Here is a 56,716-nt window from a genome sequence, read left to right on the forward strand (position 1 = left end):
CACCCGGAGTTTCTCGGGCAGCAAACAGAAGGTAGCGTCACATGAACCCGTCCCCACAACATCGAATCCTGCTGGTAGACGACCATCCCATGATGCGTCGCGGCATCCGCCAGATGCTCGAGCTCGAAGATGACTTCCTGATCGTCGGCGAAGCCAACCATGGCGAAGAAGCGCTCAGTCTCATCGAGCCGCTGCAACCGGACCTGGTGTTGCTCGACAACAACATGCCGCAGATGAATGGCATTGAAACCCTGCGCCGATTACGGGCGATGCACTACACCGGCAAAGTGCTGCTGTTTACCGTGTCGGACGCCGAAGACGATATTCGCGACGCACTGCGCCTGGATGCCGACGGCTATCTGCTCAAGGACATGGAACCGGAATTGTTGATCCAGTACATCCGCGATGCCTTGAACGGCGCATTGGTCATCAGCCCCGGCCTGACTCAAGTCATGGCCCAGGCGCTGCGCTCGCCGCCGCGCCAGGCCGTGGTGGAACTGACCGAGCGCGAACGCCAGGTGTTGAAAACCATCGCCAGCGGCTTCAGCAACAAGGTCATCGGGCACAAGCTGGGCATCACCGAAGGGACGGTCAAGGTTCACGTCAAGAACCTGCTGCACAAACTCGGGTTGCGCTCGCGGGTCGAGGCGGCCGTGTGGGCCATGGAGCATCTGCGCAGTGCGGGCTGACGCGCATGCCTCCTTGGAGGTAGGCCTGCAGAGGCATAGGTCATCCGGCCCGCGCTCTCTACTATGACCGTCAGCGGAGGTACGCCATGCTGACCCACCCTTCCATCGTTTTAACGTTGCGCCGTCATCATCTGTTCAGCCAACTGCCGGAGAAAGTCTTCGAGGAAGTCTGCGCCCTGGCCATGCTCAAGCGTCTGCCGTGTCACAGCACGCTCATGCATCAGGGCGATCCGGCCAAGCGCTTTTTTCTGCTGGTCAGCGGTCAGATCAAGTTGTACCGGCTCACCGGCGAAGGCCAGGAAAACCTGGTGGAGATCATTCAACCCGGACAGACCTTTGCCGAAGCCCTGCTGTTCAGCCAGGCCCGGCTCTATCCGGTGAGCGCCACCGCCCTGAAGGACAGCGTGCTGGTCAGCATCGAGGGCAACCATTACCGCAACGCCCTGGAAGACCAGCCGAAAGTCTGCCTGGCCATCCTGGCGAGCATGAGCGTTCACCTGCACCTGCGACTGCGGGACATCGATACCTTGACCATGGCGAGCGCGAGCCGTCGGGTGATCAATTTCCTGTTCCAGGAACGCAACCCCGTCACCGGCCAGATTGTCTTGCAGATGTCCAAGCGCCTGGTGGCGTCGAAACTGGGGATTCAGCCGGAAACCTTTTCGCGGATTCTGCATCGCCTGGTGGAAGGTGGCCTGATCGCCATGGAGCGACGCAACATCAGCATCCTCGCGGAAGAGGATCTGGCGACGTTCCAATAGCCGGAATTGACCGCAGTCAATGCGCAATGCCACCGGCCTTGCACACTGAAGGCGTCCACCCATGGAGAATGCAAATGCCCCGTTCAACCCTGCCGTTGGTTTACTCCTGCTCAGGCTGCTCCAACGTGGCCCAACTGGCCAACACCCTGGCCGTGCGCCTGGATCGCAGCGGCCTGGCTGAGATGTCCTGCATCGTCGGTGTCGGCGGGCATGTGGCAGCGCTGGTCAACAAGGCGCGCTCGGGGCGGCGGATCTTCGCGCTGGACGGTTGCCCGTTGCAATGCGTCGAAAACTGCCTGAAACAGCATGGATTGCATGCGGATGTGCACTTAATTCTCAGCCATTACGGGTTGCGCAAACGCTATGGTGAGGACTGCACGGAGGCGCAGAGTGATGAGTTGTTTGAAGGGATCAGACAGTTGATTGCCAGTGATGCCCGCCAGCATGAAAACCGCCAGGAAACGATGGCCTAAGGGACAACAAAAAACCAACTGCGGGAGCGAGCCTGCTCACGATAGCGGACTGACATTCAACATTGATGTCGACTGTTCTACCGCTATCGCGAGCAGGCTCGCTCCCACAGGTGTTCTGTGTTGGTCATCCTGCCGCCAGGCCCTTCCCCGCCCGCTCAAGATTGCGCCACAACCAGACCGGCAACACGTCAGGGTCGAGGCTGTCGATCAGGTTCTTCAGCGCCAGCCCCAGTTCGGTATCGCCCTCGATCACCAGCCGCCGGCGAAAGAACAGCGTGTCCGGATCTTCCTGACGGCTGGCCAGCAGTAGAAACTCGCGCCAGTTACCGCTGATGGTCACGTCCGCCGTGGCGCGTTCGGCAATCCGCAAGCCCTGACGACTGAGCGTCAAGTACCAGGACAAACCCAGGTCCGGGATCCGCAGGCACAACCAACGCCCGCGCAACACTTCAAACTCACCATCGCGCAACGGCTCGGCGAGACAGCGGTTCAGCGCCTGCTGCAACGCCAGGCGCTGCACGGCAAACGGCACCCGGCGCACCAGCGGCAGTAGTCGGTCGGCCCCTTTCAACAGCCACTTTTTCCGGTTCAACACAGGCCCACCTCCTCGACGCGCAACATGCCGGCCTGGCCATGCCAGTAGCCATTGCAGCCGTCGACAAACAGCGGCGGGGTCTCGCCCAGACGCACCCGTTGATAGCTCGCGATCACCTCGGCCATGCCCTGGGCACGCGGGCTCAGGCGCAGCAGATCGGCACCGCAGGCCACCAGTCCGGAATAATCGGCCAATAGATTGGTCACCTCGGCGGACATCGTTTGAATACCGTTGAGGGTGAACAGCGGCTGCCCTTCCTGGCTGGTCAGCGCCATGCCGTCGGGGTAGTTGATGCAGCAAAACTGGCAGTCGTCCTTGGGCCGGTTTTCCGCCCGGGCGGTAAAGCAGCGCGCGGAATAGGCCAGGGGCAAATGCCCGTAGGCAAAGATTTCAACTTCCGGTACCGCAAGGCCCAGCTCGCGCACCTGCCCGATCACGTCGCTGATCAGCGCCGCCGAACATTCCACGGGCGGCACCCAGCGGGTCATTCCGCTATCGAGCAATTGCGCCAACGAGTGGCCGTTGTACAGGTTGAGGGCCGGGCCGCCCACGAACGGCAACTTGCGCTCGGCGAGAAACTGCGCCGCGCCCATGTCGTTGGCCTCTACCAGCAATTGGCCGTTGTCGCACAGCCGGCGCAGGCTGGAAAGCTCCGACGCCGCTTCGATCAGCGTCAGGCTGGAGATCACCAACTGCGCCTGACTGCATTCCTGCAATTCGCGCCCCAACCCCAGCCACTGATCCAGTGAAAAGGCCCGGCGTTTCGAGCACACGGTTTCCCCCAGGTAAATCACGTCCAGGGGCAAGGCCGACATCTCGGCGTAAAAGTGACTGAGTTGTTCCTTGTCCCAATAAAACAGGACCGGTCCCAGGCTGAGCTTCATGTCGCGTCCCTCATTGCCATGATCGATGATAAGCACCCAGGGTGGTCTGGCTGCCCTCGGACAAACCGGCCAGCACCTGACGCCATTCCTCCTTGACCCGAAAACTGCCCGGCGCACCACGATGGGCGTCCAGTGCTGCGCGCCAGACCCGGGTGACTTGTTCAACATAGGCCGGGCTGCGTTGGCGGCCCTCGATTTTTACCGCTTCGACGCCGATGGCGGTCAATTCCGGCAGCAAGTCCAGGGTGTCGAGGCTGGTGGGTTCTTCCAGTGCGTGAAAGCGTTTGCCATCGACGAGGAAACGGCCTTTGCACAAGGTCGGGTAGCCGGCCGGTTCGTCAGGGGTGTAGCGGTCGATCAGCACTTCACTGAGCCGCGCGCTCAAACCGTCGGCGTCCTCGCTCCAGCGCACGGCCTTGGCCGGCGAACAGACACCGCACAGGTTCGGCGACTCGCCGGTGATGTAGGAAGACAGGTGGCAGCGCCCTTCGGCCATGATGCACAGACTGCCGAAACCAAACACTTCGATGGGCACCGGGCTGCTGGCGGCGACCTGGCGCACCTGCGCCAACGACAACACCCGTGGCAGCACCGCACGACGAATACCGTAGCGCTGCGCATAAAACTCCAGCGCCGCGGCGTGGGTCGCCGAGCCCTGCACCGACAGATGCAACGCCAGTTGCGGATGCCGCTGGCTGGCGTAGTTGAGCACCCCGGGGTCGGCGGCGATCAGCGCGTCCACGCCAAAATCGGCGGCACGATCCACCGCCCGTTGCCAGCGTTTCCAGCCCTTGGGTTGCGGGTACGTGTTGACCGCGACGTAGAGTTTGCGCTGATGCAGGCGGATGTGAGCGACGGCGGCGTCGAACTGTTTGTCGTCCATGTTCAGCCCCGCGAAATGCCGGGCGTTGGTGTCATCGCGAAAGCCGACATAAACGGCATCAGCGCCTTGGCGAACCGCCGCCTTAAGCGCAGGCAGGTTCCCTGCCGGGCAGACCAGTTGCATGGGTAATCCTCATGAAAAAACGCGTCTGGACCGTCGTCTGATGCCCATGACGCGAGGGTCCGGAGCCATCGAAAAAGGCGCTGCCAGTCTAGCGAGACCGGCAGGCACTGCCTTGACGGCAATCAATTGCCCTCACTGCATCAGGTCGGCGAAGGACAGGAACATCACGTTGTCGTGCTTGAGCACTTGCTGCTCGCACTCGATCACTGCGAGGCCATCGGCCCAGCAGGCAGCGGTCAGCATCGCCGAGCTCTGTTGAGGATGCAGTTCCACACTCAACTGCCCGTCAGCGCCGGGCGTCAGTTTCGCGCGCAAGTACTGTCGACGCTTGTTGCGTTGCAACCAGTCGAACCCGGCGGGTACCGCCAACGGCACCGGCAGCACGTCAGTCACGCCCTGGGCTCTGAGCAGGAACGGACGCACCACCACCAACGCGGTAATCAGCGCTGCCGAAGGATTACCCGGCATGCCGATCCAGGGTTTGCCGGCCACCTCGCCAAAGGCCAGCGGCTTGCCGGGCTGAATGGCCAGGCGCCAGAAATCCAGGCTGCCCAGTTCCTCGATCGCCTGTTTGAGGTGATCTTCCTCACCGACCGAGACGCCGCCGGAACTCAACAGCAGGTCGCATTCCGAAGAAGCCAGGCTCAAGGCATGCCGGCTGGCCGCCAACTCATCGGCCATGACGCCATAGTCATGCACCTCGACGCCCCAGCCGCTCAACAACGCAGCGAGGCAATAACGATTGCTGTTGTAAATCTGCCCGGGCGCCAACGGATCGCCCGGGTCACGCAGTTCATTGCCGCTGCTGAGCAAGCACACCTGCAACGGTCGATAGACCTCGACCCGCGCGATGCCCGCGCCCGCCAGCAATCCCACTTCTTGTGCGCGCAGGCGCTTGCCGGCCTTGAGCAACAACTGGCCCCGGCGAATCTCCTCGCCCTCCTTGCGCACGTGGTCACCCTCATTCACGAGCGGTAACCAGACACGCTCACCGTCGATGCGACAGCGCTCTTGTGGCACCACCGTATCGGCGCCCGGCGGCAATGGCGCGCCAGTAAAAATCTGCACCGCCTGCTGCGCGAGCAAGGGTGAGGACGCCTGATCCCCTGCCGCGATTCGCCCGCCAATCGCCAGCCAGCCACCTTCCGCTGGCAGGTCAGCGGCCCTGAAGGCATAACCGTCCATGGCACTGTTGTCCCAGGCCGGCAGGTTCACCGGGGATTGAATGTCCACCGCCAAAACCCGCCCCAAGGCTTGATCCAGGCCGATCTTTTGCACCAGGGGCGGCGGCGGTGCCTGATCCAGCAGGCGACTGATGGCATCGTCCACGGGCATCAGGTGACCGAGGTCGCATACCCGGCCGGTCATGAGCGCGTCTCGCAGGCGTCAATGACCCGCTGCGCTTGCGGTTTCAGGTGCGGGGCGAAATTGCACGGGCCGGTGCGACTGTCCAGTTGTTCGATCAGGATTTTGTTCCAGGCAGTCCGACAGGCACCCGGTGAACCGGGTACGCAGCACACCAGCACGCCGTTGCTCATGCCGGCCAATGCCCGGGACTGCAGGCTGGACATGCCGATGTCCTCCAGAGACACCTGGCGGAACAATTCGCCAAAGCCTTCCACGTGTTTGTCCAGCAATGGCAGGACGGCCTGCGGCGTGTTGTCGCGAGCGGTGAAACCGGTGCCGCCGGTCATCAAGACGACTTGCACCTTGGGATCGGCGATCCACCGGGAGACGGTGGCGCGGACCTGATAAATGTCGTCCTTCACCAGATCACGATCGATCAATACATGCCCGGCGGTTTGCAGCAAATCCGTCAGGGTCTGTCCCGAGGTGTCGGTGTCAAAGGTGCGCGTATCGCTGATGGTCAGCACGGCGATGTTCAGGGGTTCAAACGTGCGTTGCGCCAGATGGGCCATATCCCAGCCTCCTGTAGATGAGGGTATGGGCCAAAGCCTGAACCGGAATGGCGAGCGAGCCTATTCCTCCAAGGAGGTACCTCGTCGGGGCATACTGTCGGGCACAAAACCTGTGGGAGCGAGCCTACTCGCGAAGGCGGTGTGTCAGGCCCATTAGTTGCGACTGACACACCACCTTCGCGAGCAGGCACGCTCCCACACTGTTCTTCATCGCTCAAGGTGCCAGGCGGCTGCGTTTCCACAGACCATCGTGCAAGCGGTAATCGAGGCGGTCATGCAAGCGGTCGGCGCGGCCCTGCCAGAACTCCAGACGCTCGGGGTGCAGGCAGTAGCCGCCCCAGTGTTCGGGTCGCGATACGGTCTGGCCGACGAAGCGCTTGGTGGTTTCAGCCAGCAGCGATTCAAGCGCTGCCCGACTGGCCAACGAACGGCTTTGCGGTGAGGCCCAGGCCCCCAGCCGACTGGCCAGGGAGCGGGAATCGAAGTACGCATCCGACAACGCCGGATCGAGCCGGGACACCCGCCCTTCAATACGCACCTGACGCTCCAGCCCCGGCCAGAAAAAGGTCATGGCGGCAAAGGGATTGGCGGCCAGCTGCTGACCCTTGTCGCTCTGGTAATTGCCGAAAAAAGTAAACCCGTCATCGCTCAACCCCTTGAGCAGCAGCACCCGGCAGTGCGGCCGCCCTTCGCTGTCGACAGTGGCCAACACCATGCTATTGGCCTCGACAGGCGCGCACTCGGTGTCGCGGGCCTGCTGCATCCATTGCCGGAACATCGCCAGCGGATCGTCCAGCGCAGCCTCATCTTGCAGGCCGTTGAGGGTGTAGTTGCGGCGCATCTGGGCCAGGGACAGGGGCATGACGGTGATCTCCGGAGGGTTTCACGCAGTGTGCGAGGCACTGCGTAACGCCACCTTGATCACCATCAACACTGTCGCCTACTTGAGGCGCAGACGCCGCGCCAGTTTGTGCAGGTTGCTGGGGTCGACTTCGAGAATCCGCGCGGCGCTCGCCCAGTTTTCCCCGGACAGGCTCAGGGCCTGGAGGATTTTTTTGCGCTGGTAATCGTCGACGGCCTCGCCCAGGGGCTGGAACGGCAGATCCGACGTCACATCCTCGGACGGCTCGACGGCGGTCTCCGGTGTTCCCGTCGCACTGTCGAGATCGAGAATTTCCGGCTCCAGCGTCATGATCAACGTGCGACTGGTGCCGCGGCTGAGCTGCTTCAACGCGGCTCGACTGATCACGTGCTCCAGCTCACGCACGTTGCCCGGCCAGGTATACGTCAGCAGCGCGCGTTCGGCCGCCGGCGACAGGCGTAAACCGCGCAGGCCGAGCCGCGCCCGATTGAGTTCAAGGAAATGCCCGGCCAGCATCAACACATCGTTACCGCGTTCGCGCAGGGCCGGAATCGGCACCGGGTACACCGAGAGCCGGTGATACAGATCGGCCCGAAACAAGCCATCGCGGATGCTGTCCGGCAGGTGCCGGTTGGTCGCGGCAATGATGCGCACATCGACGTGCAACGGCTTGTCGGCGCCGAGGCGCTGGATCTCGCCGTTCTGCAGGGTACGCAACAGTTTCGCCTGCACGCTCAATGGCAACTCGCCGACTTCATCGAGAAACAGCGTGCCACCGTTGGCGGCATCGAACCGCCCGGCACGATCACTGGTGGCGCCGGAAAAGGCGCCTTTGACATGGCCGAACAATTCACTTTCTGCCAGCGACTCAGGCAAGGCCGCGCAGTTGACCTGGATCAGCGGTTTGTGACTACGCCGTGAAAGACGATGCAAGCGCCGGGCGAACAGCTCTTTGCCGACGCCGGTCTCACCCAGCAGCAACACCGGCAGATCAGAGTCGGCCAGGACGTCCAGCTCATTGAGCAACTGGTGCAACACCTCGCTCTGCCCGAGGATCTCGCCCTCCTCGACCGGCATTCGCAAATCCTGCGGATCGCTGCGGGACAACCGCAAACTGCGGTTTTCCTGTTCCAGGCGAGTGACCCGCACCGCGGCTTCGATCTGCAAGGTACAGCGCTTGAGTTCCTCTCGCGCACGGCTGTCGAAGGTCCCGGCGTGCAACGCATCGAGGGTGATCGCGCCCCAGATCCGGCCCTCGACATACAGGCTCACGCCCATGCAGTCATGCACCGGCAGCGGTTCGCCGACGTGGTTGTCGAGCAGGCCATCGTAAGGGTCCGGCAGGCGACTGTCGGGCTCGAACCAGACCGGTTCGCGCGACGCCATGATCGCCGCCAGCCGCGGATGCTGGGCGATGACGAACCGGCGCCCCAACGCTTCATGCACCAGCCCCACCGTCGCCACCGGCCTCAGGCTGTCGTCATCCAGACGCAGTAAGCCTACCGCGCCACTGTTGAAGTATTCGCGCAGGGTCTGGACCAATCGTTGAAACCGCACGGCATTGGGCAACTCGACAATCAGGTCGGCCGCCAGGCTTTCACGCAGCATGGTAGTAATTACCCTCTATGGTTGGATTCACCCTAAAGCGTCAGGGTGCCTATCACCACAAATAAAAATTAATCTATATTTATCAATCAGTTAAATATGGCATGCCGGATGCAATGAGCCTGGGGAACCGTTGAAACCCAAACAAGGAACCCTGATGAGCCAGACCCTACTGGAACAAAGCCTCGGCCAACTGGCCTGCGACATTCCCGGTGCCACCCGGATCTTTCACACCTTCAAACTGGACTTCTGTTGCGGCGGGCATAAAAGCCTGCGTGAAGCGGCCCTTGGCAAGGACCTCGATCCACTGCTGATTGCCGATGCCCTGCACACGCTGCAAGACGCCGGTGAAAACCAGCACGACTGGCGCAACGAACCTTCCGAGGCGTTGATTGCCCACCTCCTGGCGCGCTACCACGCCCGCCACCGCGAGCAACTGCCGGAACTGATCCGTCTGGCCCGCCGCGTCGAGCAGGTGCACGGTGCGCGCAGCAGCTGCCCCAACGGCCTGGCCGACCTGCTGACCGACATGCAGCAGGAACTCGAAGGCCACATGCTCAAGGAAGAACAAGTACTCTTCCCGATGCTGCAACAGGGCATCGGCCCCCAGGCCGCTCCGCCGATTCAGGTGCTGCGATTCGAACATGATCAACATGGCGAAGCGCTGGAAAAGATGCTCGCCCTGACCAACCACATCATCCCGCCGGCCGATGCCTGTAACACCTGGCGCGCGCTCTATCGCGGGTTGCTGGAATTCAAGGACGACCTGATGCAACACATCCATCTGGAAAACAACGTGTTGTTCATCAACGCCCTGAACCCTCGCCACTGATCAATTGCCAGCGACACACGCTTTCGCGAGCAGGCTCGCTCCCACAGGGCACGGAATTCCAATGTGGGAGCCTGCTCGCGAATGGCGCCATCACGGATTTACGGGTTTTCCAGCGTGATCAACCGTGCCAATAGAACATGGCCTTGGCCAGGATCACGATCAACACCATGTGCCCGAGGATGCTGCGACGAATCCACGCGGCGCGGGTCGTGGTCAGCCGCGCGCTTTTCAGCCAATACGCCAGCAGCAAGTAATGACCGATGATGCTCAGGGCCAGGATGATCTTCAGGCTCAGCAACGTGCCAAAGCTGCTGGCCAGCGGCTGGCTCAATACGCCCCGGTGTTGCCACGCCAACGCCATACCGGCGCCGTACAGCAGCAACACCACGCCGTGCAACACCTTGCGCGATCGCACCGCAATCGCCTGATCCGCCGTCCCTTGCGCGGTATCCGCCAACTGCTGGCGTGCGCGATACCAAATCACCACCTCGAAAAACAGCGTGCCGATGAAGGCGATTGCCGCCAGCAAATGCGTAACCAGTAGAAAGGGATACATCAGCGGCCACCTCCATCGATTCGCCTGTTCATCCCGGATGACCGTCCACCCGGGCCCGCAGCAGCATCGGCCCATAGCGCCAGGCGTACAGCGCGAACGCCAACGCCCAGCACACACCGGCCAGCCACAACGCGGGCAACGGGAAGAACAGGACCAACACGACCCGGCTCAGGCACGCCAGGTTGAGCAAAATGAACGCCAGGGTCATGCCCGACGGCGGCTCCAGCGCACGGCCGGTATGCCCGAGGCTGACCCGGGCAATCATCGCCAGCACCAGGCCGCCCATGGCACCGATCGTCAGGCAATGCACCGCCAGGCTCGGATTGATCGGCACACCGAAATGCCACAGCGCCATCCCCAGGCAAGCCACCGCCAGCCAGCCATAAGCCAGGTGCAACGACCACAACAACGGCACACGCCAGAGCGCACGGTCATGCCAGCGCACCAGCCTAATCAGATGCCCGGCGCCCAGCACCGCGAACAATAAGCCTACCCAGACATTGGCGTTGAGCGCGGGACCGGCGGCATATAACAGCGCCACCAGGGGCGAGCCGATCAGCAGCAGCCAATCCAACCACGGCCACGCGGCAACGCCGTCAACCCGACCGAGGCCGCGCTGAGTGAAAAACGGAATGACGCGCCCGCCGATCAGCCCCATCATCGCCGCCACCAGCCAGATACCGGTCAGCACACCCTGGCGCTGCCAGCCTTCATGACCTTCGACCAGGCCGTACAGGGACAACCCGTCGGCCGCGGCCAACAGCAGCAGGACCACCGCAATCGGGTAGTTACGTTTCTGCCGCACCTTCCACAGCGTGAAGCCCATGAGCGCCGCCACCGCCAGCGGGAACGCCAATTCCAGTACCGCGAGCACCGGCCACGGTGCATTGACCAGCCAGGCCACCCGGGCCAACAACCACAGCAGCGCCAGGGCAGCCAACGGTTTACCGCTGAGGCCGGGGCGACCGGTCCAGGTCTGCACGGCTGTCAGCAGGAAGCCCGCGATAATCGCCAGTCCAAACCCGAACAACAGTTCATGGCGATGCCAACCCAGCCAACCGCCGGCCGGCTGCCAGTCGGCTATCGAGCCGCTGAAAGCCGCCAGCCACAACGGAATGGCCAATACGGCCAGGAGGCAGCCAGCGAGGAAAAACGGCCGAAAGGCCAGACGTAACAACGGTGGGATCGCCATCGCTTTACGGTGGTCAAGCACTTGCATAAAGCCACTCCTTTACCTTGTTGCTGACCTGGCGCCAACCTGCGCGCGCCCAGGTAAATCCGAGGTCAATCATCGGGCATTGCCGATCAATTGCCTTTGTCGCAGATCAAGTGTGCAAGGGCCGTGCCCCCGCTACCCGATGGCCCCCTGTGGCGAGGGGCTTGTCGGACCGCCGCACCGCCCCGTTCGGCTGCGAAGCAGTCGTAAAACCGGCTAATGCGTTCTATCTGACACACCGCGGATACCGGTTTCGGGAGTGCTTCGCCCTCCAGCGGGGGCAAGCCCCCTCGCCACAAGGTGATCGGCTCAGGGTAGAAATGACCATTTTAGGGTTGTTTATACCCTGTTCATGCGGGTCTTTTTTACCCTGCCGCCTGAAAGACCCAATAAACAAAGGCCTCCAGGCATGGCCCGTGTCTTGCTCATGCCTCTGAAAATCGTAAAAACCTCGATCCCGGGAGTCCTCATGAAAAAAGTCATCCAGCCACTGGCCTGGTTTGTGGTGTTGACCTCCGTCCTGGCATTGGCCAGCGGCGTTTCCCTGGGCCTCGTCTGACTTGATCGCCAGCCCTCCTCAACCTTCAGGATGAATTCCCATGGTGCTTCATCGCGTCCATCACCAGATTCTGCGCAGTCATCATTTGTTCGAGCCGTTGAACGAAGAACAGCTGGATGAATTGATGAGTACCAGCCACTTGCTGAGCATCGACAAAGGCGAGCCATTGTTCCGTCAAGGCGAGCCGGCCGATTCGTTCTATTTCGTGATTGCCGGCGCGGTGAAGATCTACCGCCTGACACCCGATGGGCAGGAGAAAGTGTTCGAGGTCATCAGCGACCGGCAAACCTTCGCCGAAGCGATGATGCTGATGGACACTCCGAACTATGTCGCGTCGGCCGAAGCGATCTGCCCCACCCAGCTCTACCGGCTCTCCAACAGCACCTACATGCGCCTGCTGCAAAGCAACAGCCGGCTGACGTTTGCGCTGCTGGGCAAGCTCTGCGTGCGCTTGCATCAACGGGTCAACGAAATCGAAACCCTGTCACTGAAAAACGCCACCCACCGGGTCGTGCGTTATCTGCTGACGCAACTGGTGCGCCAGCAAACCACTGACAGCCAATTCGAGCTGCCGATGGCCAAGCAACTGATTGCCGGGCATCTGTCGATCCAGCCGGAAACCTTTTCGCGGATTATCCGCCGCTTGATCGATGAAAAAATCATCACCCAGGACGGCCGTCTGATCGCCATTCTGGATCGTCTGCGCCTGGAACAGTTTGAGTGAACAGCATGCCCGTCTGCCTGTATTGCCAACACGCCAACCCATCACCAGAGACCGAGTGCCGCCAATGCGGCATGCCCCTGCCGGCACTGGCCGAACGCGCCGGGGAACGTCGGCAGCGTCGATTCATGTGGTTCTGCATCGGCCTGACGATCTTTTGCGTGACGATGTTTTTCTGGCTGCCGCGCAGCATTTCCTGAATCCCGCACACACCCCTGTAGCCGCTGCCGAGCCTGCGAGGCTGCGTTCGGCTGCGAAGCAGTCGTAAACCCTGTGCCCACGGTATTCCTGAAACACCGCGGTGAATGGTTTTACGACTGCTGCGCAGCCGAACGCAGCCTCGCAGGCTCGGCAGCTGCTACAAGGGACGGTCAAGGAGATCAAGGCTGGGTCAACTGGCGATACAACTGCGGTAACCGCAGGGGTAGTTGTTCGGGCTGGCGGATCAAGGTGTAGCCATTGGCACCGAACATGTACGGCAGGTAATCCCCGGCCTCGCGGTCAATCGTGATACAGAACGGCGTCAACCCTTGGCGCCGCGCCTCCAGCACCGCCTCGCGGGTGTCTTCCACACCGTAGCGGCCCTCATACAGATCCAGATCATTCGGTTTGCCATCCGTCAGCAGCAGCAACAACTTGCTACGCCGCTTGCTGCCACCCAGCAGTTTGGTGGCCTGGCGGATGGCGGCGCCCATGCGCGTGTAATAACCCGGTTTGAGCCCCTGGATGCGGCCTCGGGTGGTGTCGTCATAACGCTGCTTGAAGGACTTGAGTTCCTGCATGCGCACCTGCTGGCGGCGCAGCGAGGAAAATCCGTACAAGGCGAAATCATCGCCGAGCACCGACAGGGTTTCGCCGAACAGCAGCAGGCTGTCGCGGATGACGTCTATGACCCGATGCTCATCGTTCAGGTGGGCGTCGGTGGACATCGACACATCGGCCAGCAACAGGCACGCCAGGTCTCGACGGGTCTGCCGTTGTTCCATGAACAAACCCCGCTCAGCACACTGGCCATGCTCGCGCTCTACGTGAAAATCCAGCCAGGCCTGCATGTCCAGCTCTGAACCCTGGGGTTGCTGGCGTAGCCACTGACGGTCATTGCGCAGGTGCTCGAACTGGCGCCGCAAGCGATGCGCCGAAGCCTTCAGCCGTGACGGCAGCGGTTGAGCCTCGCAGTCCCGGGGCACCATCATTTGCAGATTGACGAAGCGGTCCTGCATCTGTTGTTTGCGGTAGTCCCACTCCGGCAACTTGATGCCCTCGCCGAGGGGAATATCGTCGACATCGGCCGGTGGCAAATCCAGGTGCAACTTGAGGCCACCGCCCTTGCGCAGACGGGTGCGCGACAGGGTCAGTTCGTCCAGGTCATCGGCGACCCTGGCAGCATCCGGATCCTCGCTATCGTCCGACCAGCGATCCAGGTCCACGTGTTCGGTCCAGCTGAACAGGTTCTCCAGGCGTACCACCAACAGCCCGCCATCACGGCTGTTTTCATCGATCCGTGTGGCGCGTTTGCGCCCGCCTTTCTGTTCGCCGGGTGGCGTGGTCAGCGACTCTTCGGATTCGTCGCCCAGATCGGCAACCTGCGGGCTGGCGAGGTTTTGCGGCGGGTACAACCACAGCGGTAGCGGCCACGCGGCCCGTTCGCTACGGGGAAAATGTTCGACACTGCCCGGCTCGCGCAACGCCTGGCATAACGCCCGCTCCAGTGCGGCTTCGCTGCTGTTCAACGAGGCTGGATCGGGGCGCAATTGCAGATGGGCATCGACCAGGCGTTTATACCGGGCGCGCAACGCGGGGTAGCGCCGCAACAGCTGTTGCGTCCAGCGCTGGTTGTCCCGACCCCAGTGACGCATCTGCCCGGACTGTGCCGCCAGCAACGCGAGCCAACGATAGAGTTCCTCGTTCAGAGCGACTTCAGGAAACACTGCGAGGCTCGACGGCAAACGAAGGTTAGCCTCGTCGCACCACGCCAACGGCACTTGTTTGCAGGTGCCGGCGATCTGCTGCAACACGTTGCGTCGCAACAGCAGATCGCGATCGCTGGCGGCTTCCACGCCGATGCCATTGGCGCCGCCCATGGCGCGAAACAACAGCGCCAACGGACGTTGCTGGCTGGCCAGCTCGACACGCGCCTCGGGGAAATCCGGGCTGGCGCGCCGGGTGATGAAGCGGTGCCAGACACTGCCTACCCATTCTTCCAGTTCGACGGTAAAGGCCATGGTATTTGCCCTTTTTGTAAACCAAAAAAACGGCCCGCTGTCTCAGCCGGGCCGACCTTTTCTAGCCGTTACGCAGGCTCATGAAGGGACAACGGCAGCCGGGGCGCGCGACGCTGCGCGGCCACGTTGCTTGAAGCTGAGCAGGTAACAGAGCAGCCCGGCGAAGAACCCGAGGCCGGCACCCAGACGGGCCCAGAACAGCACCTGCAGATGTTCGACCGTGGCCATGAACGGCAACGCGATCCCGTCCGCCTGCCAGCGTTGTAGGTAGACCTGCACGACACCGGCCGCAGTGAGGAACAGCGTGATCATCACCATCGACAGGGTCATCAACCAGAAGCCCCAGATTTCGAAGGTCTGCGAACGCTCGTCAGCGGCTTCACCCAGCCCGCGCAAACGCGGCATGGCGTAGCTGATCAAGGTCATCACGATCATTGCGTAAGCACCGTAGAAGGCCAGGTGACCGTGAGCGGCCGTCAGTTGCGAACCGTGGGTGTAGAAGTTGACCGGTGCCAGGGTGTGCAGGAAACCCCAGACGCCCGCACCGAAGAACGCTGTGACCGTGGTGCCCTTGGCCCACAGCGTGGCGGCGCGGTTCGGGTGTTGCCGGCGACGGTTCTTCACCATGCTGAAAGCGAAGATCACCATGGCCAGGAACGGCAGCGGTTCGAGCGCGGAGAAGATCGAGCCGACCCACAACCAGACCTCGGGGGCACCGATCCAGAAGAAGTGGTGACCAGTACCGATGATCCCGGTAATCAGCGCCATGGCGATGATCACGTAGAGCCATTTTTCCACGACCTCGCGGTCGACCCCGGTGATCTTGATCAGCACGAAGGCCAGCATCGACCCCATGATCAGTTCCCACACGCCTTCGACCCAAAGATGCACCACCCACCACCAGTAGAACTTGTCGCGGGCCAGGTTGCCGGGGTTGTAGAAGGAGAACAGGAAGAACACCGCAAGCCCGATCAACCCGGTCATCATCACCATGCTGACGGTGGTCTTGCGACCTTTGAGCAGGGTCATGCCGATGTTGTAGAGGAAGCCCAGGCACACCACCACAATGCCCATCTTGGTGATGGTCGGCTGCTCCAGGAACTCCCGACCCATCGTCGGCAGCAGCTCGTTGTGGGTCAGCTTGGCCAGGCCGGCATAAGGCACCAGCAGGTAACCGAGGATCGTCAGCACACCCGCAGCGGCGAACACCCAGAACAGGATGATCGCCAGTTTAGGGCTGTGCAGTTCGCGGTCGGCCTCTTCCGGAATCAAGTAGTAGGCGGCGCCCATGAAGCCGAACAGCAGCCAGACGATCAGCAGGTTGGTGTGCACCATCCGCGCCACGTTGAAGGGAATGATCGGGAACAGAAAGTCTCCGATCACGTATTGCAGGCCCATGATCAAACCGAACAGCACCTGACCGAGAAACAGGATCAGGGCAAACACGAAGTACGGTTTGGCCACGGCTTGCGAGGCGAATTTCAGATGCGGATTAGCAATGCTCATCGCTTAGCCCTCCTTGTTTGGCGGCCAGCCATTGGTGTTGATTTTCGAGCTCCACTTGAGGAACTCGGCGATGTCATCCACCTCCTGGTCACTCAACTTGAACTGGGGCATCGCGCGCCGGCCCGGTACGCCCAGCGGCTGCATTTTCATCCAGGCATGCAGGAAAGGTTTGAAGCCCTCCTCCCCGCCGCGCCGCTGGAACACGTTGCCCAGTTCAGGCGCGAAGTAGGCGCCCTCACCCAGTAGCGTGTGGCAGCCGATGCAGTTGTTTTGCTCCCAGACCGTCTTGCCGCGAATCACTGATTCGGTTAACTGCGCTTCATTGCTGCGCACGGGAAAGGTCTGTTCCGTGTGATAGGTCAAGGCCAGGAATATCAGGAAGAAGAAGATGCTTCCCCCGAAGTAGATATTCCTGGCCATGCCTTTGGTGAAGGTCTCTGACATGGTCGCTTCCTCTTTGCTTGGCCCGTCCATGATAGGAAGCGAAGGGTTGAAACCTGCTTGATGGCGATCAAGAAACTCCGATGGTTTTGCTCAGGTATAGATCGTATGGCTGACGAAGATCGAATGTGGGAGCGAGCCTGCTCGCGATAGCGGTCTGACAGTCAATGAAGATGTTGAATGTTATGGCCCCTTCGCGAGCAGGCTCGCTCCCACATTAGGGTTGCGCTGTTTTACAGACTGCAATCCTTCAGCGGAACGACATCAGTGTCATCCCGACCACTGCCGCCAACACCAGCGCCCAGCTCACCATCAACCGGCGCCACAGTCGCGGCGCATGGCGCAGCTCCATGAAGCCATCGGTGATCAGCCAGGCCTTGCCGACCGCCACCAGCAAAATGGCCACGGACAGCAGCCATGTCGCGCCGGACTGCGCCAGCGCTACCGTGCACACGCTTAACTCGGCCAGCGCGGCCCAGCACACGAGCAGAAGCCTGGAAGCGGACATCGGAACCCCCGTCAATTCAGAACGTAGACCAGCGGAAACAGCACGACCCAGATCAGATCGACCATGTGCCAATACAACACGCCGGATTCAAATCCGCTGCGGTTGCCGGCGTCGTACAGGCCACGACGGCAACGCTCGGCCAGCCATCCAAGAATGACCATGCCGAGCAATACGTGAAGAAAATGGAAACCGGTGAGGATCCAGTACAGCGTGAAAAATGTGTTGTGTTCCATGCCCAGCCCCGAGGCCAGCAAGTGTCGGTACTCAGTGAGCTTCAACACCACGTAGACACTGGCGGCGAGCAACGCGGCCAGCAGGTAGACCGCACCGTAGCGAGGCCGCGAGCGCCTGACTTGTTCTTGCGCCAGGGCAGCGAACAGCCCGGCGGTGAGCAGGCTCAGGGTCATCGCCAGGCCAGTGGACGTATTGAGTAACAGACGGCTTTCGACGAACAGCTGCGGTTTGATCGCCTGGGTCACGGCGAACGCCAGAATCAGGATGGCGAACACCGACAGCTCGGCCAGGATGAAAAACCACATCGCCAGATCGCCCGGCAAGTGGCCCGGCGCAACGCGTCTGGACTCAGCCGAAGTGGACATCAACCACGTCCATCAGCGCGGCGACGGTCAGCGGATCATCGCTCAGCGGCTCGGCCAGGCAAGCCATGCACGCCTCACGCGGGCTCATGCCGGAGCGGATCATGCGCGCGGTGAAAATCAGCAGACGTGTGGAGGCGACTTCTTCCAGGTCATGTTGATCGAGCCGACGCAGGGCCTGCCCCAGCCTGACCACTTGCGCCGCCAGCGCGCTGTCCACCTGAGCCTCGCGGGCGACAATGCGCTCTTCATCCGCCACCGGCGGATAACCGAAGCGCATCGCCACGAAGCGTTGCCGGGTGCTGGGTTTCATGCCTTTGAGCAGGTTCTGGTAACCGGGGTTGTATGACACCACCAACATGAATGACGGCGGTGCCTGCAGCACTTCGCCGGTGCGCTCAAGGAACAGCTCACGACGATCATCGGCCAGTGGATGCAGGACCACCACGGTGTCCTGGCGCGCCTCGACCACTTCGTCGAGGTAACAGATGCCGCCTTCGCGCACCGCGCGGGTCAGCGGTCCGTCCTGCCACCAGGTGCCCTGGGCACCGATCAGATGACGGCCGATCAGGTCAGCCGCGCTCAGGTCGTCGTGGCACGCCACGGTGTACAGCGGCAGTTTCAACCGATGGGCCATGTGCTGGACGAAACGGGTCTTGCCACATCCCGTCGGCCCTTTGATCAGCACCGGCATGCCGTGTCGCCAGGCTTGCTCGAACAGCGCCTCCTCATTATTGAGCGGTTGGTAGAAGGGTTCGGCGTTGTGTTCGCGAGACTGGCTACGGTCCATGGGGCACCTGATTCAACAGCGGGGTTGAGGAACACGCTACGGGCCCCTGCGACAACCTGGCAAGTGACATGGCCGGCAAACTTGATCGCCGTCAAGCGAGCATTGGCCTGCTCGGGCATAGCCTTGCAGCGCACTAAGAACCTGCGTTCTGCGCTGCCCTTTCAGCACATCGCAAAGGTCTTGCCTGAGGAGAAATGGAATGCTGATCAGCAATAGAAAAACGTTTGCTCTGACTGTCGCCACCCTGTGTTCGACGCTGGCCCTTGCGGTGACTCATGCGGCCAGCGCCGACGAGCCCACCGCTGCCGCGGCCAACCCGCCCATGGTCAAAACCGCCGGTGCTCCGGACATGAGCCAGGCCGAGTTCGACTCATCCAAGGAAATCTACTTCCAGCGCTGCGCCGGCTGCCACGGCGTTCTGCGCAAAGGGGCGACGGGCAAACCACTGACGCCAGACATCACCCAGTCCCGCGGGCAACCGTTCCTGGAGGCGCTGATTACCTACGGTTCACCGGCAGGCATGCCGAACTGGGGAACGTCCAATGCGCTGACCAAGGATCAGATCACGGTCATGGCCAAGTTCATTCAGCACACGCCGCCGACACCACCGGAATGGGGCATGGCCGAGACGCTGAAAACCTGGAAAGTGCTGGTCAAGCCCGAGGATCGTCCGAAGAAGCAACTGAGCAAACTCAACCTGCCCAACCTGTTTTCGGTGACGTTGCGCGATGACGGCAAGATTGCCCTGATCGACGGTGACAGCAAGAAAATCGTCAAGCTGATCGAAACAGGTTACGCGGTGCACATTTCGCGTATTTCCGCCTCGGGCCGCTACCTGCTGGTGATTGGCCGGGACGCGCGGATCGACATGATCGACCTGTGGCCAGTGGAGCCGACCAAGGTTGCCGAAGTCAAAGTGGGCATCGAAGCACGCTCGGTGGAGACCTCCAAGTTCAAGGGCTACGAAGACAAGTACACCATCGCCGGTTCCTATTGGCCGCCGCAGTTCACCATCATGGATGGCGAAACCCTGGAGCCGAAGCAGATCGTCTCGACCCGCGGCATGACCGTCGACAAGCAGGAATATCACCCTGAGCCCCGGGTCGCGGCGATCATCGCTTCCCACGAATGGCCGGAGTTCATCGTCAACGTCAAGGAAACCGGCAAGGTCATGCTGGTCAATTACCAGGACATCAAGAACCTCACCGTCACCTACATCGATGCCGCGCCGTTCCTGCATGACGGCGGTTGGGACAGTACCCACCGCTACTTCATGACCGCCGCCAACAACTCCAACAAGGTCGCCGTGATCGACTCCAAGGAGCGCAAGTTGACCGCGCTGGTGGACGTCGGCAAAACCCCGCACCCGGGGCGCGGCGCCAACTTCAACCACCCGACCTACGGGCCGGTCTGGGCCACCAGCCACCTGGGTGATGACGGCATCTCGCTGATCGGCACCGACCCGGTCAAACACCCGCAATACGCCTGGAAACAGGTCACCTCGATCAAGGGCCAGGGCGGCGGATCGCTGTTCATCAAGACCCACCCCAACTCCCGTCACCTGTATGTCGACACCACCCTCAACCCCGACGCAAAACTCAGTCAGTCGGTGGCGGTGTTCAACATCGACAAGCTCGACGCCGGCTACACCGTGCTGCCCATTGCCGAGTACGCAGGCATCAAGCAAGGGGCCATGCGCGTGGTGCAACCGGAATACAACAAGGCTGGCGATGAAGTCTGGTTCTCCGTGTGGAGCGGCCAGGCCGACGAATCGGCGCTGGTGGTGATCGACGACAAAACACTGAAGCTCAAGTCAGTCATCAAGGACAAACGACTGATCACACCCACCGGGAAATTCAACGTCTACAACACCCAACACGACATCTATTGAGCTCCATCAATGCAAGGAAACACCATGAAAAATACTCTGTTTTCACTGTTCGCCCTGACCGCTGCGCTGAGTGTGCAGCCGGCCATGGCCCAAGACGCGCTGGAGCTGTTCAAGAGCAAACCCTGCGCGGCCTGCCACTCCATCGACACCAAGCTGGTCGGCCCGGCGCTCAAGGATGTAGCGGCCAAGAATGCAGGCGTGGCCGGGGCCGTGGACACCCTGGCAGGCCACATCAAGAACGGCACGCAAGGCAACTGGGGGCCGATGCCGATGCCGGCAAACCCGGTGACTGACGAAGAAGCAAAAATCCTCGCGACCTGGGTCCTCACACTCAAGTAACCACCTGGAGGGCGTCATGATGGTGTATCGACACGCTGTGATTGTGGCGGCCCTCCTCCTCATTTGCGCAACCTCGGTTGCCGCGCCGGACGCCCAGCGTCAGGCACAACTCGAACACCTGCTGGCCCAGGACTGCGGCGCCTGCCATGGGCTGCACATGACCGGCGGACTGGGTCCCGAGCTGACTCGCACGGCGCTGGCCGGCAAGTCCAGGGACAGCCTGATTGCCACCGTCACCCAGGGCCGGCCCGGCACCGCGATGCCCGGTTGGGCCCCGCTACTGAGCACCGGCGACATCCGCTGGCTGGTCGACCTTCTTCTCCAGGGATACCCCGCACCATGATCCGTTCAATCCTGCTGTCAGCGGCGACCGGGCTGTTGTTGTCTGCGTGCGCCCAGCCGCCGTTGCGTGGCACCGGCGATCTCGGCGTGGTGGTGGAGCGCGCCACTGGCAGCCTGCAAATCATCGAAAGCGACACCCGTACCGCGCTGGCCCGACTCGAAGGTTTGGGCGACTTGTCCCATGCCTCGGTGGTGTTCTCCCGTGACCAGCGTTACGCCTATGTGTTCGGCCGCGACGGCGGGCTGAGCAAGATCGACCTGCTGACCCAACGCATCGACCATCGGGTGATCCAGGGCGGCAACAGCATCGGCGGCGCCATCAGTCAGGACGGCAAGCTGATTGCGGTTTCGAACTACGTGCCGGGTGGGGTCAAGGTCTTCGATGCGCAAACCCTGCAACTGGTGGCCGACATTCCCGCCACCCCCCTGACCGATGGCACCAAGCGCTCCCGGGTGGTCGGCCTGGTCGACGCGCCCGGGCAACGTTTTGTGTTCAGCCTGTTCGATACCGACGAGATCTGGACTGCCGATTTCAGCCAGGGCACCGCCCCGCAGATCAGCCGTTTCACAAACATCGGCCAGCAACCCTACGACGCGCTGATTACCCCGGATGGCCGCTACTACATGGCCGGGCTGTTCGGCGAAGACGGCATGGCGCAACTTGACCTCTGGCATCCGGAGCGCGGGGTGCAACGAGTGCTCGGCGATTACGGACGCGGCCAGGCCAAACTGCCCGTGTACAAGATGCCGCATCTTGAGGGCTGGGCTGTCGCCGACAATCAGGCCTTCGTTCCCGCTGTCGGTCGCCATCAAGTACTGGTGATGGATTCGCGTACGTGGAAGCAGACCGCTGCGATCCCGGTGGCCGGCCAACCGGTGTTTGTCACGTCGCGGCCGGACGGTCGGCAACTGTGGGTCAACTTCGCCTACCCGGACAACGACCGGGTTCAGGTGATCGACACCGAAACCCACGCCGTGGTCGCCGATCTGCGACCGGGCCCGGCCGTTCTGCACATGGAATTCACCGCGCGCGGTGACCAGTTGTGGCTGTCGTTACGCGATGGCGATCAGGTTCAGGTCTGGGACCCGTACCGCTTGAAACAGCTGAGCACCCTGCCCGCCACCGCGCCGAGCGGCATCTTCTTCAGCAGCCGCGCGCAAAAAGTGGGGTATTGAAATGAACCTCGACCTGCTCAGCCGCCAACTGATCGACCGCTTCCAGCATGGCATGCCGCTATGCCCGGAACCGTACAAGGAGATGGCGCGGATTCTCGGTTGCCGCGAGTCGCAATTGATGGCTTGCCTGCAAGAAATGGATCAGGCCGGCACCCTCTCACGGATCGGCCCGGTGTTCGAACACAGTCGCGCCGGGACCAGCACCCTCGCCGCCCTCGCCGTGCCCGCCGAACGCCTGCAACAGGTCGCCGAGCGCGTGAGCCAATACCCCGAGGTCAATCACAACTATGCGCGGGAGCACTTCTACAACCTGTGGTTTGTGCTGACCGGCCCTGATCGCCCCCACATCGAACGGGTTCTCAAGGAGCTTGAGGACGACACCGGCCTCATGCCGCTGGACCTGCCGATGTTGAGCGCTTACCGCATCGACCTCGGCTTTGCCCTGGGAGAAAGCCCATGACCCCGTCATTGAGCGCCAAACAGGCGCTGGCCCTGCGTCGGCACCTGGAAGGCGGATTGCCGCGGGTAGCGCGCCCCTATCAGGCCCTCGCCGAACGGATCTACGCCAACGAAAACCAGGTGCTGGCGCAAATGCACCAGTGGCACGCGCAAGGGCTGTTCCGTCGGGTCGGCCTGGTGCTCAACCACCGAGCGTTGGGTTTTACCGCCAACGCCATGCTGGTGCTGGATATTCCGGACGCGCTGATCGACGAAGTCGGCCAGCGCCTCGGACGGGCGCCCGGCATCAACCTCTGCTATCAACGGCCGCGACGTTTGCCGCAGTGGCGCTACAACCTGTTCTGCATGGTTCACGGGCGTCAACGTGATCAGGTCGAGGCGCAGATTCAGGCGCTGCTGGAAGAACACCTGCTGAGCGACCTGCCCCATCAACTGCTGTTCAGCACCCACGCCTTCAAACAGTGCGGCGGGCGCTTTGCCCCCCCACCATCAGGAGCACCCTCCCATGGATGACCTCGACCGTCGGCTGATCAACCGCTTGCAGCTGGGCCTGCCGCTGGTGCGCCATCCCTGGAAGGTGCTGGCCGCCGAACTGGAAAGCAGCAGCAGCGAACTGCTCGATCGCCTCCACGCACTGCTGGAAGACGGCGTGCTCACGCGCTTCGGGCCGATGTTCGACATCGAGCGGCTGGGCGGCGCCTTCACCCTCGCGGCGCTGGCCGTGCCGGAAGAACGCTTTGAAGACGTCGCCGGGCAACTGCATGCCCTGCCTGAAGTAGCGCACAACTATCGACGCGAACACGACTGGAACATGTGGTTCGTGCTCGGCTGTGCCACTGAACAAGCCCTGAGCGACGCCTTGCAGCGCATCGAAACCCTGACCGGCCTGCCGCTGCTCAACCTGCCCAAAGAGGAGACCTACCATGTCGGTCTGTATTTCCCGGTCTGAAGACACCCTGGCCCACCGTCTGATCGAGCTGACCCAGGCCGGTCTGCCGTTGCTGGACGACCCTTGGGCCTGGCTCGCCGAACAGCTGGAGCTGAGTGTCGAATCCACCCTGGATCTATTGAAACGATTGCAGGCCGAGGGCGCGATCCGGCGCATCGCCGCCGTCCCCAACCACTATCGCCTGGGCTATCGCTACAACGGCATGACGGTCTGGGATGTGCGCGACACGGACATGCAGCGCCTCGGCGCGCTGATCGGCGCGCAGCCCTTCGTCAGCCATTGCTATCGACGCCCGCGCCGAGCGGACTGGCGCTACAACCTGTTTGCCATGGTCCATGGTCGCAGCAGCGAGGAAATCGACAGCTACCGCGAGCACCTGCGCTATTTGCTGGGCGATGCCTGTGTCGCCGACGAGATGTTGGTGAGCAGCCGCATCCTGAAAAAAACCGGTTTGCGCCTGCCCCACGCCTCGCACTGAACACGCGCCAACTCAAGGAGAGTTGCATGTTGAGGATCAGCCAATACCTGCGCGCACTGGCCGGCCAGGCCCCTGCCCCCAGAACCAGTCCACCGGGCAGCAACCGGCCGCCGGTGGTGATCTGGAACTTGCTTCGGCGCTGCAACCTGACTTGCAAACACTGCTACGCCACGTCAGCCGACAGCGTCTTTCGCGATGAACTGGATACGCCCGCCGCACTCACCGTGATCGATGACCTGCACGATGCAGGGGTGAAGGTGCTGATTCTTTCCGGCGGTGAACCCTTGTTGCGCGACGATCTGTTCGTGCTCAGTGCCTATGCCCGAACCAAGGGTTTCTTTGTCGCCTTGTCCACCAACGGCACGCTGATCGACGAGCAGAACATCACGCAGATCCGCGCGGCGAATTTCGACTATGTCGGCATCAGCATCGATGGCATGGAAGCCACCCATGACGCCTTCCGCCAACTGAAGGGCAGTTTTGCCAGCTCGATGCGGGCGATCCGGCTCTGTCGCGAACAGGGGATTCGCGTCGGCCTGCGCACCACCCTGACCCAGGAGAACCATCAACAGTTACCCCAATTACTGGCGCTGATGCGCGAATACGACGTGCAAAAGTTTTACCTGTCGCACCTCAACTACAGCGGTCGCGGCAAACGCAGCCGCAAGCTCGATGCCCGGCAACAGATGAGCCGCGAGGCGATGACGCTGATTTTCGAACAGGCCTGGGAAGACATCCAACGCGGCCGCGACAGCGATTTCGTCAGCGGCAACAACGATGCCGACGCGGTTCTCCTGCTGCAATGGGTGGGCCTGCATCTCCCCGAACATTACCCGCGCCTGGAACACATGCTTCGCGCCTGGGGTGGCAACGCTTCGGGCAGCGGCATCGCCAATATCGACAACACCGGTGAAGTGCACCCGGACACCTATTGGTGGCAGCACTCGGTGGGCAACGTGCGGCACACGCCGTTTCGCACGCTGTGGCTGGACCGGCCGGACGCCTTATTGCAGCAGCTGCGTGCGCATCCACGCGCCGTCGGTGGCCGCTGCGGCCAATGCCGCTGGTTGAACATCTGCAACGGCAATACCCGAACCCGCGCCTGGGCCGAAGGCGATCTGTGGGGACAGGACCCCGGTTGCCACCTCAGCGATGAAGAAATCGGCGTGCCGCCGATAACGACCATTCCTTGCATCACACACTGAATTGCCCGTCCGGCCAACCACCTGACAAAGGCTGGGGCCGGTCAACCTGATGAAGCACCAAGGACGTCCCATGCCTCCATCGATTGCTATACCGGCAACACTTGAGTCCCCGTTCAGACCGGGCGAAGTCGCCCTGGTCGGCGCCGGCCCCGGCGATCCCCGCCTGCTGACCCTGCGCGCCTGGAGCCTGTTGATGCAGGCCGACGCCGTGGTCTACGACCGCCTGATCAGCCCGGAGCTGCTGACGCTGATCCCGCTCACCTGCGCCCGGCATTACGTCGGCAAGGCCAGCGGCTGCCACAGTCTGCCCCAGGAACAGATCAACGAATTGCTCGCCGACCTCGCCGATCAAGGACAGCGCGTGGTCCGGCTCAAGGGTGGCGACCCGTTCATTTTTGGTCGCGGTGCCGAGGAACTGCAGTACCTGCTGCAACGCAATATCGACTGCCAAGTGGTCCCCGGCATTACTGCCGCGTCCGGGTGCAGCGCTTACGCCGGCATCCCGCTGACTCACCGGGATCTGGTCAACTCCTGTCGATTCATCACCGGCCACCTGCAACACGATGGCGAGTTGAAACTGCCCTGGAGCGATCTGGCCGACAGTAGCCAGACACTGGTGTTTTATATGGGCTTATCGAATCTGGGGATCATCGCCCAGCGCCTGATCGAAGCCGGGATGGCCGCCGACACACCGGCGGCGCTGATCAGCAACGGCACGCGGCCCGACCAGCACGTTGCCCGTGGCCTGCTGCACCAGCTACCGACCCTGGCGCTGGATTGCCCGCCAGGCATTCCGACGTTGACGGTGATCGGCAAGGTGGTCGATCTGTTCGCTGCGCAACAAATGGAATACCCGGCGCGCTTTTACCCCGTTCAGGCGCTGCAACGCCACGGCAAGGTGGCGCTATGAAGCGCGGGCTGCTTGTCCCGTTGTTATGGGTCGGTGCGGTGCATGCTGGCGCTGCGGTTCCAGCACTTGAACACGCCGCCAATAACTACCAACAGCATTGCCAAAGCTGCCATGGCGCCAACCGTTTTGGCGGTACTGGCCCCGCGCTGCTGCCTGAGAGTCTGAGCCGGATCAAACCCGACGAAATCCGCAGCGTGATCCAGAACGGTCGTCCCGCGAGCCAGATGGCCGGGTTTGCCAACGTACTTAACCCGGTGCAGATCGACGCGCTGGTGAGCTACCTGCAGCAACCGCCCGCCACCCCGCCGACCTGGAACAACGACGACATTCGTGGCAGTCACTCGATACTCGCGGACGTCAGCAAGCTGCCAGCCACGCCCCAGCATGGCGCTGATCCGCTGAACCTGTTCGTGGTGGTGGAAGCCGGCGATCACCACATCAACATCCTCGACGGCGATCGTTTCGAGGTGCTGGCACGGTTCACCTCGCACTTTGCGGTGCATGGCGGGCCGAAGTTTTCGCCGGACGGGCGCTTCGTCTATGTCGCCTCGCGCGATGGCTGGGTCAGCCTGTACGACCTGCACAACCTGAAGCTGATCGCCGAGGTCCGCGCCGGGCTCAATACCCGCAACCTGGCGGTGAGCAAAGATGGGCGATGGGTGCTGGTGGGCAACTACCTGCCGGGCAACCTGGTGGTGCTCGATGCCCGCAATCTGTCTCTGGTCAAGAGCATCCCCACGATCGGCCAGAACGGCACCGCGTCACGGGTCAGCGCGGTGTACACCGCCCCGCCACGGGACAGTTTCATCGTGGCGCTCAAGGACGTGAAGGAAGTCTGGGAGCTGTCGAGTGCCCGCACGCCGGATTTCGAACCGCGACGGATCCATGCCGAGGATGTGCTGGACGACTTTTCCTTTTCACCGGACTACAAGCAACTGTTGGCCACGTCGCGCAAGGCCAAGGGTGGGCAGGTGATCGACCTCGACAGTGGCAAGGTGGTCACCGACATACCGCTGCCGGGCATGCCGCACCTGGGGTCCGGGACCTATTGGAAGCGCAACGGTCAGTGGGTGTTCGCCACGCCGAACATCAGCAAGGGGCTGATCTCGGTCATCGACTTCAAGACCTGGAAGTTGATCAAGGAAATTCCGACCCTGGGGCCGGGTTTTTTCATGCGCAGTCACGTTAACTCGCGGTATGCGTGGACTGACGTGTTCTTCGGGCCGGACAACGATGCGATCCACCTGATCGACAAACAGACCCTGGAAATCGCCCACACTTTGCGCCCGATGCCCGGCAAGACGGCCGCCCATGTTGAGTTCACTCGTGATGGCCGTTACCTGCTGCTGAGTATTTGGGCCAGCGATGGCGCGCTGATTGTTTATGACAGTAATACGCTTGAGGAGGTTAAGCGCATTCCGATGAACAAGCCGTCGGGCAAGTACAACGTTGGGAACAAGATTGAGTTTGCTGAAGGGACTTCGCACTAGGTCTTGTGTGTATATCCGGTTCTTCGGTAACGGCCGCTGGCGGTTTCGCTCTTACAGCGAGTCACTTGGAAAAGCCCCAAGTAACCAAGGGCTCTTGCCCCTGACGTCCGGTGCCTCGCCCAGGCTCGCCATGCCCTCGCTCCGGCCTCTCGAGGGGGCGTGCACCTCAAAAGCTCCGCGAGGCGGCCTATCGACCGGCCTGTCACTTCAAGCGTACGTGTTCCCCCTGTGGGAGCGAGCCTGCTCGCGATGGGCGTCAACGATAACGCGTGCGGTCTGAATGAACGCGGTGTCTGGACGTTTTTCGCGAGCAGGCTCGCTCCCACAGGTTCAACGCAGTTCTGGCTCTGGCTATTGATCTTGCTTTGGCTGTTGATCTTGCTTTGGCTGTTGATCTTGCTTTTGATCTTGATCTGCCCCGTCGGAAGGCCGAGTGGAGGTTCTGCACAGTGGGCTACCGCGGCAAGGATGGCCGATGGCGGCGGGCCCACGGAGCAGGACCGGAGCGAGGGCATGCCGAGCCTGGGCGAGGCACTGGACGTCAGGGGCGAGAGCGTTTGGTTACTTGGCGCTTTTCCAAGTGACCCGCTGTAAGAGCGGAACCCTAAGTGGCCGTTACCGCAGCAACGGATATGTACCCCCTCAGAAACTCGGCTGACACACAACGAAGCAGTCGCAAAACAGCAGACTGCGGTGTGACTGAACCATCATGGTGGGGCGATCCTGAGAGGGGCTGCTTCGCAACCCAACGGGGGCATGCCCCCTCGCCGCAGGTAAGCGCCTCTTGCCACAGGGTATGTGTTCACCCTTCAACCCAGGGTATAACCGTTATCAACTTTCCAGTCCTGACCATAAACACCCCGCGCCCCCTGGGACAGCTGAAAGATAATCACATTGGCCACCGCAGACGCATCAAGAAAATGTCCGGGCAACAGGCGTTTCCCAAGGGTGTCGGCGACGTCGTCGAGCTCGCCGTCGCTCAACCCCAGGTGGTCCCACATCGAGGTGGCGGTCGGCCCCGGGGAGACCAGGTTGATGCGCACATCGTAACGGGCGAACTCCACCGCCAGCGTGCGGGCCTGCGCCGCCAGTGCAGCCTTGCTGGCGATGCAGGCAGCCAGCCCCGGAAAGCTCGAACCGGTCAGGAAACTACCGACAAACACCACCGACGCCGGACTCGCCAGCTCACCGCGCAACGCCGCCAGAGTGTTCAACGCCCCGGCACCGTTGACCGCCCACTGGCGCTGGAACGCGGGCATGTCCAGGCTGTCGGCCATTTCGGCAATGCCGGCGTTGGGCACCAGGTAATCCACCCGCCCCAGCGCCGCCGCGCGCCGGGCCAGCCCTTGCAGGTCTTCCTCGCAGGTGACGTCCCCGGCACACCATTGCAGCCGTTCGCCATAGATCTGCTGCAAGGCCGGCAATTCACCAACAGTACGTGACATCGCCAGCACCTTGACCCCACGCGGCAAAAGCGCAGCGCACAAGGCCAGGCCAATCCCGGAGCTGGCGCCGGTGATCACCGCCAAACGATCCTGAAACTCGGTTTGCATCATGTTCTCCTGGGCATCGTTGATGCCAAGCACTGGGGACGTTACAAGCCCCTATCTTTGAACAGACGCAGAAATACCGACTTGACGGCGATCAGATTTTCTCGATGACGGAATACAAAGGATCGCAGCCTGCGGCAGCTCCTACAGGATGTACATCATTCCAATGTAGGAGCTGCCGCAGGCTGCGATCCTTTGATCTTGCTTCACCCTCCGTGCGACATGGCTGGTTGCTGCTGAAGCAACGCCTGGTCGATCTCGCTGAAACGCAACACACGACCGCCCTGCTCGGTGGCGAGCTTGTCGGCAACCTCCCGACTGGAAAAGGACGCCAGCACCACACCCATCGCGCCCTTGAGCTGAGTGCCGACCACGTAGAAGGCATCTTTGGCATCGATCAGTTGGGCATCATCCGGTGCATTCCACGGGCTGCGGCCCATGTCGTGGACATACAACCGGGCATCGCCATGATGATTTTCCGGCTGCAACCACCAACCGATCATCTCCGCCGTGGAGCAGAATTTCTTCACCCCGCTGCGCTCGACCACTTCGCCCTTGGGTCCGGGGAAGCCGTCGATGATCATGCCGCAGACATGGCATTCATCACTGGGATGAAACGCGACGGCGGCGTCGCTGTAGCTGGCTTGCACGGGTTTGTCACAGGCCGCCAGCAGCAGGCAGACCATCAAGCCCGCCACGGCGCGTGCCGTCGTCGAATACAGAGTGCTCACTTTCAGATGCTCCAAAGGTATGAATTCATGTCGCCCGTCGACGGAACAGCAGCCACGCCGTGCCCAAAGGCGCCGCCACCCACAGCAGCAGGCACAGCCAGAGCATCGAACCCGGCACAGGTAAATCGCTGCCCAGCGTCAGCACGCCAGCGGTACTGGCGACGGGGTCAAAACCGGCGAGATTGATCAGCCGATAGACGTCAGCGGGATTGAGCAGCAGCAACCAGGGCAGCACCTTCGGGTTGAACTGGCCTTCGCTGAGCACCAGCAATGCCAGCAGCGCCAGGTCGAACACCAGCACGAAGAAGAACCACACTCCCAATGCCAGCCCGGCGGCCGTGGATTTCTCGGCAGAAATACTGCTCAGCACATAGGCCAGCCCTAGAAAGCCCCAGCCCAGTAATGTCGACGACAGCATGAATCGCCCAAATGCCCAGAGCAGCAGGTCCAGTTCGACGTTCTCCACCAGCACCGCGATGGCGAGCATCGCGCAGCCGAAACCGATCAGCGTCGCCAGCGCGAGGATCAACCCGTGGCCGACGAACTTGCCGAGCAGGATGTGCCCGCGCCCGAGCGGATAAGTCAGCAACAGCAGCAAGGTGCCGCTTTCGTCCTCGCCGACGATGGCGTCATAGGCCAGCAGCAAGGCAATCAGCGGCATCAGGAACGTCGCCAGACTGGCCAGGCTGGCGATGGTGGCAGGCACCGAGGTAAAGCCCAGTTGACCGGAAGCCGCAGCCCCCAACCAGGCGATACCGGTGGCCAACACCGCGAACAACAGGCTGATCGCCAACAACCAGCGATTGCGCAAACCGTCGTTGAATTCCTTGCGGGCCATGTTCCAGATCGGGTTCATACGATCTCTCCACTGGGGGGCGCACCGGCCCGTCCCATGTAATAGCGGTAGATGTCTTCCAGGGACGGTGGGTCGATTTCCACGTCAGCCGGTTCGTCTTCATTGAGCAACTGGCGCAACAGGCCCAGCTTGCTGCCATTGAGCGCGGCCACTTCAAGGCCTTCCGCGCCCCAGCGCTGGGTGACGTGCCCGGCGTTGTTCCAGGATTCCTGCAACGGCCCGGCGTGCTTGAGTCCGTTGGCGCGAATCAGCGTCGGCAACCCGGCTTCTTCCCGCAGACTGCGCAGGCTGCCGAGGGCCAGCAGACGCCCCTGGGTCAGAATCGCCGCACGGTTGATGTGCGCCTCGACCCCCGGCAATACATGGGAACAGAGAATGATGCTGGTGCCCTGGCTGCGCAGCCGGTCGAGCAACCGATACAGGTCTTGAGTGGCGATGGGATCGAGGCCGACGGTGGGCTCGTCGAGCAGCAACAAACGCGGCTCGCCGAGCAAGGCTTGCGCCAGTCCCAGGCGCTGGCGCATGCCCTTGGAGTAGGTCTTGACCCGTCGATGCGCCGCGCCTGCGAGGCCGACTTCCTCCAGCAGCACGTCCACCTGAGCGAACGCTGCGCCCTTGAGCCGGGCGAAATGACGCAAGGTTTCCAGGCCACTCATCTGCGGATAGAAAGTCACGTTCTCCGGCAAATAGCCCAGCAACCGCCGTACGTGCGGGTCACTGGGCAAGCGGCCAAACACCCGGACCTGCCCTTCGCTGGGTTGAAGCAGGCCGAGCACCAGTTTCATGCTGGTGGTCTTGCCGGCGCCGTTGTGCCCGAACAAACCCAGCACTTCGCCTTCGGCCAGGCTCAGGTTCAACTGATGCAGCACGGTGGCGTGCCCATAGCGCTGGCTGACACCTTCCATGTCGATGACATTCATGTGGTCGGCTCCTGAGTCAGGGTGTGCGTGGTGGATTTCATCAGCGGATGGCTGTCGAGTACGCCCGGCGATTTCATCACCGGAAACGCCCGTTGCACCCAGCGCAGCAACTCGATCCCGGGGCTGTTCATCAGCAGGCGCACCTGCGGGTACAGCCACAGCAGGCGGTCGACGTTGTCGTTGGGTTCGTAGGCGATATCGCCCAGGCCATCGTTGTTGCGGTCCCAACCCAGGTAATCGCTCCAGTAATTGCCCCGGCCATCCACCGACCATTCCTGCAAGCGGGTGGCGACGTACTTGACCTGCCGCTGGTTGCCGACAAATGCGTTGTCGGCGATGCGGTTGTCTTCGGAGCCGGCGGTGAGGTGGATGCCCACGGCGCTGTGCTCGAAGTGGTTGTGTTCGATGCTGTTGAACAGCGAGTTGTAGATGAACAGCGCCTTGCCCTCGGCGCCGCTGATCATGCTGTCGCCGGTCGAGCCGTCGCGCACATCGGTGACGAAGTTGTCACGCAAGGTTGAATAGGTGATGTAGTTCATCAGGATGCCGTAGTTCTGATCCTGCTCGGAGCGGTTGCCGATCACCGTGAGCTTGCGGCTTTGCATCAAGGCGTAGCCGGTGCGGGTGCGGCGGGTGGTGTTGCCGATCAGTTGGTTGTCGTTGGCAAACATGTAATGCACGCCGTAGCGCAGGTCTTCCAGGGTGTTGCCCTGCAGCAGGTTGCCGTTGGAAGTGTCGATGTAGATGCCATCGCGGGTATCGCGCACCTGGTTGCCAATGACCCTGGCACCATGCACCGCGTACAAGTGAATGCCGTTGCCACGATCCTGGGAACGCATCGCCGGATCGCCCTGAATGCGGTTGTCGATCAGGCTCACGTCCTGAGTGCCGTCGACCCAGACACCAAAACCCTGGCCCTGCATGCGATTGCCTTTGATCACCGCGCCACGGGCCTTGGGCTGGAGGAACACCGCCGCATTCATGGCCGTGAGGTCGTGCCCCCAGTCCAGAAAGGTGCAGCCCTCGATCCCTACATCCGGTGCGCTGACGATCACCCCGTTGCCCTGCCCTTGCGCCTGGAACACCGCGCCGGGCTCGCAAACAATCTGCATCGGTTGATCGACGCTGAACGAACCACGGTACTCGCCCGCCGGCAGGTGCCAGCGTTGTTCAGCGTCAACCTGCAACGGCAACGCAGTGATGGGTTGCACCGCCAGTGCACTGCCGGACATCAGCAGGAGCGCAAGCGCGATCACCTTGATCGGGTTTCCCTTGATATCGGTCATCGGCCCGCTCCTGTCGATGGGCAACCGTCAGGCCCGCTCGACCTTCATGCGGCCGACCATTTCCATGTGCAACGCGTGGCAGAACCAGCTGCAGTAGTACCAATGCAGGCCGGCCTTGTCGGCGGTGAACGTGATGGACGAGGTTTGCTGCGGGCTGATCTCCATGCTGGCGCCATGGTTGGTCATGACGAAGCCGTGGGACACATCCTCGATCTGGTCGATGTTGGTGATGGTCACGGTCACTTCGTTGCCCTGCTTGACGGTGAACTCGGTCAAACCATAGGCCGGCGCCATGGAGGTCATGTAGACCCGCACATGATTACCGTCGCGGATGACCTTGTTGTCGGTCTCCAGGTTGATCCCGTCCTTCTTGGCCAGCTCCACGGTGGCGGCGAAGTACGGATCGTTGCGGCTCCAGATCTTTTGCGTCTTGATCTGGTCCCGGCGCGCGAGGATGCAATCGTGGGGTTCGGCAAACGCCGGGCCGTCGTGCACCAGCTTCATCTCTTCACCGGAGATATCGATCAACTGGTCGTTTTCCGGGTGCAGCGGCCCGGTTGGCAGGAAGCGGTCCTTGGAGAATTTGCACAACACCACCAGCCACTTGCCATCCGCGTCACTGGTTTCGGTCAGCGACGCATGGTTATGCCCGGGCTGGTAATGCACGTCGAGCTTCTGCTTGATGTAGTTGACCTTCTCGCCCTTGTAGGCGCGTATCGCTTCCTCCATGTTCCACTTCACCACCTGGCTGTCGATGAACAGCGTGGTGTAAGCGTTACCGCGACCGTCGAAGGTGGTGTGCAACGGGCCCAGGCCCAGTTCCGGCTCGGCGATGATGACGTCGCGCGGGTCCTTGAATTTGTCGGCGAACAGGTCGTCCAGGCGGTCGATAGCGATCATCGACACCGTTGGCGACAGCTTGCCGTTGGCAATGAAGTACTTGCCATCGGATGAGGTGTTGAGGCCGTGGGGGTTCTTCGGCACCGGGATATAGCGGGTGAATTCGGAGTCTTTGCCATCGGTTTTACGACCGTCGACCACCGGCACTTTCGAGTCTTCCAGGGTGATGAACTTGCCAGCCTTGATCGCCGCCTCGATGCGCGGAATGTTGAACACCACGACCCAGTCGCGCTCGTTGCGCATCATGCCGCCCAGGTCGTAGGCCTTCTCCGAGTTGTAGCAGGTGGACGCAGCGTACTTGCCGGTGTAATCGGCGTCGGAGTTGTCGAGGTTGCCGTCGACGATCACCTGAAACGCCATTTCCATTTTCTCGGCATCGATGGCGTTGAACATGGTGAAGCTGTTCTTGTCTTGCAGATCGAACGTGTGGCCGTCATTGGGGTGCGGGATGACGAACTCGGCATTGGCGAACACGTACTTGGTGTAGGGCACTTTTTGCAGGCGCAGGCCGTGGATGGCTTGTACGTTCGGCACGGTGAGGATCTTGTCGCACTTCATGATGTCCAGGCGGATGCGCGCGACACGGGAGTTGGCCTTGTCGTTGATGAACAGGTACTTGCCGTCGTACTTGCCGTCCGTCATGGAGATGTGCGGGTGATGGCAATCGCCGTTCTGGAATTTCGCACTGTCGCCCAGGATCCGCTTGCTTTCGTTGGTCAGGCCCCAACCAGTGGCCGAGTCGACGTTGAACACAGGAATACGCATCAACTCGCGCATCGACGGTACGCCCAGCACCCGCACTTCGCCCTGATGACCACCGCTCCAGAAGCCGTAGTATTCGTCCAGCTCGCCGGGGCCGACGTGGACTTTCGCCTGCGCGTCCTTGACCGCTGCGGCCCAGGATTCGCGGCTGAACACCGCGCCGCCCAGTGTCGTGGCCCCCGCCAGCACCGCACCGGTAACGGCGCTGCTGCCCAGAAAACCGCGACGGCTGAGTCCGGTCTGTTCTTCTTCCTGCACCGGTTTGGTGGATTCTGTATCAGTCATGTTGCGTACTCCTTGAAGGGATAAAACGGTCACTGCGGACGTGCGCTCGCGAGCTTCATTCAGGCGCCGTCACTTCCACGACAGGTATCAGTTGCACAGCCACGGGTGCCGGTTTGCCGCGCTTCTTGCGCTTGTTGATCAGCGGCGGGCATTTGTCGTCGTTGTCGTAGGTCATCTGGCAATCGAGGCAGTAGTGGCACTCGTTGGCATTGATCCGGCCATCCGGGTGAATCGCCTGGATTTCGCATTCCTTGGCGCACAACTGGCAGGGGTTGCCGCATTCCTTGCGGCGCTTGAGCCAGTCGAAAAGGCGCAATTTGGTCGGAATCGCCAGCGCCGCGCCCAACGGGCAGATGTAGCGGCAATAGACCTTGCGCATGAAAATGTTGATCACCAGCAGCGCCACCGCGTAGAGCACGAACCACCACTGGCGGTCGAACCTGAGGGTGATGGCGGTCTTGAACGGTTCCACCTCGGCGAACAGTTCGGCGGTGGACATCGATTCCAGGGAGATGCCGAAGAGCAGCAGCAAAATGATGTACTTGATCGCCCACAGCCGCTCATGGACCGCGAAGGGCAATTCGTACTGGGGAATTCTCAGCTTGCGCGCGGCTTCGTTGATCAGTTCTTGCAAGGCGCCAAACGGACACAGCCAGCCGCAGAACACACCACGACCCCACAGCAGAATGCTCGCGGCGGTGAAGACCCAGAGCATGAAGATCAGTGGATCGGTGAGAAACAGCTCCCAGCGAAAGTGCTCGAACAGCGCATGGACAAAGGTCAGGACATTGACCACCGACAGTTGCCCCAAGGCATACCAGCCGAGGAACACTACGGTGAAGATCAGGTAACCACGACGCAGCCAGTGCAAAAAATGCGGCCGGCGAGTGAACTTGTCCTGGAGGAACAGGATGGCCGTCAGCAGCAACAATGCACTCGCGAGGACGGCGATCTGGAAGTGTTTCTGGTACCAGATAGTCAGCCACATCGGCCGGTTGGCTTCTTCGATGGCCGCCAATTCTTCGGCACTGGGTGCAGGTCGTTCGAGGTATTGCTCGGGCAATTGATAAGACAGTTCGAAGCTGCTGAACATGCCGCTGACCGGTCCAGTCTGACGCCGCACCAGCAACTCCAGGGACCAGGGCGATCCCGGATCGAATCCCGCCGGTTTGCGCACAATGAACACCGACATTTCATTGAACTCGGGCATGCCCGGTGCAAACACGTCGGAGAGCCGCTGATGGTCCATGTCGCGAAAGCTGATGACATTACCGAACTGACGCAATTGCACCCGATCGAAAATCCCGCCGCGCACATAGCCCGAGCCCTTATAGGAAAACAACCCGCGACCCAATACTGCGATGGCTTGCTCGCCGGGTTTGAGTTCCTGCATGAGGAAGCGATATTGATTGTCGCCCAGCAGCGCACGGCCAATGCTCGGTGGGTTCAAGTCGGCGGTGTACAGCTCGATAAAGGTGTCATCGACTTGATCCGGGCCGGCGTTGTCGACCCCTTCGGCCTCGGTGCCCTTGAACGCGGCGTCCACCTGTCCACGGGTCAGGTTCAACCGGCGAATGGCGCCGTTGCCGGTCAGTTGCTCCCAGGTGGCGGGCTCGAAAAAGTCCTGGCGCACGGTGGCGGGCTTGTTCACCACCCCGGCCTTGTCCGCGACCAGCTTGAGCGATACGGCCACCTCGTGGGCGGCGCGCATGATGACCTCGTTGACCACCATGGCGGTGACGGTTGCGCCGGCAATGGCATCCACGGTGACGGCGCTCGGGTCGCTGGAATGGCCGACGACCACTCGCTGACTGACCTTGATCCCTTTGTAGCGGGCGCTGAAATCGTGAAGTTTTTCTTCGGGAATGCCGATCAGCAGAATCGGTTCGTGGTGCTCCAGGACATAGGCATCCTGAATCACGCCGGCGGTATCGAGGATCACCTGGGTATTGATCGGCTTGCCCGAGTAGGCCGGAATGTCCACGACATCCAGGCTCTGGAATACATAACCGATGACCTTGCCGGCCGCAGACACTGTGCGCACCTTGAACGTGCCTTCCGGTGCGGAAACCGAATCGGTTTGAGGGAAGACCTTCTCGATACGCTGCTGCTCGATGTCGCCGTAGGACTTGGCCTGCACCACCGCGAACATCGCGATCACCAGCAAGACCATCACCACCAAGCCCACGCGCCAGACGCGCAGGTTGCCATGTATCGAAGGCGGGTGGGTTGTCATGAGTGGGCTGATTTCAAAGGGTCTTGCGGTCATGTTAGGGAGCGTTGCGCGCCCTGCCCTTGATTGAAATCAACTCGATGGAAATCCGTGCGCCAGAGCGTCCCGACACCTCAAACGGTGCGGGAGAACTGACCTTTCTGTGCACCGCCCAGGTAGGCGTCAAACGCCATCGCGACACTGCGCATCATCAAATGCCCTTGCGGCAACAGCACCAGTTCATTGCTGTGAATCTGCAGGAGTCCGTCACGCACATGCTCGTCCAGTTGCGCCAGCGCCTCGGCAAAATACTCGGTGAAGCAGATGCCATGACGCGCTTCGAACTTGGCGAAATCGATCCAGCCATGGCACATCAGGTCGCTGATCACCTCGCGGCGCAGCAGGTCATCGGCGTTCAAGCGGTAACCTCGATGCACCGGCAACAAGCCTTGATCGATACGGGCGTAGTACTGCGAAAGCTCCTTGACGCTCTGGCTGTAGCTGTCGCCGACCTTGCCGATCGACGACACCCCAAGGCCGATCAAGTCGCAGTCGGCATGGGTCGAGTAACCCTGAAAGTTGCGCTGCAGGGTGCCATGGGTGCGGGCCAGCGCCAGTTCGTCGTCCGGCAAGGCGAAATGATCCATGCCGATATAGACATAACCGGCCTCGGTCAGGCGGCGGATGGTCAGCTCGAGCAACTCCAGCTTGCGCTCCGGTGGCGGCATGTCCGCCGGGCGAATCAGCCGTTGTGCGCGCACCAGCTCCGGCAAATGCGCATAGCTGTAGGCGGCAATCCGGTCCGGACGCAGGGCGATGATCTTGCCGAGGGTGACGTCGAAACGCTTGATCGTTTGCAATGGCAGGCCGTAAATCAGATCGACGCTGATCGACTTGAACTGCGCCTCACGGGACGCCGCGACCAGCGCATAAATCTGCTCTTCGCTTTGCTGGCGATTGACCGCGGCTTGTACGTCGGGGTCGAAGTCCTGCACGCCGAAGCTCAGACGGTTGAAGCCCAGTTGGCGCAGCGACTGGATCTGCTCGGTGCTGATGGTGCGCGGGTCGACCTCGATGGAAAACTCATGGTCATCGCTGTCGTCCATGTCGAAGGACTGGTGCAGGCAGTCCATCAGATCGGCCAGTTGTTCGCTGCTCAGATAGGTCGGCGTGCCCCCGCCCAGGTGCAGTTGCGTGAGCTTGCGCGTGCTGTCGAACAAAGCAGCCTGCATCGCGATTTCACGCTTGAGGTACGTCAGGTATTCGACGGCGCGATGGGTTTTCTGGGTAATGATTTTGTTGCACGCGCAGTAGTAGCAAAGGCTTTTGCAAAACGGGATGTGGATGTACACCGACAGCGGTTTCGGCGCAGCGGCCTGGTTGCTGTCGCGGGCGGCACGCTGGTAGTCGTCGACGGCAAACGCCTGATGAAACTGCGGTGCCGTCGGGTAAGAGGTGTAGCGCGGCCCGGGGCGGTCATATTTTTCGACCAGGGCTCGATTGAAATCGAATGAAGGCTTCATGATCAATCAACTCGCAGGTGGGTTAATGCCTTGCACTGCCCACATCCTTTTCAAACAGGCTGCAGATGGCATCCACTTCCTGCCGGCCGGCGGGAAGAATGCTGATGAATCGGTCCGACAACTCAATCAGCCCGTCACGGTTCAATTGCTCGAGCATTGGCCACACCGACGAGAAGTACTGGGGAAACATCAGCCCATAACGCCGCTCGATGGCACGGATATCCAGCTCTTGGTCACACGCCAGTCGCTCCATGACCATCTGCCGAATCTGATCCCCTGCCTCGAAACGCCAGCCTCGACAGGTGGGTAACTGGTCGCTGTCCAACTGATGCTGATAACGCCCGAGCGCGTCGGTGTTTTGCGTATACAGATCGTCGATCTGGCTGATGGCGCCCAAACCGAAACCGACATGGTCGCAATAGCCGTGGCGGGTGAAACCGTCGCAGGTGCGACGCAGCCGGCCTCGTTCCTGAGCGATCGCCAGATCATCATCGGGCCGGACAAACTGCCCCATGCCGATGTAGTGATAGCCCGCGCCAAGCAATTGGTCGAAGCAGATCTGACGCATCGCGCTTTTATCGTCCTGACTGCACAGGGCTCTGACCTTGTCGCCGAGTATAGGCCGATAGCGGCGTGGTGGCCGGGCATAGTCGAAGACCATCAGTCTGTCTGGTTCCAGCCCGATAATCGTCGCCAGCTTCAGGGCGAAACTGTCCGGCGTTTGCCAGGCATGGCCGAAACCCAGGTCGACGTTGATGGAGCGATAACCAAAGGTACGTGCGGCATCGATCAGTGAATTGATCGGCGCCGGGTTCTGATAGCAGGCCACCGACATGTCACAGTCGGTATCGATGTCCGGAACGCCGATGCTGACGTGATTGAAGCCCTGGTCGCGCAGTACGCCCATGGTCGACCAATCGGTATGGTGCAGGTCCACCTCGACGCTGTAGTCGCCGCACTCATGTTCGAGAAAGTTGAATCGGCTGCGCAAATGATTCATCAGCCGCTGAAGATGGGCGATGGTGGGTGTGCCGCCGCCGAGATGAAACTGCTCGACCCGTTGCTCCGCATCGAGGTGACAACCGACGAGGTCGATCTCATGCTCCAGGCGCTGAAGGTACTGCTCGATAGCGCCGTGCTCGCCGGAGGTATCAGGAGCAGAACAAAAAGAGGGCTTGAGGCTGGAAGGCAGCTGCACGTTCAGGGACAGTGGCCGGCGCTTCTGGCGGCTGACGCGCAACGCACGCAGCAAATCCAGAGAGCCGATGCCGCCATGAAATTTTTGCGTGTCGGCATGACAGTTCGGGTCGAGTACGCCCTGATCGCACCGGGCAATCAGCTCGCCGGGGTTATGGAAGAAATCGAGCATGACGGGTCTCCGAGACAGGCTGCGGATCATCAGTGTCCGGGATCGGCGTTCAATGCTCCTTGACCTGCATCAAGCCACAAGCCAAGTGCTTGCAAGGGCAGACCACCGGTCACGAGCGGTCACCACGTCAGGTAAAACATGCCCTTCGCCAACAGGACGATGACGACCATATGGCAGAACAAACTGCCATGGATGAAATGCAGGTATCGGGCGTTCATGCGGCCGCTTTTGAACAAAAACATGGCGACCAGAAAGTGCAGCAGCACGCTCACGGCGACCACGATTTTCAGCATCAACAACGTGCCGAACGATGAAGCCATCGGCGTGGCAAGGGCGGGCAAATAACGCAGCCAGACCATGCCCAGCCCCGCGCCGAATAACACCAGCAACACCCACGGCATCAGCGTGCGAGCCCGGCGGCCGATGCCCTGCTCGACCAACAACATCACCCTGGCGGGTAGCTGCTTGCGGATGCTTTCCAGGAACAGGACTTCGAAGAACACCGTGCCGATAAAGATCAGGGCGGCAAACAGATGCAAGGTCAGGATCAGCGGATAGATCATGGGGGTTTCGCCTTCAAGTCAGGCAACCCGCTCGGCGCAAACCTTTGGTGTGCGCCGCTGGCTGTCGGTGTCTATGGAGACTACAGAGCCCACCGGTCCCTGCGGTTGACTCCAATCAAGAAACCGACAAACCCGCTGATCCGCTCAGTGTCCGCGAATGTAGTGCTCCAGTTGCCGAATCAGATCCGCCTGCTCGACGATGGCTTCTTTCACCAGGTCGCCAATCGACAACAACCCGATCAATTCGCCGTTCTCCAGCACCGGCAGATGGCGCAGATGACTGTCGGTCATGACCGCCATGCAGCGCTCGATGCTCTGCTGACTCTGCGCGGTCACCACCGGCGCGCTCATGATGTCGCGCACCGGCGTACCGACCGACGAACGCCCCTGCAGAACGACCTTGCGCGCATAGTCGCGCTCGCTGATCACGCCGACCACCTGCCCCGCTTCAATGACCGGCAGCGCGCCGACATTCTTCTCGGCCATCAACTTCAGTGCTTCAAGGACCATCTGGTCCGGCGCGATGCTGTGCACGTGCTGGTTTTGCACGACTTTCAATTTCAGTAGCTGTGCGGCTGTTTTCATCAGTGCCTCCGATACCGTTACGCGATGCTGATGCCCAGCCTCAGGCCACCCCGACTTCCACCACGCCGCCGTTCAACCGCACCGGCCAGACACGCAGACGCTGTTGCGGATATTCCAGGCAGCTGCCGTCCTCCAGGCGGAAATGCTGTTTGTAGATCGGCGACGCAACGACCAGATCGCCCTTGATGCTGCCGACCAATCCGCGCCCGATGACATTCGCCCCGGATTGCGGGTCATGGTTGTCGATGGCGTAGAGGGTCTTGCCGTGAACGCTGGGCAGGTAGAACAGCGCCACTTGCGCACCGTCGAGCCAGACGACGACGCCGGAGTTGCACACCAGATCCTGTTGCTCGCACACGGTTTGCCAGACATCGGTGTGTGCCAGGGAATCCATGCGTTGGGTATTGGATTGGCTCATCAGGCAATCTCCTCGGTGACCGGGATAAGGTTGAGTTCGGCGGCCATGATCGGGCGCCGCTGACCGCGTTCCTGGACAAAATGGATGTCTGGGTCCGGGCGTTTATCGTTGACGAAGGTCCGGAAACGCTTGAGTTTTTCCGGGTCTTTGAGGGCGTTGGCCCACTCGCACTCATAGCGGTCGACCACCAACTGCATCTGCGACTCGAGTTCGGCACCGACCCCGAGGCTGTCGTTGATGATCACCTCTTTGAGGTAATCGAGGCCGCCCTCCAGGCTTTCGCGCCACACCGAGGTGCGCTGCAACTTGTCGGCCGTGCGGATGTAGAACATCAGGAAACGGTCGATGTAGCGGATCAGGGTGGCATCGTCGAGGTCGGTGGCGAACAGCTCGGCGTGGCGCGGGCGCATGCCGCCGTTACCGGCGATGTAAAGGTTCCAGCCTTTCTCGGTGGCGATCACGCCCACGTCTTTGCTCTGAGCTTCGGCGCACTCGCGGGTGCAACCGGACACCGCGAACTTGAGCTTGTGCGGCGAGCGCAGGCCCTTGTAGCGGTCCTCGATGGTCAGGGCCATTTGCACGCTGTCCTGCACGCCATAACGGCACCAGGTACTGCCGACGCAGGACTTCACCGTGCGGGTCGATTTGCCGTAGGCGTGCCCGGTTTCGAAACCCGCTTCAATCAGCTCGGCCCAAATGTCCGGCAACTCATGCAACTGCGCGCCGAACAGGTCGATCCGCTGGCCGCCGGTGATTTTGGTGTAGAGGTCGTACTTCTTCGCCACCACACCGATTGCGATCAGCTTGTCGGCGGTGATTTCGCCGCCGGGAATGCGCGGTACAACCGAATAGGTGCCGTTTTTTTGCATGTTGGCCATGAAGGTGTCGTTGGTGTCCTGCAACGGCACCAGCGAGGCGTCCATGATCGGCTGGTTCCAGCACGAGGCGAGGATCGAGCCCACGGCCGGTTTGCAGACATCGCAACCGGTGTGGCCACGGCCATGCCTGGCCAGCAGTTCTTCGAAGGTGATCACCCCTTCTACGCGCACCAGCGCATAGAGTTCCTGACGGGTATAGGCGAAGTGTTCACACAGGCTTTTGTCGACACTGACGCCACGGGCAATCAACTCATGTTCGAAGACTTGCTTGAGCAAACCGGCGCAACCACCACAACCGGTGCAAGCCTTGGTCTGCGCCTTGAGCAGGCCCAGGTCGGTGCAGCCGCCGTCGATGGCCGAGCAGATGGAACCCTTGGTGACGTTGTGGCACGAGCACACCGTGGCCGACTCGGGCAATGCGCCCGGGCCCAGGGTCGGTGCACCTTCGGACGACGGCAGAATCAGGCTGGCCGGTTCCGACGGCAAGGCAATGGCGTTCTGCATGTATTGCAGCAGGGTGTCGTAATAGCTGTTGTCACCAACCAGCACCGCACCGATGACCTGTTTGCCCGTGGCATCCACCACCAACCGTCGATAGCTGGCGCTCGTTTCGTCGATGAACTGATAGCTGCGTGCGCCCGGCGTGCTGCCGTGAGCGTCGCCGATGGAGCCGACATCGACGCCCAGCAGTTTGAGCTTGGTCGACATGTCGGCACCCGTGAACGCATCAGCGACCTCGTTGCACAACTGAGCCGCGACGCTGCGGGCCATCTGGTAGCCCGGCGCGACCAGACCAAAAATGCTGCCATTCCACGCGGCACATTCACCGATGGCGTAGATGTCCGGATCGATACTCCGGCATTGGTCATCAATCACCACGCCACCGCGCGGACCGATGTCCAGCGCGCATTGACGGGCCAGCGCATCTTGCGCGCGGATACCGGCGGAAAACACGATCAGGTCGGTTTCGAGGAACTCGTCATTGGCAAAGTTCATGCGATAGCGATACTGCTCGCCCGCACTGATCGATTGAGTGGCGCGGGACAGGTGCACACCCACACCCAGTCTTTCGATCTGCGACTTGAGCGCCAGGCCACCCATCTCGTCCAGTTGCACCGGCATCAAGCGCGGGGCGAACTCCACCACATGGGCTTCCAGGCCCAGGCTTTTCAGCGCATTGGCCGCTTCAAGGCCCAACAAGCCACCACCGACCACCACACCACGCCGGGCGTTGGCCGCCGCCGCACGAATGGCGTCGAGGTCTTCAAGGGTTCGATACACCAGCCGCGAATCGCCTTCGGCGCCTTCAATCGGCGGCACAAACGGATAAGACCCGGTGGCCAGCACCAATTTGTCGTAAGAGACGCTGCCTTGCGCCGTCATCACCTGGCGACGGTCACGGTCGATTTCCAGCACTGGCACGCCCAGATGCAACGTGACACCCGGCGTCTGGTACAACGCGGCTTCACCAAGGGCCAGCGATTCGGCATCACGCCCCGAGAAATACTCGGAAAGGTGCACGCGGTCGTAGGCACGCATCGGCTCCTCGCTGAACACATGCAGCTGATAGTGATCCAGGGCACCGCGCTCGATCATCTGTTCGACACAATGATGTCCGACCATGCCATTGCCGATCACGATCAGCGTTTGCAGCTTGTTCAACGTGGCAACATTGGAATTCATAAGAAGCACCCGGCTAAGCCCATCACGGTTCAAAAAGCAAAAAAAAACGCCTGAAACCTTGCGGTTCCAGGCGTCTTTGCCTGTTCTTTTGCGGTGTTAACACCAGACGTCTATGCCTGATTCACCGATGTTGCCCACGAATCGATCGTCGTTGACCGAGGGGGCTGCCCACTCGACTGCGTTCATGGTGGGCCTGCCCTGTGCCTTGCAGCGTTTGTGCCAGATCGTGAAAGCGTTGTTTTAGAGGCGTTTGTCGGACGCAGGCCACCGATCAACCTCCAGGTTTTTGCCTTCGCATAGTGCAGACCGTCGTCCCACGGCTTTATAAAAGTGCACTCATGGGGCATTACAGATACTTGAGCCAGGCGATATCCCGGCGTCGAGCCTTCAACCCGGAGAACCAGTTGACCGGACGGTAAAGCGCAATGGCCAGCAACCCTGCCGCAAGCCAGACCGCCCCTACCGAGGCGAACCCGAACCAGGCGCCCTGGTTCAGTCCGAACAGGGCAACCGCGATAACGTACAAAACCTTCAGCGCGTAAAGGTGCAACAGATAGAAGAACATCGGGGCCGACCCGAACACCGTCAAGGGACGCAGCCACCGGCTCTTCTGCTGGTGTTCAAACCACAGGAGCAACAAGCAGCCAACACTCAGGGTCAGCGCAACAAACAGCAGCGACGGCGGGTATTTGGTGACGTTGAAAAAACTCATCAGCGTTTGCAGGGAGGTCTTCTCCACACTCCAGGGTTTCTCGCCATAACCATTGAGCAGCCGCAGCGCAATGAATCCCGCCAGGCCGACGACGCCGCAGAGCAGTAACTTGCGCTGGCGGGCCTTGGCATCCGCCGCTCGCCCGAACCACGGCCCGATGACGTAACCCAGGCCAATGACGCCGATCCACGGCAGCACCGGGTAGGAGGTACGCAGCCGAAACCCTTCGGACAGTTCGATCCAGCCACGGTCATGGAGAATCGCCCACGGCACGTGCATCGCCGATTCGACGGGAAAGTGCAGCGTGTCCAGCAGGTTGTGACCGGCGATGATCGTCAGGCTCAGTAGCAGCAGCACCAGGCGCGGCAGCCAGACCATCAGCGACAGGGCCATCATGCTCAAGCCGATGGCCCATATCACCTGCATGTAAATGACGCTCGGCGGGAACTGGAACGTCCAGGCAAAGTTCACCAGGGTGAACTCAAGCACCACCAGAAACAGCCCTCGCTTGAACAGAAAGCGGCACACATCCGCCTTGCCGGCGTATTTCTCACCGTACAGCCAGGCTGACAGACCGGTGAGCAGCACGAAGACCGGCGCGCACACATGGGCCAGCGTCCGGCTGAAAAACAACGCAGGTTCGGTTGTGGCGATGTCCATTGGATCGGCCACTTGTCGATGCAGGAAGAAGGTTTCACGGACATGGTCGAGCAGCATGAACAGAATCACCATGCCCCGTAATGCATCAATGGAAAGGAGCCGGCCAGTCACGGTGCCGGTGGAACGAGTAAGCGCAATGGTCATGGAGGTTTCGCAACACAAGGGGTGAATAAACATGTCCCGTAGAACAGATTGCCGAGCAGGCCATATTGTTACCCTATAACGTCACAAGCCAAAACCGCTATTTGTAGCGGCTGGCGATTCTTAATTGATCGGCATGAGGTTCAAGCCTCTTTTTCGTTTCTGCGTCGCTTTTGCACTGCTGTGCGACAGATCCCACTTTTGGGGCTCCCCTACCGCTCACCCGTGGTGTTAGCTTGGAAACGTTTTGTTTCATTAATCAAACACTTCTTGCAAAGGAATGCCCCAAGCAATGGACTTCTCACTCAAGCAACTGGCCGCGACAACCCTGATGCTGGCCAGCCTTTCGTCGCTCACCACACCAGCGCACGCCAACATCACCCCGCAACAGAGCGCGACCATCCTCAAGACGTTCAGTGACGCATCGGTCACGGATTTCAGGCAGTTCCTGGCAGGCCTGGCCAAGAGCGACGTGACCAAAAACGACGACCTCGGCCCGGCAATCAGTGCCTTCCTCGACAACAAAACCCTTTCCGCTGACCAGCAGAACGAGATCCATCGCCTGCTTGGCCTCTATGCGCGAGCTGGTGGCAATCCCGACCTTCCGCGTGGACGGCGTTGCCCAGCACGACAATCCTGAATTCATCAAGATTGCCGACAAGATCAAGGGCCTTGCCCAGTCCTTCAACCTGAACTTTCGCAACATCGACAACCGCGTCTATGAAATCTCCCTCTCCGGCGGTGGCGATGAGGTTGTCGGCATTCACGCCCACGCCGACGTGGTGCCCGTGACGCCGGAGAACTGGGTCCTGAAAGACGGCACCCGACTCGATCCGTTCAAGGTCACCCTGGTCGGCGACCGCCTGTATGGCCGGGGCACCGAGGATGACAAGAACGGTATCGTGGTGACGCTCTATGCCATGAAGGTCATCAAGGAAGAGAAACTGCCACTGGCCCGCAACTTCAAGCTGCTGGTCGATACCACCGAAGAAACCACTGGCGACGCCATCCCCTACTACTTCGAACGTAACCCGACGCCCAACTACAACCTGGCGCTGGATGGCGGCTACCCAGTGGTGATTGCCGAAAAAGGCTACGGCACCGTGATGGCCAACTTTGCGCGGCGTACCGCAGAGGGTAAAGGCGCCGAAATCACTGCAATGACCGGTGGCCTGGCCACCAACCAGATTCCGTCGACTTCAGTCGCCACTTTGGTGAGTGACAAGCCAGCCGAGCTGGCCGCCAGCCTGGAGAAGGCCGGCACGGACTACGCCAAGCGCAACGGCGGCAACTTCGAGGTGAGCGCCAAGGTCGCCGGCAAGGACGTCAAGCTTACGGTCACTGGCGTTTCCGCCCACTCTTCCGAGCCAGAGTCAGGCGTCAACCCGGTGGCCAGGATGCTGGACTTCATCAACAGCCTCGACGGGAAGGTTGCGCTCAAGCACAACCACATTACCGACGCCGCCCGCTACGCCGCCGACAACTGGGGACTGGACTACCTGGGCGGCAAATTGGGGGTCGGTTTTTCCGATGCCTTCATGGGGCCGCTGACCGCATCCCTGACGTATGTCGGGATGGATGAAAAAGCCTTCAAGCTTGCGGTCAACCTGCGAGTGCCGAAGGGCAAGTCCCCGGAAACGCTCAAGGCCAAAATTGCCGACAAGCTGGACGCGTGGAGCAAGAAGACCGACGTTGCGGTGGCCTTCGACTACTCGATCGCCGAACCGATGTATCGCAACCCTGAAGGTGAATGGGTCAAGGCCCTGCTGGCCGTGGCCAGCGAAAACCTGGGCATGGAACACAAGTTCGGGACCTCTGCCGGCGCCACCTCGGTCCATGAGCTGCCCAATGGCGTGCAGTTCGGCCTGGCCAGGCCCGAGGTCAAATACACCGGCCACACCGACAATGAGTTCAAGACCGTCGACCAGTTCCTGCTGGACCTGCAGATCGTGACCGAGATGCTGGGCCGCATCGGGCAGTTGCCGAAACTCTGATCCCCCTTTCGGACCCGCTGTTCTGGCGGGTCCACTTCTTTGATGGTCCTGACCCCGTCGGGAAGTCAAACAGCTATGCGCGGGCTGGCGCAATGATAGAAGGCACTGAAGCCTGCACTGCCCGGCTACTAGGAACCGTCATCTCCGACAGATTCGTTCAGAGCATCCAGTTCCGCCTGTTTCTTGCGTAACTGAATCTGCGCATCGATCAACGTACTTTGCGCCTTGATCAGGCTGGCCTGGTTCTCAAGTGAGGTGACTTCTCTTGGCTGCAGGAGTGCCTTCTGAGAGTTGAGCAAGGCGACTTGCGCGTCGTTGAGCGACTTCTGACCCTGTAGATCACGCAGTTCTTCCCCGTTCGCATATAGCTTCAACGCGGTCACTGAGTCGAGCCCGGCATTGACCGTTTCCCCTACCGCGACCGCTTCGGCGCGCGGCTTCTTGTACCCCACTTTTATCAACGTACCGTCCTCGTTGAACGATGCCGACAATTCGTTGTTGGTGAAGGGCCCATTACGCAAGCCCAACGAAGCAAGATGCCCCAACTGTGGAACGGGACGCTCGTCAGTGAACAGCACCGCAGGGTCACTGCCACTCATGCCATGGCATTGTTCGGGACTCGCAATACCTTGCCGTTCCGAGATGAAGCGACAGATACGCAACCGCCCAGGCATTTTTGTTCGATAGAGAATGCCGCAGCGTCGATCCCCCGTGGAGGTGCAAGCCTCGCCCGCATCGAGCGCGAGCGGTGTACGCGAAGGTGACAGTGTATTGGCCGTAACAAGAACTTCTGCACCTTGTAGACGTGTGGTGACGTCCTCGATCTCGTCCAGCGCCAGGCTATTGTCTGTGTTCCAGGCCGCCCTCGCAGTGGAGATGGCGCTCTCGGTATCAACATCCGTCGGATCTCCGTTGGAATCGCTCCAACGTGCCTTGTCCACGATCGAGTCGTCGCAATCGAGCATCAGATCAGGGCCCAAGGTGTGGATCAGCCAACGTGCGCTGCCGCCATCATCGGTGTGGAGGGACCGCAACTGCACGATCGACTGCGGCAACGTCGTACCCGCTACCTCATCGGCAAGGCTGCTATAGACGCCATTGATACCGGGCCCGGACGGTGGAGGGCTTTCCGGCAGCCTTGCGCACGACTTGAATTTGCTCCTGTGCTGATAGGCCAGAACGTCCCGACCCGGTGAGCGCTGCCCCGGGACATAGGTGAACCGGGAAACAACAGTGATCTCGTTCAGGCTTTTGGCGAGCGCTTCGTTTGCAGCCTCCAGTGCTTCCTGAGCCTGCAACTTGCTGCGCCTCAACGCGGCGGCCTGTACCTCCACGCCTGCGTCCCGCGGCGATTCGGGGTGGGCAGTATCGAAATCCGAAACCGCTTTGGTTGCCTTTTTCAGCACGGCCTCTTGCCCCCTGGCCGTCTTGCGCAGGCCAGGTATAGCCGACAGCGTCTGCCGGGCCTGCGAACTGCATGCCAGAAAATAACTCGGTCCCCCTGCCCATTCCGCCACCCCCGACGGAACCGGCAAACCGATCGCAATCTTGCCGACGCTGACGATAGCCTTGAACGCCTGCTGGGCCACATCGGCCGTTCGGTCGTCTACCGTCGCATTAACTGACTTAATGATGCCGCTGGAATATCGCTCCAGATTGAAATCGGTGATTTTGGTGAACGCCGACAGCGACTCGTAATCGATCACTACCTCTTCGCCGGCGACCGTGCGCGGCGCAGCCATTGCGTTGATCTGGAACTCTATCTGCCCAGCCGGCCGGGAGTGTTGCTGATCCGGGAGTTCGGGGCACTGGGTCAAGGTGCGCTTGACCTCCACATCGTAATGAAGCTCCGGCAAATGGTAAATCACACCTTGCGTGGTGCCGGTGTCGGACGGTTTGCGCGATTGAAGATACGTCGTGCAACCAGCGGTTATGATGAATGCTGAAACGACAATGGCGGTACCGAGATGGCGCATTATTGTTGTTCCTCCTGGATTCCGTGCATGTATGAATCCGAACGTATGAATTCCTGCAGGTCATCAAGTGCGACCGCAACGGTTTGGCCCTTCAAGTACCGGGGCGTTACGCCAGAGGCCGTCGTGAGTTCCTCCTTGACCTCGAGAAACACTCGGAAGTCATCCCCTGGTGATGACAAGTAGGGTTTGAGCTCGTCGTGAGGGAAGCACCAGAGCCCACCTGAAGCACTGCGTTTGAGTGCGTACACATGCTGTCCATCGGTTGGCGCACTGCACTCGATGGCGCCCTGTACCTGCAGGCCGCCTAACAGCTCTACCTCTTTGCGCGGCGAGTCGGCACCGTCACCATCCTTGACCAGGATGCGCAGATAGTCCTGATGGAACAGCAGTGCCTTTTCAATATTGACGCGAGACCGCGAGTAGATCCGTAGGGGCTGGCTATCACTCATCCCGAGCGTCTGCATTTTCCCCTGATTGAGTCGGAGCACCCCTTCAAGGATGTCGCCGCTGATGAGAATACGGCGCTTTATGCTGGCGGCGTCCAGCCCGTGACGCGACAACAAAGTCGCGGCAAAGCTCACCATGGCAGTTGCCTGCGATGTGCCGCTGAGCAACTCAACCTGCTCTCCATCCAGCCAGGAGGCAACGTTACAACCCAGTGCGGCGATATCGACCCGTGTCTCGCCATAGTTACTGAAAGGAGTCAGGTAACCGTTGCCATCCTCGGCGGCCACGGAAATAACATTCTCGTTTTTCTCTCCGCCCAGGCTGGCAGGCATGAGCGTGCGATCATTCCCGCGTCTGGCGACCACATCGCGAGCGTCGTTACCCGCCGCCACAACAAACAGGATGTCCTTGTTATCGGCAATGACTCTGCTCAGGTTCAAGTCCGGGTCCGATCCGTAACGGACACTCATGTTGACTATCTGTGGATGACTCATACCAACCCGTAACATGGCCTCATTGACAGCCATGCGGGATATCTGTTTTCTGCCAGCGGACAGCGGGATGATGCGCAGGCGAAGCCAGCTTTCTTCGTCATTGACAGCAAAGAGTGGCGACGCGGGATCCATCCATTGGCCCCCCATGATGGTGCCGACCACATGCGTACCATGCCCTGCGACGTAGCGCGGCTCTTGAACCACCGCCAAGTTGATCAACGGCTCCAGATATGCGCTGTCGGAGATGGGCACCGGCCGTTCGAGTGCCTCCTCCTCACCGGGCAGGCTGCTCAGCCTGAACAACTGCTTGGGAAATTTGCTGGCGAAGGTCAGTTGACCGTGCTCCAGACGTGCGGCGCCGAAGCCATTGTCCAGCACCGCAACCGTTACCTCGTTTCGGATCTTTTTATAGTCCCGGCGCAATATCGATAGCGCACGGCGAATCCGCATCGCATCAAAAGGCGCGGTGATGCTGCCAAGGCAGTCGGGCGGAGGATTCCCGGAGTCGCTTACGGCTGTAACGATCTCATCGAAAAGCTTGGGCTTGCCGACGATCTTCATCGCGGCCAACTTGGTTACCCCGTTCGGCTTGACCGCCAGTGCGGAGACTTCACGTTCGAAAGTGGTCTTGTCGACCGTCGGGGTGAACGTCACGGACTGAGTGGCAAACGATAGAGGCACTTTGAGCCCCGGCTTTACTTGATCCACGTCCTGGAGCTGGAAATACTGCTGCATCTCGACCGTAGTACCCACTCGCCCCGTTTGTTCGAGAAACGTCTTGCTCAGCACACGGTCACGTTCGACGACGAGTTCGGCAGTCTCGTCTCTGACGTAGAAGCAAGCGGGCCAACTCATTCCGTATACCTGTTCACCGATAGGGACGCTCATGTCGAACGTGTCCGCCAAACGGTTCTGCTCACGCCAAACGGCTTCATATTCCGGCTGGCTTTTGCCGCAAAGTATCTCAATGATGCTCTGCGCGCTGGCTTGGTGGGCGGCAGGGTAAGTCGCGCGGTCCAGTTGCCTGGGTTGGGCATGAGTCGCGACATAGGTCACCAGTGCATCGGGCAACTCGGCGCGGGTTGCCCGGAACGTCGAGGAGGTTTCCGTCAGATCGACCGCCGGTAAATTCGGCTGCCCTCTGGATGAATCAGGCGTCCCCAACAACGCGCAGAGCGCTGTCACCAGGTACCGTCGGCGCATACCTTGCCCTCCAGTGGTTTTCCGTCGGACGTTTCAACCAGCAGATGCGCGTTCGGGTTCGCGCCTTTCCAACATGCAAGGAACCTGTGAAACCGCGGGGTCGAGAGCGACGCGAAATGCGACACCACCTTGTTGTTTTCCACGCGTCTCCTGGAGGCGATACCACGGATAGTGCGCGCACTGCCCGGATTCTTTGCACTCACTCCGTTGAACGCCGGCCCACCGGAATCGCCGGTACACAACGCGCTTTGTGTCTTTCCATCCGACTCGCTGGAGAATGAGTCCGCCGCCAAAGCGGCCACCTTGAAATCACCGACAGCCAACTTTTTCTCCATAGGGAGAACGGTAATATTTCCTGTAGACGGGTTGAACGTCCATGAAATACAACCGAAACCGGCAACCAGCAAAACGTCGTCCCTGGCAACCGCGCGCAAATCCAACGAATCCCAGTGCAGCTGTTTGAAATCGGCAGGAATCGGGCCCGAATAAGGCTCGGCAAGGCAAAGTGCGTAGTCTGCAGGGTGACGCACACTGGGCAGGTCTTTCGTCGAGAGATAGGCCGGATCCACCGTGCATCGGTATTTGAATGGGCCAATGGCAATGGGGGAGGCAAAACGGTTGCTGCCCAGAACGACGCAATGCGCGGCGGTCACCAGCACGTACTGCCCGATGAAGGTCGCAGTACAGGTCGATTCCGGATCGATACTTTTGGACTGGCTGATCGCGATGGAGCGCCAGTCGCCGCGCTGAGGCGGCACACCGTGGAAGACCTGAATGTCATTATCTTTAAGGGTCTGGGGCAGCAGCGTGAAGATGACCGGCTCGTCTTCATCCGTTGTATCGACGACGTCGTTATTCTGCCCGGCAAATGCGGGCAGGCTCCAGCCTATGGCTAAAAACGACAAGATGAACGCAGCTTGGGCCCATCGTCCGTGAAACCTGGCCTCCAGGCGCAGCCGACGCCTGCGCGAACCATATCCATCCATGCCCAGGCCCTGTGATTTCATCTTGACATCATCAATATAGATGCACGCCGTTCCTTGTCAAACACGTCCGAATATGCAGGCCCGACCAGGTGCGCCTCTGGCACGACCACGGCGACCGACAGGTATCACCAGGATTACGCCGATTTGAAATCGGAGAAAAAATGCGCAATAGAGCACTTCTGCTCCGTAGAATTCCCCGCGAATCTGATGCTGTTTCTTACCTGTAATGCTTGCTATACATCACCCATCGACAAGCCCTCAGGGCATTAGCCCAGTGAGTGAACGCCCCGTGCCACACTCATCTAGACTCAATGGATAGTCGTAGACAGAACTGAACACGTCGCTTTGGTGCAGTTAAATCATAAGCCGCGTGGCAATCTGCCTTTTATGCCCTTTAAGAGGTGCGGCAAAGACCGCGCCGGGCACAACAAGATGCCCGCCAAGGGTGCCCTGGCCAACGGCCTGAAAATGCCACGATACCGTGACGTGGTGTGAGTGCCGCAGCCGACACTTTCGGACGACCGACAACCATCTGGTTTGTCCGTGACCGTGAGGATTGCTGAATGCCTGATGAGATGTTGCACCTGCCTTTGGTCAACAGTCTGCTGGAGCGCCACAAACGCTCCCCCGGTGCACTGTTGCCCATCCTTCATGATATTCAGGAACGCATCGGTTACATCCCCGATGCCGCCGTCCCCGAGATTGCCCACGCCCTCAACCAGAGTCAGGCCGAGATTCGCGGGGTGATCAGCTTTTACCATGACTTCCGTACCACGCCTCCGGCCCGGCATATCCTGCGCCTGTGTCGGGCCGAGTCCTGCAAGAGTCGCGGCGCCGAGCAGCTCGCGGCGCAGTTGCGCGAACGTCTGCAACTGGATGATCACGGCAGCAGCGCCGACGGCAGCATCAGTTTGCGCCCGGTGTATTGCCTCGGTGCCTGCGCCTGCTCGCCCGCTCTGGAGCTGGATGGCCGGGTGCATGCGCGGCTCAGCGCCGAGCGTCTGGATGCCTTGCTCGACGCTTGCCGGGAGGACGCATGATGCCGGCTTTCTATCTGCCCGGTGATTCGCTGGCCCGTGCCGTGGGTGCCGAAGAGGTTGTGGTAGCCCTTATCACCCATGGCCGGGGACGCGTTGTGCCCCTGGAGGTGCACCGCACCAGCTCGCGCGGCTTGTACTGGCTGGAACCGTTGCTGGAAGTGGACAGCCCGCAAGGCCGTATCGGCTTCGGCCCGCTGACCGCTGCCGATGTGCCGTCCGTGCTCGATGCGCTGGAGAGCGAGCCGTCTTCTCATCCACTGGCATTGGGCCTGGTTGAAGAGTTGTCCTATCTGAAGACGCAACAACGCCTTCTGTTTGCCCGCGCCGGAATCACCCAGCCGCTGTACCTCGATGAATACCGGGAGCATGGTGGTTTCGAGGGTCTGAAAAGAGCCGTCGCCATCGGTGACGAACAGACCGCGACAGAGGTGTTCGAATCGGGCCTGCGTGGCCGTGGCGGCGCGGCGTTCCCCGCCGGGATCAAATGGCGTACGGTACGCGCAACCGAAGCTGCGCAAAAATACATTGTGTGCAACGCCGACGAAGGCGATTCCGGCACCTTTGCCGACCGCATGTTGATGGAAGGCGACCCCTTCCTGTTGATCGAAGGCATGGCCATTGCCGGCATCACCGTCGGTGCCACTTATGGCTACATCTATGTGCGCTCGGAATATCCAGACGCCGTGGCCACCCTGCGCCAGGCGCTGAACATTGCCCGGTCCGCCGGTTACCTCGGTGCCAATGTCGGCGGCAGCGGCCAGGCCTTCGATATGGAAGTGCGGGTCGGTGCCGGCGCTTACATCTGCGGTGAGGAAACCGCGCTGCTGGACTCGCTCGAAGGCAAGCGCGGGGTCGTCCGCGCCAAGCCGCCGATCCCCGCGTTGCAGGGTCTGTTCGGCCTGCCGACGCTGGTGCACAACGTGCTGACGCTGGCCTCGGTGCCGCTGATTCTGGCCAAGGGTGCGCAGTTCTATCGCGATTACGGCATGGGCCGCTCGCTGGGCACCATGCCCTTCCAGTTGGCGGGCAATATTCGTCACGGCGGCCTGGTGGAACGGGCCTTTGGCCTGACCCTGCGCGAACTGGTGGAAGATTACGGCGGTGGTACCGCCAGTGGCCGGCCGCTGAAGGCTGCGCAGGTGGGCGGCCCGCTCGGCGCCTGGGTGCCGCCTTCGCAGTTCGACACGCCGCTGGATTACGAGGCCTTCGCCGGCATCGGCGCGATGCTCGGCCACGGTGGTGTGGTGGTGGCTGACGACAGCCTGGACATGGCCCACATGGCGCGCTTCGCTTTGCAATTCTGCGCCGAGGAATCCTGTGGCAAATGCACCCCTTGCCGCATCGGCTCGACTCGCGGCGTGGAGGTGATCGACCGCCTGCTGGCCGCGCCGGACCAGAGCGGTCGCGATGAGCAGGCGATCATCCTCAAGGACCTGTGCGACACGATGCAATACGGTTCGCTGTGCGCGTTGGGCGGCATGGCCCCCTTTCCGGTAGCCAGCGCCCTCAAGTACTTCCCCGCCGACTTCGGTCTGCAAGCCTCGGAGGCCGAGCAATGATCACTCTTTTCGACCCGAAAACCGATATCGATCTTGGCACTCCGGCCCGCGACAGCCAGGTGCAGGTCACCCTGAACATCGACGGCCGCAGCATCAGCGTGCCCGAAGGCACTTCGGTGATGCGCGCCGCCGCGCTGCTGGGCACCACCATTCCGAAACTGTGCGCCACCGACAGCCTGGAAGCTTTCGGCTCCTGCCGCATGTGCCTGGTAGAGATCGACGGCATGCGCGGCTATCCGGCGTCTTGTACCACGCCGGTCAGCGAAGGCATGACCGTGCACACCCAGACGCCGAAGCTCGCGACCTTGCGCCGCAACGTCATGGAACTGTACATCTCCGATCACCCGCTGGACTGCCTCACCTGCTCGGCCAACGGCAACTGCGAGCTGCAAACCGTGGCCGGCCAGGTCGGCCTGCGGGAAGTGCGTTACGGCTATGAGGGCGACAACCATCTGACTGATGTGAAGGACACCTCCAACCCCTACTTCGACTACGACCCGAGCAAGTGCATCGTCTGCAACCGCTGCGTGCGCGCCTGCGAAGAAACCCAGGGCACCTTTGCCCTGACCATTACCGGGCGCGGCTTCGAATCCCGGGTCGCGGCCGCCGGTGGCGAGAACTTCCTCGACTCGGAATGCGTGTCCTGCGGCGCCTGTGTGCAAGCCTGCCCGACCGCGACGCTAATGGAAAAAAGCGTGGTCGAACTGGGTCAGCCCGAACGCAGCGTAATCACCACCTGTGCCTATTGCGGCGTGGGCTGCTCGTTCCGCGCCGAGATGAAAGGCGACCAGCTGGTGCGCATGGTTCCGGACAAGAACGGCCAGGCCAACCACGGCCACTCTTGCGTCAAAGGGCGCTTCGCCTGGGGCTACGCCACCCACCCGGATCGCATCACCAAACCGATGATCCGCAAACACATCAACGACCCTTGGCAGGAAGTCAGCTGGGATGAAGCGGTGACCTACGCCGCCAGCGAATTCCGTCGGTTGCAGCAAAAATACGG

At 61.1% G+C, this 56,716-nt stretch carries 53 protein-coding genes and 1 pseudogene (2 of these 54 running past the window's edge); 22 read left to right on the forward strand and 32 right to left on the reverse strand.

The features are described from left to right. The 4 genes from ACYZUD_RS08055 to ACYZUD_RS08070 form a co-directional block, all read left to right on the forward strand. On the forward strand, window positions 1-45 hold the end of the coding sequence (locus ACYZUD_RS08055; protein ID WP_462023463.1) for a HAMP domain-containing protein. The gene continues 1,758 nt to the left of window position 1, outside the view; the window shows 45 of its 1,803 coding nt (coding positions 1,759-1,803); its start codon lies off the left edge, out of view; it ends in the stop codon at window positions 43-45. Beyond that, the gene (gene narL, locus ACYZUD_RS08060) at window positions 42-689 is read left to right on the forward strand and encodes a two-component system response regulator NarL (protein WP_462023464.1); all 648 of its coding nucleotides are present in this window, start codon (window positions 42-44) and stop codon (window positions 687-689) included. The genes ACYZUD_RS08055 and narL overlap by 4 nt, the downstream gene beginning before the upstream one ends. Before the next feature lie 86 nt (window positions 690-775). Continuing rightward, window positions 776-1,450: a Crp/Fnr family transcriptional regulator gene (locus ACYZUD_RS08065; RefSeq protein WP_462023465.1), complete on the forward strand. Its 675-nt coding sequence runs from the start codon at window positions 776-778 to the stop codon at window positions 1,448-1,450. Window positions 1,451-1,524: 74 nt separating this feature from the next. After that, window positions 1,525-1,923, forward strand: coding sequence for a putative zinc-binding protein (locus tag ACYZUD_RS08070; RefSeq protein WP_462023466.1), 399 nt, complete (start codon window positions 1,525-1,527; stop codon window positions 1,921-1,923). A gap of 124 nt (window positions 1,924-2,047) precedes the next feature. Here the strand turns inward: ACYZUD_RS08070 and ubiT are convergent, their stop codons facing one another. The 7 genes from ubiT to norR all read right to left on the reverse strand — a co-directional run bounded on the left by ubiT (window position 2,048) and on the right by norR (window position 8,797). Beyond that, entirely contained in the window at window positions 2,048-2,518 is a 471-nt protein-coding gene (gene ubiT, locus ACYZUD_RS08075) for a ubiquinone anaerobic biosynthesis accessory factor UbiT (RefSeq protein ID WP_462023467.1), read from the reverse strand. Then, window positions 2,512-3,402 carry a U32 family peptidase gene (locus ACYZUD_RS08080; protein ID WP_462023468.1) on the reverse strand — a complete coding sequence of 297 codons (891 nt, stop codon included), beginning with the start codon at window positions 3,400-3,402 and terminating at the stop codon, window positions 2,512-2,514. The genes ubiT and ACYZUD_RS08080 overlap by 7 nt, the downstream gene beginning before the upstream one ends. A gap of 10 nt (window positions 3,403-3,412) precedes the next feature. Beyond that, entirely contained in the window at window positions 3,413-4,408 is a 996-nt protein-coding gene (gene ubiU / locus ACYZUD_RS08085; protein WP_462023469.1) for a ubiquinone anaerobic biosynthesis protein UbiU, read from the reverse strand. A gap of 132 nt (window positions 4,409-4,540) precedes the next feature. Further along, the gene (locus tag ACYZUD_RS08090) at window positions 4,541-5,776 is read right to left on the reverse strand and encodes a molybdopterin molybdotransferase MoeA (RefSeq protein WP_462023470.1); all 1,236 of its coding nucleotides are present in this window, start codon (window positions 5,774-5,776) and stop codon (window positions 4,541-4,543) included. Beyond that, window positions 5,773-6,327: a molybdenum cofactor biosynthesis protein B gene (gene moaB / locus ACYZUD_RS08095; protein ID WP_462023471.1), complete on the reverse strand. Its 555-nt coding sequence runs from the start codon at window positions 6,325-6,327 to the stop codon at window positions 5,773-5,775. Before moaB ends, ACYZUD_RS08090 begins: the two co-directional genes overlap by 4 nt. A gap of 214 nt (window positions 6,328-6,541) precedes the next feature. Continuing rightward, on the reverse strand, window positions 6,542-7,189 hold the full coding sequence (gene pdxH, locus ACYZUD_RS08100; protein WP_462023472.1) for a pyridoxamine 5'-phosphate oxidase: 648 nt from the start codon (window positions 7,187-7,189) through the stop codon (window positions 6,542-6,544). Between the two features lie 78 nt (window positions 7,190-7,267). Further along, complete coding sequence (gene norR / locus ACYZUD_RS08105) at window positions 7,268-8,797, reverse strand: nitric oxide reductase transcriptional regulator NorR (RefSeq protein ID WP_462023473.1); 1,530 nt, start codon at window positions 8,795-8,797, stop codon at window positions 7,268-7,270. A gap of 154 nt (window positions 8,798-8,951) precedes the next feature. On the opposite strand from norR, the gene ytfE reads away from it, so the two are divergent. Then, on the forward strand, window positions 8,952-9,626 hold the full coding sequence (gene ytfE / locus ACYZUD_RS08110; protein ID WP_462023474.1) for an iron-sulfur cluster repair protein YtfE: 675 nt from the start codon (window positions 8,952-8,954) through the stop codon (window positions 9,624-9,626). Window positions 9,627-9,744: 118 nt separating this feature from the next. Here the strand turns inward: ytfE and ACYZUD_RS08115 are convergent, their stop codons facing one another. Further along, a complete protein-coding gene (locus tag ACYZUD_RS08115) occupies window positions 9,745-10,182 on the reverse strand; it encodes a CopD family copper resistance protein (RefSeq protein ID WP_462023475.1) in 438 nt (145 codons plus the stop codon). A gap of 28 nt (window positions 10,183-10,210) precedes the next feature. Then, a complete protein-coding gene (locus tag ACYZUD_RS08120; protein WP_462023476.1) occupies window positions 10,211-11,401 on the reverse strand; it encodes an NnrS family protein in 1,191 nt (396 codons plus the stop codon). A gap of 596 nt (window positions 11,402-11,997) precedes the next feature. Here ACYZUD_RS08120 and ACYZUD_RS08125 point away from each other — a divergent pair. Beyond that, complete coding sequence (locus ACYZUD_RS08125; protein WP_462023477.1) at window positions 11,998-12,681, forward strand: Crp/Fnr family transcriptional regulator; 684 nt, start codon at window positions 11,998-12,000, stop codon at window positions 12,679-12,681. 5 nt (window positions 12,682-12,686) lie between these two features. After that, window positions 12,687-12,878, forward strand: coding sequence for a protein DnrP (locus tag ACYZUD_RS08130; protein ID WP_462025203.1), 192 nt, complete (start codon window positions 12,687-12,689; stop codon window positions 12,876-12,878). Window positions 12,879-13,058: 180 nt separating this feature from the next. On the opposite strand, the gene ACYZUD_RS08135 is transcribed toward ACYZUD_RS08130, so the two are convergent. From ACYZUD_RS08135 to ACYZUD_RS08160, 6 genes are all read right to left on the reverse strand, one after another. After that, a complete protein-coding gene (locus ACYZUD_RS08135; RefSeq protein WP_462023478.1) occupies window positions 13,059-14,900 on the reverse strand; it encodes a nitric oxide reductase activation protein NorD in 1,842 nt (613 codons plus the stop codon). A 78-nt stretch (window positions 14,901-14,978) separates the two neighbouring features. Continuing rightward, window positions 14,979-16,406, reverse strand: coding sequence for a cbb3-type cytochrome c oxidase subunit I (locus ACYZUD_RS08140; RefSeq protein ID WP_462023479.1), 1,428 nt, complete (start codon window positions 16,404-16,406; stop codon window positions 14,979-14,981). A gap of 3 nt (window positions 16,407-16,409) precedes the next feature. After that, window positions 16,410-16,850, reverse strand: a complete 441-nt coding sequence (locus ACYZUD_RS08145) for a c-type cytochrome (RefSeq protein WP_462023481.1) — start codon at window positions 16,848-16,850, stop codon at window positions 16,410-16,412. 247 nt (window positions 16,851-17,097) lie between these two features. Then, on the reverse strand, window positions 17,098-17,355 hold the full coding sequence (locus tag ACYZUD_RS08150; RefSeq protein ID WP_462023482.1) for a cytochrome C oxidase subunit IV family protein: 258 nt from the start codon (window positions 17,353-17,355) through the stop codon (window positions 17,098-17,100). An 11-nt stretch (window positions 17,356-17,366) separates the two neighbouring features. Continuing rightward, window positions 17,367-17,954, reverse strand: a complete 588-nt coding sequence (locus ACYZUD_RS08155; protein ID WP_462023483.1) for a cytochrome c oxidase subunit 3 — start codon at window positions 17,952-17,954, stop codon at window positions 17,367-17,369. Continuing rightward, window positions 17,938-18,741 (reverse strand): AAA family ATPase, encoded by an 804-nt coding sequence (locus ACYZUD_RS08160; protein ID WP_462023484.1) that lies wholly within the window; start codon window positions 18,739-18,741, stop codon window positions 17,938-17,940. Before ACYZUD_RS08160 ends, ACYZUD_RS08155 begins: the two co-directional genes overlap by 17 nt. Before the next feature lie 199 nt (window positions 18,742-18,940). Here ACYZUD_RS08160 and ACYZUD_RS08165 point away from each other — a divergent pair, with 199 nt between their 5' ends. The 11 genes from ACYZUD_RS08165 (at window position 18,941) to ACYZUD_RS08215 (ending at window position 27,980) form a co-directional block, all read left to right on the forward strand. After that, on the forward strand, window positions 18,941-20,632 hold the full coding sequence (locus ACYZUD_RS08165; RefSeq protein WP_462023485.1) for a cytochrome D1 domain-containing protein: 1,692 nt from the start codon (window positions 18,941-18,943) through the stop codon (window positions 20,630-20,632). A 24-nt stretch (window positions 20,633-20,656) separates the two neighbouring features. Then, the gene (locus ACYZUD_RS08170) at window positions 20,657-20,971 is read left to right on the forward strand and encodes a c-type cytochrome (protein ID WP_462023486.1); all 315 of its coding nucleotides are present in this window, start codon (window positions 20,657-20,659) and stop codon (window positions 20,969-20,971) included. A 16-nt stretch (window positions 20,972-20,987) separates the two neighbouring features. Continuing rightward, the gene (locus ACYZUD_RS08175) at window positions 20,988-21,314 is read left to right on the forward strand and encodes a c-type cytochrome (protein ID WP_462023488.1); all 327 of its coding nucleotides are present in this window, start codon (window positions 20,988-20,990) and stop codon (window positions 21,312-21,314) included. After that, complete coding sequence (locus ACYZUD_RS08180) at window positions 21,311-22,489, forward strand: cytochrome D1 domain-containing protein (RefSeq protein WP_462023489.1); 1,179 nt, start codon at window positions 21,311-21,313, stop codon at window positions 22,487-22,489. Before ACYZUD_RS08175 ends, ACYZUD_RS08180 begins: the two co-directional genes overlap by 4 nt. Window position 22,490: 1 nt before the next feature. Further along, complete coding sequence (locus ACYZUD_RS08185) at window positions 22,491-22,949, forward strand: Lrp/AsnC family transcriptional regulator (RefSeq protein WP_462023490.1); 459 nt, start codon at window positions 22,491-22,493, stop codon at window positions 22,947-22,949. Continuing rightward, window positions 22,946-23,461, forward strand: coding sequence for a siroheme decarboxylase subunit beta (gene ahbB / locus ACYZUD_RS08190; protein ID WP_462023491.1), 516 nt, complete (start codon window positions 22,946-22,948; stop codon window positions 23,459-23,461). Before ACYZUD_RS08185 ends, ahbB (ACYZUD_RS08190) begins: the two co-directional genes overlap by 4 nt. Further along, the gene (locus ACYZUD_RS08195; RefSeq protein ID WP_462023492.1) at window positions 23,454-23,897 is read left to right on the forward strand and encodes an Lrp/AsnC family transcriptional regulator; all 444 of its coding nucleotides are present in this window, start codon (window positions 23,454-23,456) and stop codon (window positions 23,895-23,897) included. Before ahbB (ACYZUD_RS08190) ends, ACYZUD_RS08195 begins: the two co-directional genes overlap by 8 nt. Beyond that, window positions 23,872-24,375: a siroheme decarboxylase subunit beta gene (gene ahbB, locus ACYZUD_RS08200; RefSeq protein ID WP_462023493.1), complete on the forward strand. Its 504-nt coding sequence runs from the start codon at window positions 23,872-23,874 to the stop codon at window positions 24,373-24,375. The genes ACYZUD_RS08195 and ahbB (ACYZUD_RS08200) overlap by 26 nt, the downstream gene beginning before the upstream one ends. A 26-nt stretch (window positions 24,376-24,401) precedes the next feature. Continuing rightward, the gene (gene nirJ, locus ACYZUD_RS08205) at window positions 24,402-25,580 is read left to right on the forward strand and encodes a heme d1 biosynthesis radical SAM protein NirJ (RefSeq protein ID WP_462023494.1); all 1,179 of its coding nucleotides are present in this window, start codon (window positions 24,402-24,404) and stop codon (window positions 25,578-25,580) included. Window positions 25,581-25,650: 70 nt separating this feature from the next. After that, on the forward strand, window positions 25,651-26,490 hold the full coding sequence (cobA, locus tag ACYZUD_RS08210) for a uroporphyrinogen-III C-methyltransferase (protein ID WP_462023495.1): 840 nt from the start codon (window positions 25,651-25,653) through the stop codon (window positions 26,488-26,490). Continuing rightward, window positions 26,487-27,980 carry a cytochrome D1 domain-containing protein gene (locus ACYZUD_RS08215; RefSeq protein ID WP_462023496.1) on the forward strand — a complete coding sequence of 498 codons (1,494 nt, stop codon included), beginning with the start codon at window positions 26,487-26,489 and terminating at the stop codon, window positions 27,978-27,980. Before cobA ends, ACYZUD_RS08215 begins: the two co-directional genes overlap by 4 nt. 809 nt (window positions 27,981-28,789) lie before the next feature. On the opposite strand, the gene ACYZUD_RS08220 is transcribed toward ACYZUD_RS08215, so the two are convergent. From ACYZUD_RS08220 to ACYZUD_RS08285, 14 genes are all read right to left on the reverse strand, one after another. After that, entirely contained in the window at window positions 28,790-29,533 is a 744-nt protein-coding gene (locus tag ACYZUD_RS08220) for an SDR family NAD(P)-dependent oxidoreductase (protein ID WP_462023497.1), read from the reverse strand. Between the two features lie 203 nt (window positions 29,534-29,736). Continuing rightward, complete coding sequence (locus tag ACYZUD_RS08225; RefSeq protein ID WP_462025204.1) at window positions 29,737-30,216, reverse strand: nitrous oxide reductase accessory protein NosL; 480 nt, start codon at window positions 30,214-30,216, stop codon at window positions 29,737-29,739. 70 nt (window positions 30,217-30,286) lie between these two features. Then, window positions 30,287-31,117: an ABC transporter permease gene (locus ACYZUD_RS08230; RefSeq protein ID WP_462023498.1), complete on the reverse strand. Its 831-nt coding sequence runs from the start codon at window positions 31,115-31,117 to the stop codon at window positions 30,287-30,289. After that, window positions 31,114-32,037, reverse strand: coding sequence for an ABC transporter ATP-binding protein (locus tag ACYZUD_RS08235; protein WP_462023499.1), 924 nt, complete (start codon window positions 32,035-32,037; stop codon window positions 31,114-31,116). Before ACYZUD_RS08235 ends, ACYZUD_RS08230 begins: the two co-directional genes overlap by 4 nt. Next, window positions 32,034-33,323 (reverse strand): nitrous oxide reductase family maturation protein NosD, encoded by a 1,290-nt coding sequence (locus tag ACYZUD_RS08240; RefSeq protein ID WP_462023500.1) that lies wholly within the window; start codon window positions 33,321-33,323, stop codon window positions 32,034-32,036. The genes ACYZUD_RS08235 and ACYZUD_RS08240 overlap by 4 nt, the downstream gene beginning before the upstream one ends. Window positions 33,324-33,350: 27 nt before the next feature. After that, on the reverse strand, window positions 33,351-35,270 hold the full coding sequence (gene nosZ, locus ACYZUD_RS08245) for a TAT-dependent nitrous-oxide reductase (RefSeq protein WP_462023501.1): 1,920 nt from the start codon (window positions 35,268-35,270) through the stop codon (window positions 33,351-33,353). A gap of 55 nt (window positions 35,271-35,325) precedes the next feature. Further along, window positions 35,326-37,506, reverse strand: coding sequence for a transcriptional regulator NosR (nosR, locus tag ACYZUD_RS08250; RefSeq protein ID WP_462023502.1), 2,181 nt, complete (start codon window positions 37,504-37,506; stop codon window positions 35,326-35,328). 110 nt (window positions 37,507-37,616) lie between these two features. Next, window positions 37,617-39,005 carry an oxygen-independent coproporphyrinogen III oxidase gene (gene hemN / locus ACYZUD_RS08255; protein ID WP_462023503.1) on the reverse strand — a complete coding sequence of 463 codons (1,389 nt, stop codon included), beginning with the start codon at window positions 39,003-39,005 and terminating at the stop codon, window positions 37,617-37,619. 22 nt (window positions 39,006-39,027) lie between these two features. Next, window positions 39,028-40,374 (reverse strand): oxygen-independent coproporphyrinogen III oxidase, encoded by a 1,347-nt coding sequence (locus ACYZUD_RS08260; protein WP_462023504.1) that lies wholly within the window; start codon window positions 40,372-40,374, stop codon window positions 39,028-39,030. A gap of 119 nt (window positions 40,375-40,493) precedes the next feature. After that, window positions 40,494-40,937 (reverse strand): CopD family copper resistance protein, encoded by a 444-nt coding sequence (locus tag ACYZUD_RS08265; RefSeq protein ID WP_462023505.1) that lies wholly within the window; start codon window positions 40,935-40,937, stop codon window positions 40,494-40,496. Between the two features lie 144 nt (window positions 40,938-41,081). Further along, window positions 41,082-41,522 carry a CBS domain-containing protein gene (locus ACYZUD_RS08270; protein WP_462023506.1) on the reverse strand — a complete coding sequence of 147 codons (441 nt, stop codon included), beginning with the start codon at window positions 41,520-41,522 and terminating at the stop codon, window positions 41,082-41,084. Window positions 41,523-41,562: 40 nt separating this feature from the next. After that, window positions 41,563-41,940, reverse strand: a complete 378-nt coding sequence (gene nirD / locus ACYZUD_RS08275; RefSeq protein WP_462023507.1) for a nitrite reductase small subunit NirD — start codon at window positions 41,938-41,940, stop codon at window positions 41,563-41,565. Beyond that, entirely contained in the window at window positions 41,940-44,501 is a 2,562-nt protein-coding gene (nirB, locus tag ACYZUD_RS08280) for a nitrite reductase large subunit NirB (protein WP_462023508.1), read from the reverse strand. Before nirB ends, nirD begins: the two co-directional genes overlap by 1 nt. 346 nt (window positions 44,502-44,847) lie before the next feature. After that, window positions 44,848-46,017 carry a DUF1624 domain-containing protein gene (locus ACYZUD_RS08285; protein ID WP_462023509.1) on the reverse strand — a complete coding sequence of 390 codons (1,170 nt, stop codon included), beginning with the start codon at window positions 46,015-46,017 and terminating at the stop codon, window positions 44,848-44,850. A 289-nt stretch (window positions 46,018-46,306) separates the two neighbouring features. Here ACYZUD_RS08285 and ACYZUD_RS08290 point away from each other — a divergent pair. Then, window positions 46,307-48,008 (forward strand): annotated as a pseudogene (locus ACYZUD_RS08290) (dipeptidase). A gap of 128 nt (window positions 48,009-48,136) precedes the next feature. On the opposite strand, the gene ACYZUD_RS08295 reads toward ACYZUD_RS08290, so the two are convergent. From ACYZUD_RS08295 to ACYZUD_RS08305, 3 genes are read right to left on the reverse strand one after another with little or no spacing between them, the layout of a single operon-like run. Further along, the gene (locus ACYZUD_RS08295) at window positions 48,137-49,984 is read right to left on the reverse strand and encodes a hypothetical protein (RefSeq protein WP_462023510.1); all 1,848 of its coding nucleotides are present in this window, start codon (window positions 49,982-49,984) and stop codon (window positions 48,137-48,139) included. Continuing rightward, window positions 49,984-52,128: a S8 family serine peptidase gene (locus ACYZUD_RS08300; RefSeq protein ID WP_462023511.1), complete on the reverse strand. Its 2,145-nt coding sequence runs from the start codon at window positions 52,126-52,128 to the stop codon at window positions 49,984-49,986. Before ACYZUD_RS08300 ends, ACYZUD_RS08295 begins: the two co-directional genes overlap by 1 nt. Then, window positions 52,107-53,135, reverse strand: coding sequence for a trypsin-like serine protease (locus ACYZUD_RS08305; RefSeq protein WP_462023512.1), 1,029 nt, complete (start codon window positions 53,133-53,135; stop codon window positions 52,107-52,109). The genes ACYZUD_RS08300 and ACYZUD_RS08305 overlap by 22 nt, the downstream gene beginning before the upstream one ends. 542 nt (window positions 53,136-53,677) lie before the next feature. Between ACYZUD_RS08305 and ACYZUD_RS08310 the strand changes: the two genes are divergently transcribed. The 3 genes in view from ACYZUD_RS08310 to fdhF are tightly spaced (each overlapping or abutting the next) and all read left to right on the forward strand, a layout consistent with a single transcriptional unit that may run on beyond the window. Further along, window positions 53,678-54,154 carry a formate dehydrogenase subunit gamma gene (locus ACYZUD_RS08310; protein WP_462023513.1) on the forward strand — a complete coding sequence of 159 codons (477 nt, stop codon included), beginning with the start codon at window positions 53,678-53,680 and terminating at the stop codon, window positions 54,152-54,154. Then, complete coding sequence (locus ACYZUD_RS08315; RefSeq protein ID WP_462023514.1) at window positions 54,151-55,713, forward strand: formate dehydrogenase beta subunit; 1,563 nt, start codon at window positions 54,151-54,153, stop codon at window positions 55,711-55,713. Before ACYZUD_RS08310 ends, ACYZUD_RS08315 begins: the two co-directional genes overlap by 4 nt. After that, window positions 55,710-56,716: the start of a formate dehydrogenase subunit alpha gene (fdhF, locus tag ACYZUD_RS08320; RefSeq protein WP_462023515.1), read on the forward strand. It continues 1,882 nt past the right edge of the window; the window shows 1,007 of its 2,889 coding nt (coding positions 1-1,007); the start codon lies at window positions 55,710-55,712; its stop codon lies off the right edge, out of view. Before ACYZUD_RS08315 ends, fdhF begins: the two co-directional genes overlap by 4 nt.

The organism is Pseudomonas sp. XS1P51 (genome assembly GCF_054897845.1).

Excerpts from the sequence above, each read along its gene's own strand:
- ytfE (WP_462023474.1), top strand. The coding sequence starts at position 8,952 with ATGAGCCAGACCCTACTGGAACAAAGCCTCGGCCAACTGGCCTGCGAC.
- ACYZUD_RS08155 (WP_462023483.1), bottom strand. The coding sequence starts at position 17,954 with ATGTCCACTTCGGCTGAGTCCAGACGCGTTGCGCCGGGCCACTTGCCG.
- ACYZUD_RS08130 (WP_462025203.1), top strand. The coding sequence starts at position 12,687 with ATGCCCGTCTGCCTGTATTGCCAACACGCCAACCCATCACCAGAGACC.
- nirB (WP_462023508.1), bottom strand. The coding sequence starts at position 44,501 with ATGAATTCCAATGTTGCCACGTTGAACAAGCTGCAAACGCTGATCGTG.
- ACYZUD_RS08240 (WP_462023500.1), bottom strand. The coding sequence starts at position 33,323 with ATGACCGATATCAAGGGAAACCCGATCAAGGTGATCGCGCTTGCGCTC.
- hemN (WP_462023503.1), bottom strand. The coding sequence starts at position 39,005 with ATGAAGCCTTCATTCGATTTCAATCGAGCCCTGGTCGAAAAATATGAC.
- ACYZUD_RS08125 (WP_462023477.1), top strand. The coding sequence starts at position 11,998 with ATGGTGCTTCATCGCGTCCATCACCAGATTCTGCGCAGTCATCATTTG.
- ACYZUD_RS08070 (WP_462023466.1), top strand. The coding sequence starts at position 1,525 with ATGCCCCGTTCAACCCTGCCGTTGGTTTACTCCTGCTCAGGCTGCTCC.
- ubiU (WP_462023469.1), bottom strand. The coding sequence starts at position 4,408 with ATGCAACTGGTCTGCCCGGCAGGGAACCTGCCTGCGCTTAAGGCGGCG.
- ACYZUD_RS08300 (WP_462023511.1), bottom strand. The coding sequence starts at position 52,128 with ATGCGCCGACGGTACCTGGTGACAGCGCTCTGCGCGTTGTTGGGGACG.
- ACYZUD_RS08160 (WP_462023484.1), bottom strand. The coding sequence starts at position 18,741 with ATGGACCGTAGCCAGTCTCGCGAACACAACGCCGAACCCTTCTACCAA.
- ACYZUD_RS08195 (WP_462023492.1), top strand. The coding sequence starts at position 23,454 with ATGGATGACCTCGACCGTCGGCTGATCAACCGCTTGCAGCTGGGCCTG.
- pdxH (WP_462023472.1), bottom strand. The coding sequence starts at position 7,189 with ATGCCCCTGTCCCTGGCCCAGATGCGCCGCAACTACACCCTCAACGGC.
- ACYZUD_RS08270 (WP_462023506.1), bottom strand. The coding sequence starts at position 41,522 with ATGAAAACAGCCGCACAGCTACTGAAATTGAAAGTCGTGCAAAACCAG.
- ACYZUD_RS08065 (WP_462023465.1), top strand. The coding sequence starts at position 776 with ATGCTGACCCACCCTTCCATCGTTTTAACGTTGCGCCGTCATCATCTG.
- moaB (WP_462023471.1), bottom strand. The coding sequence starts at position 6,327 with ATGGCCCATCTGGCGCAACGCACGTTTGAACCCCTGAACATCGCCGTG.
- ACYZUD_RS08305 (WP_462023512.1), bottom strand. The coding sequence starts at position 53,135 with ATGAAATCACAGGGCCTGGGCATGGATGGATATGGTTCGCGCAGGCGT.
- ACYZUD_RS08235 (WP_462023499.1), bottom strand. The coding sequence starts at position 32,037 with ATGAATGTCATCGACATGGAAGGTGTCAGCCAGCGCTATGGGCACGCC.
- ACYZUD_RS08225 (WP_462025204.1), bottom strand. The coding sequence starts at position 30,216 with ATGGTCTGCCTGCTGCTGGCGGCCTGTGACAAACCCGTGCAAGCCAGC.
- nosR (WP_462023502.1), bottom strand. The coding sequence starts at position 37,506 with ATGACAACCCACCCGCCTTCGATACATGGCAACCTGCGCGTCTGGCGC.
- ACYZUD_RS08185 (WP_462023490.1), top strand. The coding sequence starts at position 22,491 with ATGAACCTCGACCTGCTCAGCCGCCAACTGATCGACCGCTTCCAGCAT.
- ACYZUD_RS08170 (WP_462023486.1), top strand. The coding sequence starts at position 20,657 with ATGAAAAATACTCTGTTTTCACTGTTCGCCCTGACCGCTGCGCTGAGT.
- ACYZUD_RS08145 (WP_462023481.1), bottom strand. The coding sequence starts at position 16,850 with ATGTCAGAGACCTTCACCAAAGGCATGGCCAGGAATATCTACTTCGGG.
- ACYZUD_RS08175 (WP_462023488.1), top strand. The coding sequence starts at position 20,988 with ATGATGGTGTATCGACACGCTGTGATTGTGGCGGCCCTCCTCCTCATT.
- ACYZUD_RS08115 (WP_462023475.1), bottom strand. The coding sequence starts at position 10,182 with ATGTATCCCTTTCTACTGGTTACGCATTTGCTGGCGGCAATCGCCTTC.
- ACYZUD_RS08285 (WP_462023509.1), bottom strand. The coding sequence starts at position 46,017 with ATGACCATTGCGCTTACTCGTTCCACCGGCACCGTGACTGGCCGGCTC.
- ACYZUD_RS08150 (WP_462023482.1), bottom strand. The coding sequence starts at position 17,355 with ATGTCCGCTTCCAGGCTTCTGCTCGTGTGCTGGGCCGCGCTGGCCGAG.
- ACYZUD_RS08090 (WP_462023470.1), bottom strand. The coding sequence starts at position 5,776 with ATGACCGGCCGGGTATGCGACCTCGGTCACCTGATGCCCGTGGACGAT.
- nirJ (WP_462023494.1), top strand. The coding sequence starts at position 24,402 with ATGTTGAGGATCAGCCAATACCTGCGCGCACTGGCCGGCCAGGCCCCT.
- ACYZUD_RS08215 (WP_462023496.1), top strand. The coding sequence starts at position 26,487 with ATGAAGCGCGGGCTGCTTGTCCCGTTGTTATGGGTCGGTGCGGTGCAT.
- ACYZUD_RS08260 (WP_462023504.1), bottom strand. The coding sequence starts at position 40,374 with ATGCTCGATTTCTTCCATAACCCCGGCGAGCTGATTGCCCGGTGCGAT.
- ACYZUD_RS08220 (WP_462023497.1), bottom strand. The coding sequence starts at position 29,533 with ATGCAAACCGAGTTTCAGGATCGTTTGGCGGTGATCACCGGCGCCAGC.
- nirD (WP_462023507.1), bottom strand. The coding sequence starts at position 41,940 with ATGAGCCAATCCAATACCCAACGCATGGATTCCCTGGCACACACCGAT.
- narL (WP_462023464.1), top strand. The coding sequence starts at position 42 with ATGAACCCGTCCCCACAACATCGAATCCTGCTGGTAGACGACCATCCC.
- ACYZUD_RS08180 (WP_462023489.1), top strand. The coding sequence starts at position 21,311 with ATGATCCGTTCAATCCTGCTGTCAGCGGCGACCGGGCTGTTGTTGTCT.
- ACYZUD_RS08140 (WP_462023479.1), bottom strand. The coding sequence starts at position 16,406 with ATGAGCATTGCTAATCCGCATCTGAAATTCGCCTCGCAAGCCGTGGCC.
- nosZ (WP_462023501.1), bottom strand. The coding sequence starts at position 35,270 with ATGACTGATACAGAATCCACCAAACCGGTGCAGGAAGAAGAACAGACC.
- ahbB (WP_462023491.1), top strand. The coding sequence starts at position 22,946 with ATGACCCCGTCATTGAGCGCCAAACAGGCGCTGGCCCTGCGTCGGCAC.
- ACYZUD_RS08120 (WP_462023476.1), bottom strand. The coding sequence starts at position 11,401 with ATGCAAGTGCTTGACCACCGTAAAGCGATGGCGATCCCACCGTTGTTA.
- ACYZUD_RS08135 (WP_462023478.1), bottom strand. The coding sequence starts at position 14,900 with ATGGCCTTTACCGTCGAACTGGAAGAATGGGTAGGCAGTGTCTGGCAC.
- ahbB (WP_462023493.1), top strand. The coding sequence starts at position 23,872 with ATGTCGGTCTGTATTTCCCGGTCTGAAGACACCCTGGCCCACCGTCTG.
- ACYZUD_RS08265 (WP_462023505.1), bottom strand. The coding sequence starts at position 40,937 with ATGATCTATCCGCTGATCCTGACCTTGCATCTGTTTGCCGCCCTGATC.
- ACYZUD_RS08315 (WP_462023514.1), top strand. The coding sequence starts at position 54,151 with ATGATGCCGGCTTTCTATCTGCCCGGTGATTCGCTGGCCCGTGCCGTG.
- ACYZUD_RS08080 (WP_462023468.1), bottom strand. The coding sequence starts at position 3,402 with ATGAAGCTCAGCCTGGGACCGGTCCTGTTTTATTGGGACAAGGAACAA.
- ACYZUD_RS08230 (WP_462023498.1), bottom strand. The coding sequence starts at position 31,117 with ATGAACCCGATCTGGAACATGGCCCGCAAGGAATTCAACGACGGTTTG.
- ACYZUD_RS08310 (WP_462023513.1), top strand. The coding sequence starts at position 53,678 with ATGCCTGATGAGATGTTGCACCTGCCTTTGGTCAACAGTCTGCTGGAG.
- norR (WP_462023473.1), bottom strand. The coding sequence starts at position 8,797 with ATGCTGCGTGAAAGCCTGGCGGCCGACCTGATTGTCGAGTTGCCCAAT.
- ACYZUD_RS08295 (WP_462023510.1), bottom strand. The coding sequence starts at position 49,984 with ATGCGCCATCTCGGTACCGCCATTGTCGTTTCAGCATTCATCATAACC.
- ACYZUD_RS08165 (WP_462023485.1), top strand. The coding sequence starts at position 18,941 with ATGCTGATCAGCAATAGAAAAACGTTTGCTCTGACTGTCGCCACCCTG.
- cobA (WP_462023495.1), top strand. The coding sequence starts at position 25,651 with ATGCCTCCATCGATTGCTATACCGGCAACACTTGAGTCCCCGTTCAGA.